Source organism: Kribbella sp. CWNU-51 (assembly GCF_054073265.1).
In genome coordinates this window covers 296,491-353,946 of sequence record NZ_JBSXMZ010000004.1, presented here as the reverse complement: position 1 = coordinate 353,946, position 57,456 = coordinate 296,491, and the positions used below count along the sequence as shown (strand labels likewise).

At 68.9% G+C, this 57,456-nt stretch carries 51 protein-coding genes (1 of these 51 only partly in view); 32 read left to right on the top strand and 19 right to left on the bottom strand.

Translation table 11 applies throughout. The annotated features are described in order from the left end of the window. The first annotated feature begins 50 nt into the window (after window positions 1-50). From ACXC9Q_RS03685 to ACXC9Q_RS03665, 5 genes are all read left to right on the top strand, one after another. Window positions 51-1,538: a KamA family radical SAM protein gene (locus ACXC9Q_RS03685; RefSeq protein WP_457055034.1), complete on the top strand. Its 1,488-nt coding sequence runs from the start codon at window positions 51-53 to the stop codon at window positions 1,536-1,538. 158 nt (window positions 1,539-1,696) lie between these two features. Next, entirely contained in the window at window positions 1,697-2,425 is a 729-nt protein-coding gene (locus tag ACXC9Q_RS03680; protein WP_457055033.1) for a hypothetical protein, read from the top strand. Then, window positions 2,418-3,356 carry a hypothetical protein gene (locus ACXC9Q_RS03675; protein WP_457055032.1) on the top strand — a complete coding sequence of 313 codons (939 nt, stop codon included), beginning with the start codon at window positions 2,418-2,420 and terminating at the stop codon, window positions 3,354-3,356. Before ACXC9Q_RS03680 ends, ACXC9Q_RS03675 begins: the two co-directional genes overlap by 8 nt. Before the next feature lie 50 nt (window positions 3,357-3,406). After that, entirely contained in the window at window positions 3,407-3,709 is a 303-nt protein-coding gene (locus tag ACXC9Q_RS03670; RefSeq protein ID WP_457055031.1) for a hypothetical protein, read from the top strand. Window positions 3,710-3,745: 36 nt separating this feature from the next. Beyond that, entirely contained in the window at window positions 3,746-4,288 is a 543-nt protein-coding gene (locus ACXC9Q_RS03665) for an MOSC domain-containing protein (RefSeq protein WP_457055030.1), read from the top strand. On the opposite strand, the gene ACXC9Q_RS03660 is transcribed toward ACXC9Q_RS03665, so the two are convergent. Together ACXC9Q_RS03660 and ACXC9Q_RS03655 are read right to left on the bottom strand one after the other, a co-directional pair. After that, window positions 4,245-4,943, bottom strand: a complete 699-nt coding sequence (locus ACXC9Q_RS03660; RefSeq protein ID WP_457055029.1) for an HAD family hydrolase — start codon at window positions 4,941-4,943, stop codon at window positions 4,245-4,247. The genes ACXC9Q_RS03665 and ACXC9Q_RS03660 overlap by 44 nt on opposite strands. 164 nt (window positions 4,944-5,107) lie before the next feature. Then, on the bottom strand, window positions 5,108-5,548 hold the full coding sequence (locus ACXC9Q_RS03655) for an Lrp/AsnC family transcriptional regulator (RefSeq protein WP_457055028.1): 441 nt from the start codon (window positions 5,546-5,548) through the stop codon (window positions 5,108-5,110). A gap of 71 nt (window positions 5,549-5,619) precedes the next feature. On the opposite strand from ACXC9Q_RS03655, the gene ACXC9Q_RS03650 reads away from it, so the two are divergent. From ACXC9Q_RS03650 to ACXC9Q_RS03640, 3 genes are read left to right on the top strand one after another with little or no spacing between them, the layout of a single operon-like run. Continuing rightward, entirely contained in the window at window positions 5,620-6,540 is a 921-nt protein-coding gene (locus ACXC9Q_RS03650; protein WP_457055761.1) for a 5'-3' exonuclease, read from the top strand. Beyond that, entirely contained in the window at window positions 6,537-7,739 is a 1,203-nt protein-coding gene (locus ACXC9Q_RS03645; protein ID WP_457055027.1) for a M20 metallopeptidase family protein, read from the top strand. Before ACXC9Q_RS03650 ends, ACXC9Q_RS03645 begins: the two co-directional genes overlap by 4 nt. Before the next feature lie 48 nt (window positions 7,740-7,787). After that, window positions 7,788-8,600: an alpha/beta fold hydrolase gene (locus ACXC9Q_RS03640; RefSeq protein WP_457055026.1), complete on the top strand. Its 813-nt coding sequence runs from the start codon at window positions 7,788-7,790 to the stop codon at window positions 8,598-8,600. Window positions 8,601-8,724: 124 nt separating this feature from the next. Here the strand turns inward: ACXC9Q_RS03640 and ACXC9Q_RS03635 are convergent, their stop codons facing one another. Genes ACXC9Q_RS03635 through ACXC9Q_RS03620 form a run of 4 tightly spaced genes read right to left on the bottom strand, consistent with a single transcriptional unit; the run spans window position 8,725 to window position 13,801 of the window. Then, the gene (locus ACXC9Q_RS03635) at window positions 8,725-10,806 is read right to left on the bottom strand and encodes an ABC transporter ATP-binding protein (RefSeq protein WP_457055025.1); all 2,082 of its coding nucleotides are present in this window, start codon (window positions 10,804-10,806) and stop codon (window positions 8,725-8,727) included. Next, window positions 10,803-12,536, bottom strand: coding sequence for an ABC transporter ATP-binding protein (locus ACXC9Q_RS03630; RefSeq protein WP_457055024.1), 1,734 nt, complete (start codon window positions 12,534-12,536; stop codon window positions 10,803-10,805). The genes ACXC9Q_RS03635 and ACXC9Q_RS03630 overlap by 4 nt, the downstream gene beginning before the upstream one ends. Next, window positions 12,536-13,237, bottom strand: a complete 702-nt coding sequence (locus tag ACXC9Q_RS03625) for a TetR/AcrR family transcriptional regulator (RefSeq protein ID WP_457055023.1) — start codon at window positions 13,235-13,237, stop codon at window positions 12,536-12,538. The genes ACXC9Q_RS03630 and ACXC9Q_RS03625 overlap by 1 nt, the downstream gene beginning before the upstream one ends. Before the next feature lie 42 nt (window positions 13,238-13,279). Continuing rightward, a complete protein-coding gene (locus ACXC9Q_RS03620; RefSeq protein ID WP_457055022.1) occupies window positions 13,280-13,801 on the bottom strand; it encodes a TetR/AcrR family transcriptional regulator C-terminal domain-containing protein in 522 nt (173 codons plus the stop codon). 171 nt (window positions 13,802-13,972) lie between these two features. Between ACXC9Q_RS03620 and ACXC9Q_RS03615 the strand changes: the two genes are divergently transcribed. From ACXC9Q_RS03615 to ACXC9Q_RS03570, 10 genes are all read left to right on the top strand, one after another. After that, complete coding sequence (locus ACXC9Q_RS03615) at window positions 13,973-15,853, top strand: ABC transporter ATP-binding protein (protein ID WP_457055760.1); 1,881 nt, start codon at window positions 13,973-13,975, stop codon at window positions 15,851-15,853. 93 nt (window positions 15,854-15,946) lie between these two features. After that, on the top strand, window positions 15,947-18,790 hold the full coding sequence (locus tag ACXC9Q_RS03610; RefSeq protein ID WP_457055021.1) for an SNF2-related protein: 2,844 nt from the start codon (window positions 15,947-15,949) through the stop codon (window positions 18,788-18,790). Beyond that, complete coding sequence (locus tag ACXC9Q_RS03605) at window positions 18,787-19,989, top strand: SWIM zinc finger family protein (RefSeq protein WP_457055020.1); 1,203 nt, start codon at window positions 18,787-18,789, stop codon at window positions 19,987-19,989. The genes ACXC9Q_RS03610 and ACXC9Q_RS03605 overlap by 4 nt, the downstream gene beginning before the upstream one ends. A gap of 170 nt (window positions 19,990-20,159) precedes the next feature. Beyond that, window positions 20,160-20,660, top strand: coding sequence for a GNAT family N-acetyltransferase (locus ACXC9Q_RS03600; RefSeq protein WP_457055019.1), 501 nt, complete (start codon window positions 20,160-20,162; stop codon window positions 20,658-20,660). 258 nt (window positions 20,661-20,918) lie between these two features. Then, entirely contained in the window at window positions 20,919-22,538 is a 1,620-nt protein-coding gene (locus ACXC9Q_RS03595) for an ABC transporter substrate-binding protein (protein ID WP_457055018.1), read from the top strand. Window positions 22,539-22,602: 64 nt separating this feature from the next. After that, the gene (locus ACXC9Q_RS03590; RefSeq protein WP_457055017.1) at window positions 22,603-23,556 is read left to right on the top strand and encodes an ABC transporter permease; all 954 of its coding nucleotides are present in this window, start codon (window positions 22,603-22,605) and stop codon (window positions 23,554-23,556) included. Continuing rightward, window positions 23,556-24,437: an ABC transporter permease gene (locus ACXC9Q_RS03585; protein WP_457055016.1), complete on the top strand. Its 882-nt coding sequence runs from the start codon at window positions 23,556-23,558 to the stop codon at window positions 24,435-24,437. The genes ACXC9Q_RS03590 and ACXC9Q_RS03585 overlap by 1 nt, the downstream gene beginning before the upstream one ends. Further along, the gene (locus ACXC9Q_RS03580) at window positions 24,434-25,426 is read left to right on the top strand and encodes an ABC transporter ATP-binding protein (RefSeq protein WP_457055015.1); all 993 of its coding nucleotides are present in this window, start codon (window positions 24,434-24,436) and stop codon (window positions 25,424-25,426) included. Before ACXC9Q_RS03585 ends, ACXC9Q_RS03580 begins: the two co-directional genes overlap by 4 nt. Further along, window positions 25,426-26,418, top strand: coding sequence for an ABC transporter ATP-binding protein (locus tag ACXC9Q_RS03575; protein ID WP_457055014.1), 993 nt, complete (start codon window positions 25,426-25,428; stop codon window positions 26,416-26,418). The genes ACXC9Q_RS03580 and ACXC9Q_RS03575 overlap by 1 nt, the downstream gene beginning before the upstream one ends. 115 nt (window positions 26,419-26,533) lie before the next feature. Further along, a complete protein-coding gene (locus ACXC9Q_RS03570) occupies window positions 26,534-28,291 on the top strand; it encodes a gamma-glutamyltransferase family protein (protein WP_457055013.1) in 1,758 nt (585 codons plus the stop codon). Here ACXC9Q_RS03570 and ACXC9Q_RS03565 read toward each other — a convergent pair. Beyond that, on the bottom strand, window positions 28,273-28,950 hold the full coding sequence (locus tag ACXC9Q_RS03565) for a GntR family transcriptional regulator (protein WP_457055012.1): 678 nt from the start codon (window positions 28,948-28,950) through the stop codon (window positions 28,273-28,275). The genes ACXC9Q_RS03570 and ACXC9Q_RS03565 overlap by 19 nt on opposite strands. 91 nt (window positions 28,951-29,041) lie before the next feature. Here ACXC9Q_RS03565 and ACXC9Q_RS03560 point away from each other — a divergent pair, with 91 nt between their 5' ends. Then, window positions 29,042-29,914 carry a GNAT family N-acetyltransferase gene (locus ACXC9Q_RS03560; RefSeq protein WP_457055011.1) on the top strand — a complete coding sequence of 291 codons (873 nt, stop codon included), beginning with the start codon at window positions 29,042-29,044 and terminating at the stop codon, window positions 29,912-29,914. 9 nt (window positions 29,915-29,923) lie between these two features. Beyond that, entirely contained in the window at window positions 29,924-30,304 is a 381-nt protein-coding gene (locus ACXC9Q_RS03555) for a tautomerase family protein (RefSeq protein WP_457055010.1), read from the top strand. 469 nt (window positions 30,305-30,773) lie between these two features. Here ACXC9Q_RS03555 and ACXC9Q_RS03550 read toward each other — a convergent pair whose 3' ends face one another. Next, entirely contained in the window at window positions 30,774-32,540 is a 1,767-nt protein-coding gene (locus ACXC9Q_RS03550; protein ID WP_457055009.1) for a M1 family metallopeptidase, read from the bottom strand. A 154-nt stretch (window positions 32,541-32,694) separates the two neighbouring features. On the opposite strand from ACXC9Q_RS03550, the gene ACXC9Q_RS03545 reads away from it, so the two are divergent. Beyond that, complete coding sequence (locus tag ACXC9Q_RS03545; RefSeq protein ID WP_457055008.1) at window positions 32,695-34,257, top strand: adenylate/guanylate cyclase domain-containing protein; 1,563 nt, start codon at window positions 32,695-32,697, stop codon at window positions 34,255-34,257. Here ACXC9Q_RS03545 and ACXC9Q_RS03540 read toward each other — a convergent pair. The 3 genes from ACXC9Q_RS03540 to ACXC9Q_RS03530 are packed head-to-tail and all read right to left on the bottom strand — an operon-like array spanning window position 34,202 to window position 36,511. Further along, entirely contained in the window at window positions 34,202-34,942 is a 741-nt protein-coding gene (locus tag ACXC9Q_RS03540) for a TioE family transcriptional regulator (RefSeq protein WP_457055007.1), read from the bottom strand. The two genes, ACXC9Q_RS03545 and ACXC9Q_RS03540, sit on opposite strands and share 56 nt — an antisense overlap. An 18-nt stretch (window positions 34,943-34,960) precedes the next feature. Continuing rightward, the gene (locus ACXC9Q_RS03535) at window positions 34,961-35,707 is read right to left on the bottom strand and encodes an SDR family oxidoreductase (protein WP_457055006.1); all 747 of its coding nucleotides are present in this window, start codon (window positions 35,705-35,707) and stop codon (window positions 34,961-34,963) included. Window positions 35,708-35,719: 12 nt separating this feature from the next. Next, window positions 35,720-36,511, bottom strand: a complete 792-nt coding sequence (locus ACXC9Q_RS03530; protein ID WP_457055005.1) for a GNAT family N-acetyltransferase — start codon at window positions 36,509-36,511, stop codon at window positions 35,720-35,722. 108 nt (window positions 36,512-36,619) lie between these two features. Between ACXC9Q_RS03530 and ACXC9Q_RS03525 the strand changes: the two genes are divergently transcribed. Then, a complete protein-coding gene (locus ACXC9Q_RS03525) occupies window positions 36,620-37,411 on the top strand; it encodes an ArsR/SmtB family transcription factor (RefSeq protein WP_457055004.1) in 792 nt (263 codons plus the stop codon). On the opposite strand, the gene ACXC9Q_RS03520 is transcribed toward ACXC9Q_RS03525, so the two are convergent. From ACXC9Q_RS03520 to ACXC9Q_RS03510, 3 genes are all read right to left on the bottom strand, one after another. Further along, window positions 37,412-39,541, bottom strand: a complete 2,130-nt coding sequence (locus ACXC9Q_RS03520) for a RecQ family ATP-dependent DNA helicase (protein WP_457055003.1) — start codon at window positions 39,539-39,541, stop codon at window positions 37,412-37,414. 67 nt (window positions 39,542-39,608) lie between these two features. After that, the gene (gene soxR / locus ACXC9Q_RS03515) at window positions 39,609-40,088 is read right to left on the bottom strand and encodes a redox-sensitive transcriptional activator SoxR (RefSeq protein ID WP_328520696.1); all 480 of its coding nucleotides are present in this window, start codon (window positions 40,086-40,088) and stop codon (window positions 39,609-39,611) included. A gap of 50 nt (window positions 40,089-40,138) precedes the next feature. Beyond that, window positions 40,139-41,413 (bottom strand): MFS transporter, encoded by a 1,275-nt coding sequence (locus ACXC9Q_RS03510; protein ID WP_457055002.1) that lies wholly within the window; start codon window positions 41,411-41,413, stop codon window positions 40,139-40,141. A gap of 71 nt (window positions 41,414-41,484) precedes the next feature. On the opposite strand from ACXC9Q_RS03510, the gene ACXC9Q_RS03505 reads away from it, so the two are divergent. After that, complete coding sequence (locus ACXC9Q_RS03505) at window positions 41,485-42,483, top strand: GlxA family transcriptional regulator (RefSeq protein ID WP_457055001.1); 999 nt, start codon at window positions 41,485-41,487, stop codon at window positions 42,481-42,483. A 3-nt stretch (window positions 42,484-42,486) separates the two neighbouring features. Here ACXC9Q_RS03505 and ACXC9Q_RS03500 read toward each other — a convergent pair whose 3' ends face one another. Beyond that, window positions 42,487-43,614: a M24 family metallopeptidase gene (locus tag ACXC9Q_RS03500; protein WP_457055000.1), complete on the bottom strand. Its 1,128-nt coding sequence runs from the start codon at window positions 43,612-43,614 to the stop codon at window positions 42,487-42,489. A gap of 77 nt (window positions 43,615-43,691) precedes the next feature. Between ACXC9Q_RS03500 and ACXC9Q_RS03495 the strand changes: the two genes are divergently transcribed. Genes ACXC9Q_RS03495 through ACXC9Q_RS03485 form a run of 3 tightly spaced genes read left to right on the top strand, consistent with a single transcriptional unit; the run spans window position 43,692 to window position 46,985 of the window. Continuing rightward, window positions 43,692-44,486: an alpha/beta fold hydrolase gene (locus ACXC9Q_RS03495; protein ID WP_457054999.1), complete on the top strand. Its 795-nt coding sequence runs from the start codon at window positions 43,692-43,694 to the stop codon at window positions 44,484-44,486. A 10-nt stretch (window positions 44,487-44,496) separates the two neighbouring features. After that, window positions 44,497-45,384, top strand: a complete 888-nt coding sequence (locus ACXC9Q_RS03490; protein WP_457054998.1) for an SDR family NAD(P)-dependent oxidoreductase — start codon at window positions 44,497-44,499, stop codon at window positions 45,382-45,384. Continuing rightward, window positions 45,381-46,985, top strand: coding sequence for an AMP-binding protein (locus ACXC9Q_RS03485; protein WP_457054997.1), 1,605 nt, complete (start codon window positions 45,381-45,383; stop codon window positions 46,983-46,985). Before ACXC9Q_RS03490 ends, ACXC9Q_RS03485 begins: the two co-directional genes overlap by 4 nt. On the opposite strand, the gene ACXC9Q_RS03480 is transcribed toward ACXC9Q_RS03485, so the two are convergent. Further along, window positions 46,972-47,844 (bottom strand): LLM class flavin-dependent oxidoreductase, encoded by an 873-nt coding sequence (locus ACXC9Q_RS03480; protein ID WP_457054996.1) that lies wholly within the window; start codon window positions 47,842-47,844, stop codon window positions 46,972-46,974. The two genes, ACXC9Q_RS03485 and ACXC9Q_RS03480, sit on opposite strands and share 14 nt — an antisense overlap. A gap of 217 nt (window positions 47,845-48,061) precedes the next feature. Between ACXC9Q_RS03480 and ACXC9Q_RS03475 the strand changes: the two genes are divergently transcribed. From ACXC9Q_RS03475 to hrpA, 4 genes are all read left to right on the top strand, one after another. Continuing rightward, window positions 48,062-48,469, top strand: a complete 408-nt coding sequence (locus ACXC9Q_RS03475; RefSeq protein ID WP_329476939.1) for a universal stress protein — start codon at window positions 48,062-48,064, stop codon at window positions 48,467-48,469. A gap of 78 nt (window positions 48,470-48,547) precedes the next feature. Next, window positions 48,548-49,240, top strand: coding sequence for an LLM class flavin-dependent oxidoreductase (locus ACXC9Q_RS03470; protein WP_457054995.1), 693 nt, complete (start codon window positions 48,548-48,550; stop codon window positions 49,238-49,240). Between the two features lie 11 nt (window positions 49,241-49,251). Further along, complete coding sequence (locus ACXC9Q_RS03465) at window positions 49,252-49,416, top strand: hypothetical protein (protein WP_457054994.1); 165 nt, start codon at window positions 49,252-49,254, stop codon at window positions 49,414-49,416. A 43-nt stretch (window positions 49,417-49,459) separates the two neighbouring features. Then, the gene (hrpA, locus tag ACXC9Q_RS03460) at window positions 49,460-53,545 is read left to right on the top strand and encodes an ATP-dependent RNA helicase HrpA (RefSeq protein WP_457054993.1); all 4,086 of its coding nucleotides are present in this window, start codon (window positions 49,460-49,462) and stop codon (window positions 53,543-53,545) included. Here the strand turns inward: hrpA and ACXC9Q_RS03455 are convergent. Continuing rightward, on the bottom strand, window positions 53,542-54,483 hold the full coding sequence (locus tag ACXC9Q_RS03455; protein ID WP_457054992.1) for a helix-turn-helix transcriptional regulator: 942 nt from the start codon (window positions 54,481-54,483) through the stop codon (window positions 53,542-53,544). The genes hrpA and ACXC9Q_RS03455 overlap by 4 nt on opposite strands. Before the next feature lie 64 nt (window positions 54,484-54,547). Between ACXC9Q_RS03455 and ACXC9Q_RS03450 the strand changes: the two genes are divergently transcribed. After that, window positions 54,548-55,396 (top strand): DinB family protein, encoded by an 849-nt coding sequence (locus ACXC9Q_RS03450; RefSeq protein WP_457054991.1) that lies wholly within the window; start codon window positions 54,548-54,550, stop codon window positions 55,394-55,396. On the opposite strand, the gene ACXC9Q_RS03445 is transcribed toward ACXC9Q_RS03450, so the two are convergent. Further along, on the bottom strand, window positions 55,397-56,230 hold the full coding sequence (locus ACXC9Q_RS03445; protein WP_457054990.1) for an AraC family transcriptional regulator: 834 nt from the start codon (window positions 56,228-56,230) through the stop codon (window positions 55,397-55,399). Between the two features lie 70 nt (window positions 56,231-56,300). Between ACXC9Q_RS03445 and ACXC9Q_RS03440 the strand changes: the two genes are divergently transcribed. Continuing rightward, window positions 56,301-57,047 carry a phytanoyl-CoA dioxygenase family protein gene (locus tag ACXC9Q_RS03440; RefSeq protein ID WP_457054989.1) on the top strand — a complete coding sequence of 249 codons (747 nt, stop codon included), beginning with the start codon at window positions 56,301-56,303 and terminating at the stop codon, window positions 57,045-57,047. Between the two features lie 48 nt (window positions 57,048-57,095). Here ACXC9Q_RS03440 and ACXC9Q_RS03435 read toward each other — a convergent pair whose 3' ends face one another. After that, window positions 57,096-57,456, bottom strand: the 3' portion of a protein-coding gene (locus tag ACXC9Q_RS03435; RefSeq protein WP_328520679.1) for a VOC family protein. Its footprint extends 56 nt past the window's final position; the window shows 361 of its 417 coding nt (coding positions 57-417); its start codon lies beyond the right edge, outside the window — the gene reads right to left on this strand; the stop codon is at window positions 57,096-57,098.

Genomic DNA, 57,456 nt, shown 5'->3' with positions numbered 1-57,456 from the left:
TCGCTATCCTCACATGAGACCGCACCACCCCCGAAGCCCCCGGAGGACTCGTGACTGACCTGATCAGCCCCGCTGAGCTGCTTGAGGGTGGCGCCGTACCGGAGCCCCGCGACGATCTCGCCGGCCAGCCGTACGCATACCAGCGAGCCGAGCTGGTGGAGCCTGATTGGACCCGGATCCCCGGCTGGAAGGACGTCACCGCCGACGAGTGGCGGTCCGTGCAGTGGCAGCGGGCGCACTGCGTGAAGAACGTCAAGCAGTTGCGTGACGTGATGGGCGACCTGCTCGAGGAGCGGTTGTACGAGGACCTCGCCCGGGATCAGGCGGAGCGGGCGACGATGTCGATGCTGCTGCCGCCGCAGATGCTCAACACGATCGTGCCGAACGGCGCCCCGGACTACACCGAGGCGTTCTACGCGGACCCGGTCCGCCGCTACATGCTGCCGGTGTTCTCCGACCGGCGCAGCGACTGGCCGTCGCACCCGCATGCGACGCGCGACTCGCTGCACGAACACGAGATGTGGGCCACGGAGGGGTTGACCCACCGCTACCCGACCAAGGTCCTCGCGGAGATCCTGCCGACGTGCCCGCAGTACTGCGGGCACTGCACGCGGATGGACCTGGTCGGGAACTCGACGCCGGTGATCGAGAAGCTGAAGTTCGTCGCGAAGCCGCAGACCCGGCTCGACGACATGCTCGACTACCTGCGCCGTACGCCGGGAGTCCGGGACGTGGTCGTGTCCGGCGGCGACGTGGCGAACATGCCGTGGCCGCGGCTCGAGTCGTTCCTGACCAGCCTGCTGGAGATCGAGAACATCCGCGACATCCGGCTGGCCACCAAGGCGCTGATGGGGATGCCGCAGCACTGGCTCTCGGACGACGTACGCGCCGGGGTCGAGCGCGTTGCCCAGCTTGGCCGGAAGCGTGGCGTGATGATCGCGATGCACACCCACGTCAACGCGGCCCAGTCGGTGACGCCATTGGTGGCCGAGGCAACGAAGGCGATGTTCGAGGCCGGTCTCCGCGACGTGCGCAACCAGGGTGTATTGATGCGGGGCGTGAACGACTCGGTCCCGCAGTTGCTCGACCTGTGCTTCGCGCTGCTCGATGGCGCGACGATCACGCCGTACTACTTTTACATGTGCGACATGATCCCGTTCTCCGAGCACTGGCGGGTGTCCGTGAAGGACGCGCAGCACCTGCAGCACGGCATCCTCGGCTACCTCCCCGGCTTCGCGACCCCGCGCATCGTCTGCGACGTCCCGTACGTCGGCAAGCGGTGGGTGCACCAGTTGTCGGAGTACGACGAGGTCCGCGGCATCTCGTACTGGAAGAAGAACTACCGCACCGGCATCGAGCACCAGGACCCGGAAGCGCTGAACCGCACCTACGAGTACTACGACCCGATCGACACCCTCCCGGCCGAAGGCCAGAACTGGTGGCGCCAGCACGCCGGCACGTCCCTCGCCGAGGCCGAGAAGCGCGCCGCCGCCTCCCGCGCCGCGGCCGAGTCCCAGAAGCTGCTGGAGATCAACTAACCCGATCCCGTCTTCGGTGCCACCAATGCAGGGGGTGGCACCGAAGGCGTTCTGCAATCCGCAACCCGCACCCCTGACGGTGCCCCGGGCAACCGCTAGCATCTGGCGTCGTCCATCGTGCGGCATGTCTGGGGCATGCCGCGAGCTCGGGAGTCCGTGTGCGGGTCGTCCGCTCTGTTCTTGGTGTCCTGCTTGCCCTCATCGGACTACTCGTAGGCCTGGCCGGAGCCGCCGCGGCCTTCTGGCTGATTGGCCCGGACGACACAGTGAAGTCGGGTGATCAGCACCTGACCAGCAAGGGGCTTGCGATCGCCAGCTCACCGGAACTGCTGGACCGCCACGGCCCGATGCTGCACGTCGAAGCGCACTCGACCAACGGCAAGCCGGTCTTCGTCGGCGTGGCCCGGGACTTCGACGTCGCGAGCTACCTCAAGGGCTTCGCGCACACCTCGCTGGTCCAGGTGCAGTACCCGATCGCTCTCACCACCCAGGAGGTGAAGGGCGCCGCGGGACGGCTCGCCGCACCGGACACCCTCGACTGGTGGGTCGCCAAGGCGAACGGCGCCGGCACCCAGTCGATCGCCTGGCCGATCACCGACGGCCCGTACGACGTGGTGGTGATGACCGCGGACGGGAAGACCGCCCCCGGACGTCCAGGTCGACCTCGGCATCGAGATCCCGCATGCCTTCCTCGCCGCGCTCGGCGTCCTGCTGGCCGGCCTGATCTTGCTTGCCGTCGGCATCCTCCTGATCCTGTTCCGCCGTCGTCGTCCCAGCGCTCCCCAGCAGGTCTTGACGGCGCCCGGCGTACCCGCGCCGCAGCAGCAGCCGGTGGGGCCGATTCGCCGGGTCGCGGCGGTCGGTGTGGTGGTTGCGCTGGTGAGTAGCTGCTCGGCGATCCCGGAGCGGGACACCGTCGACAGCCTCACCCGGCCGGCGATCAGCAACGCGACCGCGGCGGCCGTCATCAAGCACTACAACGAGGTCAACAACACCGCCAACAGCCGCCGCGACGACAAGCTCATCGCCACCATCGAGGGCGGGACCGTGGTCCGGGAGAGCCAGGCCGGCTACACAATCAGCCGGGCGCTGGACAAGGCCGGCAAGGACCTGGTCAAACCGTTCACGTACACCAAGCCCGTGGTCGGGGCCCCGGAGTACGGCACGTACCCGATGCACTTCGTCGTGTCCGCTGGCATCTCCGACACCAAGGACTACCGCTACCTCGGCGTCTGGGAACGCGCCACCGCGGGAAGCCCGTGGATGCTGACCTTCGCCGCCGCTCCCCCGGCCGCGGCCAAGGTCCCGGACATCACCGGTGTGCGCGCTGTCACCAACGCCGGTGCGAAGCGGCTGGTCGCCGCCCCGCAGGTGGCCGCGACCGCATTGGCCGAGTACCTGACGGCCGGCGCGAAGTCTCCGCGTGCGGCGTCGTTCACGCCGAACGCCAGTGTCACCAAGGTTCTCGCGAGTGTTGCCGACTGGCGGTCGACGGCGGCGAAGGAGCCGAAGATCTACCAGAACGTGACCGAAGACTTCAGCATCGACACCCCACCGACCGCGTTCGTCACCAAGTCCGGCGCGGCGCTCGTCTTCGCGACCGTCACCGAGGATTTCAAGCTCGAGATCGGCGCCGGCTACAGCTTCAACTGGTCCAGCGGTGACCCCATCGGCTTCAGCCCCGCCACGGTTAAGTACCACGGAGGCCTCACCAGGACCACCCTGCACGACGCCGTCCTGCTGGTCCCCGCCAAGGGCGCCGGCAAGATCACCATCCTCTCCTTCGAGTCCCAAATCATCGACGCCGGCGGCTACTGACCGGCAACTCGACCGGAGGAGGAGTCATGGGGTGGTATAGCGTCAGGTGCTTGTTCCAGCATCAGACTGGGCGCGGCGACGACGCACCGTACGAGGAGCGGATCCTGCTCTGGGAAGCACCGACCGCCGAGGCCGCCATCGCGCTCGCCGAGGACGAGGCGGGCGAGTACGCCGATGATGTCGACGCGGTCTACCTCGGACTCGCTCAGTCGTTCTTCCTGGGTTCGGAGATCAGCGCCGTCGGTTCCGGGACCGAGGTGTACTCGCTGATCCGGGCCAGCGACCGCTCGCCCGACGACTATCTCGACACCTTCTTCGACACCGGCACGGAGTACCAACGCGACACCGACTGACAAGATCGTCCTCGGTCCGTAGCTCACGATGGTGGTGTGAGCGCATTCGTGGTGGGCGTCAGCCGGGATTCGGAGCATCGGTTCAGCAAGGCGGCGGTGGACTCGATCCGGCTCCTCGCCGGGATCGGGGTCGAGGGTGACGCGCATGCGGGGGCAACGATCCAGCACCTGCACCCCATGCGGCTCGACCCGGAGCGGCCGAATCTGCGGCAGGTGCATCTGATCCACGCCGAACTGCACGACGAGCTGCGGGAGCTCGGGTACGACGTGAAGCCCGGGGAACTGGGTGAGAACGTCACGACCCGCGGGGTCGACCTGCTGGGGCTTCCGCGCGGAGCGCGGTTACGTGTCGGGGCTGGGGTTGTGCTCGAGATGACCGGGCTGCGGAGCCCGTGCCACCAGGTCAACGACTACCGCCCCGGACTCCTGAAGCAGGTCATCCACACCGACGCCGACGGCAACGTCATTCGCAAGACCGGCGTGATGTCCGTCGTACTCAGCGGCGGTGTCATCCGCCCGGACGACCCGATCGTGGTCATCCTGCCGGAAGGTCCCCGGCTTCCCCTCGAAGTGGTGTGAGCAGGGCCGGGAGCTCGGTGAACGACGACACCGTCGGGCCGATCCAGGTCGGGTCGCTGTCCGAGTGCTCCGTCGTACGGATCGCGTACATGCCGAGCGCGGCCGCCGCCTGCAGCTCATTGTCCCGTCCGTCACCGACATACACGCAGGCGGCCGGCGGTACGTCGAGCGCGGTGCAGGCGGCGAGATAGATCTCCGGATCTGGCTTGGCCGCGCCGACCTGCGTGGAGAAGGCCGTGACATCGAAGTACGGCGGAAGCGGGCTCGCCGGCCACTGGAGCTCGGTGTGCGCGGTGATGTTGCTGACCAGGCCGATCCGCCACCCGGCCGATCTCAGCTCCGCCAGGCTGGCGAGCGTGCCATCCGGTACGGCGTCCACCAGGCGGCGGGAGAGGCCTTGGCGGACGTTCGTTGCCTCCTGCACCTGTTCGTCCGTCGGGTCGCCGCCGGCGCGGCGGGTGATCACGCGGATGGTGTTCGGCAGATCGCCGTACGCCCCGGTGAAACGCTCCCGCGACGTCGCGTCGAACTCCCGAGCGAAGGCGACCGGGTCGACACCCAGCACGTGAGCCATCTGCTCGTGGACCGCATCACGCTCGACCTCGCCGCCGGGAACCAGAGTGCTGAAAAGATCACTCAGAAGGGCTCTGCGCACCCCCCGACCCTATCCCGACCGCACTCCCCCTCTCCGGAACATCACTGCCACCTACCGCAAACTAACTTCCGGAAACCCCTCCCTCCTCGCCGACCGACCTCGTCCCCTGCCTGCAGCGTGCGACCAGGCGCAGGACGACTGCCGCCGCCGAAGGTGGTGTCCTTTCAGAGGGCCGGGGGGCGGCGTTCGTACGGCGTGCTCAGGACGATCGTGGTGGTGGTGGAGACGTTGGCTCGGGCCCGGATGATGGCGAGGAGGTTCTCGAGGGCGCCTGGAGAGGCGACGCGGACGACGAGGATGTAGCTGGAGTCGCCGGCTACCGAGTAGCAGGACTCGATCTCGCGGACCTCGCGGAGGCGCTCGGGCGAGTCGTCCGGCTGGGACGGGTCGATCGGACGGATCGAGATCAGCGCCGTCAGCGGCAGGTCGAGCGCGGTGTGGTCGATGGTTGCCGAGTATCCCTGGATGATCCCGCGCTGCTCGAGCCGCTTCACCCGCTGATGCACCGCCGACGTGGACAGACCGGTCGCCTTGCCCAGGTCGGTGAAACTCATCCTGCCGTCGGACGCGAGCAGCCCGACGATCTTGCGGTCCAGGTCCTCCATCCTGGAGACCCTACTGCCGCGACGCCCCGGCATGAAAGCATCGCCCCATGGCTGAGACAGGACAGCGGCTGATGCTGCTCGACACCGCGTCGCTCTACTTCCGCGCGTTCTTCGGCGTGCCGGACACGATGAAGGCCCCCGACGGTACGCCGACCAACGCGATCCGCGGGCTGCTCGACTTCATCGCCCGCCTGGCCGAGAACCACCGGCCGACCCACCTGGTCGCCTGCTGGGACGACAACTGGCGCCCGTCCTGGCGCGTCGCACTGATCCCCTCGTACAAGGCGCAGCGGGTCGAGTTCGTGACGCCGAAGGGTGAGCAGGTCGAGGACGTGCCGGACCGGCTCGAGGTCCAGGTGCCGTACATCCGCGCCACCCTCGAGGCGCTCGGCATCGCGATCGTCGGCGCGCCCGACCACGAGGCCGACGACGTGATCGGCACGCTGTCGCACCAGGCGACGATGCCGGTGGATGTCGTCACCGGCGACCGCGACCTGTTCCAGCTGATCGACGACAGCCGCGGCATCCGTGTCGTCTACACCGCCGCCCGCGGCGTCGGCCGAGCCGAGGTGTACGACGAGAAGGCGCTGCTGGCGAAGTACGACGTCCCCGCCAGCCGGTACGCCGACTTCGCCACGCTCCGTGGTGACGCGTCCGACGGCCTGCCCGGGGTGAAGGGCATCGGCGAGAAGACGGCTGCCTCACTCGTCACGGCGTACGGCGATCTGGACGCGATCCGGGCCGCGGCCGCCGACGCGAGTACGCCGATGTCGGCGTCGGTGAAGCGGAAGATCCTGGAGGCGAGCGACTACCTCGACATCGCCCCGAAGGTGGTCGCGGTCGCCAAGGACGCGCCAGTCGGCTCGTTCGACGCGGAAATCCCGCACGAGGTCAAGGATCCCGAGCGCTGGCTCGACCTGGTCGAGCTGCTCGAGCTCGGCGGCAGCGCCCAGCGCGTGATGTCCGCGCTGAAGCTGGGACCGAACGCGTGAGCACGACTCTGGAGCTGGCCAAGCAGTTCGGCGACGAGATCATCACCCTCCGGCACGCGCTGCACCAGGTGCCGGAGTTCGACCTCGAGCTGCCCAAGACCCAGCAGCTCGTCCTCGACGCGCTGGCGGGTCTGCCGCTGGAGATCACTCTCGGCAAGGAGTTGTCCTCGGTGACCGCCGTACTGCGCGGCGGCCGCGGCGCGGGGCCCGTCGTACTGCTGCGTGGCGACATGGACGCGCTCCCGGTGACCGAGCGGACCGACGTGCCGTTCATCTCCCAGCACCCTGGGATGATGCATGCCTGCGGCCACGATCTGCACGTCGCCGGGCTGGTCGGCGCGGCGAAGGTGCTGTCGGCGATGCAGGCCGAGTTGCCGGGTGACGTCGTCTTCATGTTCCAGCCGGGCGAGGAGACCAGCGGCGGTGCGCCGATCATGATCCGCGAGGGCGTGCTCGACGCCGCCGGGCGCCGGGCGGATGCGGCCTACGGTCTGCACGTCGGGTCCGCCGGCCAGCCGCTGGGGATGTGGAGCAGCAAGCCCGGCTCCTTCATGGCCGCGGCCGACCAGTTGCACGTGCGCGTCGTCGGCGCCGGCACGCACGGCTCGACGCCGTACCGCGGCAAGGACCCGATCCCGGTGGTCTGCGAGATGGTGACCGCGTTGCAGACGATGATCACCCGGCAGTTCGACGTGTTCGACCCGGTCGTACTCACCGTCGGACGGATCGCGGGTGGCACGAAGGAGAACATCATCCCGGACGACGCGGTGTTCGACGCGACCGTGCGGACGTTCTCCGAGGCGACCCGGACCAAGGTCCAGCGGACGTCGACGCAGCTGGTCGAGGCGATGGCGGCCGCTCACGGGCTGGTCGCCGAGGTGGACTACCAGATCGGCTACCCCGTCACGGTGAACGATGCCGCGGAGTACGGCTTCGCGCGGGGTACCATCGTCGACCTCTTCGGCGCCGACCGGTTCCGCGAACGCGCCAATCCGCGCTGCGGTGCCGAGGACATGTCTTACGTCCTGAACGAGGTCCCCGGCGTCTACCTCAACCTGAGCGCCTGCCGATCCGCCGACCCCGACGCGGCCGCGGACAACCACTCCCCGCTGGCCGACTTCGACGACTCCATCCTCCCCGACGCCGCGGGGCTGTTGGCCGAACTCGCCGTACGGCGGCTCGCCCGCGGGCTCGAATAGGGAGAAATCCCGATTCACTGGCCGTCGAGGCGCCAGGAGACTACGGGCATGTCTCATCACACGAAGGACTTCGTCGACGTTCCCGGTGGCTACCTCTACTACGAGCAGCGGGGACACGGTCCGGATGTCGTGCTGCTCAACGGGGGGCTGGCCGATCTGCGGATGTGGGATGCGACCGTCGAGTGGCTGGCCGGGCGGGCCCGGGTGACGACGTGGGACTACCGCGACACGGGCCTCTCGGCACCGGCGTACGGACCGTACGACGAGATCGGCGACCTGGCCGCGGTGCTCGACGCCGCGGGCGTCTCCCAGGCCGTCCTGATCGGCTCGTCCGAGGGTGGCCGGCGGGCGCTGGGCTTCGCGCACCGGCACCCGGAGCGGGTGACGCGCGTGGGTGCCGTCGCGGCGTCGTTCGGTGAGTTCCCCGATCCGACGCCCGAGGAATCCGCTGCCCGCGAGGTGATGCGGAGCCACTTCGCCGAGTGCGAGAAGGTCCTCGCGACCGACGGAATCCCGGCCGTCTCCGCACTCGACGTCGACGCGTGGTGTCCCGCCGCGCCCGCGAACGACCGACGCCGTCTGATCGGTCTGCAGATCGCCAACTCCCGAGTGCGCACCATGGACGTCTACCACGGCCTCGAGCTCGACCCACCGGTCAAGACCCGCTTCGCCGAGCTCGCGACCCCGATCTCTGTCCTCATCGGCGAACGCGACTTCCAGGGTTCCCAACTCTGGGCCCGCCGCCTCGCCACCCAGGCTCCGAACGCCGACCTCACGGTGATCCCGGGCGCCGATCACATGCCGATGTTCTCCGCACCCGACGAGTTCCAGCAGTTCGTCACGCGCTCCCTGCCGTTGTGACGCGGTCCTGGCCGTCATGCTCGGCGTGCTGGGCACCGCGTTGTTCTCGATCGGCTGCACCTTGAAGATGCGCAACAGATAGTCGTCGGAAGGGGGCGCCCGGGTGGGCGCCCCCTTCCGACGGTCAGCGGCGGGCGGCGGGGGCGCCGACCGGGGTTGGGATGGCTGCGGCTTCCTCGTCGATGTCTACTACCGCGCCACTGAACTGGGCGTTGTAGAGGCGGGCGTACGCGCCGTCGGCAGCGAGCAGTTCCTGGTGGTTGCCCTGCTCGACGATCGAGCCGTCCTCCATCACGAGGATCAGGTCCGCGTCGCGGATCGTGGACAGGCGGTGGGCGATCACGAAGCTGGTCCGGTCGGACCGCAGCGCGGCCATCGCACGCTGGACCAGGACCTCGGTGCGGGTGTCGACCGAGCTCGTGGCCTCGTCCAGGATCAGCAGTTGCGGGTCGGCCAGGAAGGCACGGGCGATGGTGAGGAGCTGCTTCTCACCGGCGCTGACGTTGCTGCCCTCCTCGTCGATCACCGTGTCGTACCCGTCGGGCAGGCTGTGCACGAACCGGTCGACGTACGTCGCCTTGGCCGCGGCCAGCATGTCGTCCTCACTGGCCTCCAGGTTGCCGTAGAGGATGTTGTCCCGGATGGTCCCGCCGAACAGCCAGGTGTCCTGCAGCACCATGCCGATCCGCGAGCGCAGGTCGTGCCGGGTCAGCTCGGTGATGTCCACGCCGTCGAGCGTGATCCGGCCGCCGTTCAGCTCGTAGAACCGCATGATCAGGTTGACCAGGGTGGTCTTGCCGGCTCCGGTCGGGCCGACGATCGCGACCGTCTGGCCGGGCTCCGCGACCAGGCTCAGGTCGGTGATCAGCGGCTGCTCCGGGTCGTACGAGAACGACACGTGCTCGAACTCGACCCGCCCGCGCGCATCGGTGACCTTCTCCGGTGTCGCGTCGTCCGGAATCTGCTCCTTGGCGTCCAGCACCTCGAAGACCCGCTCGGCCGAGGCGACTCCGGACTGCAGCAGGTTGGCCATCGATGCCACCTGCGTCAGCGGCTGCGTGAACTGCCGCGAGTACTGGATGAAGGCCTGGACGTCGCCCAGCGACATCGTGCCGGAGGCGACCCGCAGACCGCCGAGGACCGCGATGATCACGTAGTTGACGTTCCCGATGAACATCATCAGCGGCATGATCAGCCCGGAGATGAACTGGGCGCCGAACGCGGCCTGGTACAGCTCCTCGTTCTTCTGCGCGAAACTCGCCTCGATCTCCTTCTGCCGGCCGAAGACCTTCACGAGTTCGTGCCCGGTGAACGCCTCCTCGATCTGGCCGTTCAGGGCGCCGGTATGACGCCACTGCGCAACGAACCGCACCTGCGAGCGCTTGGCGATCGCCGCGGTCAGGACCATCGAGATCGGGATCGTGATGAGCGCGATCAGCGCCAGCACCGGCGAGATCACGACCATCATCGTCACCACCCCGATCACCGTGAGCACGGACGTGAGCAACTGGCTCAGTGTCTGCTGCAAGCTGGTCGAGATGTTGTCGATGTCGTTGGTCACCCGGCTGAGCAGCTCACCGCGGGGCGCGCCGTCGAAGTAACTGAGCGGCAGCCGGTTCAGCTTGGCCTCGACCTCGGACCGCAGGTCCAGGATCGTCCGCTGGACGACGCCGTTCAGGATGTAGCCCTGCATCCAGGACAGGAAGAACGCGCCGACGTACAGCGCCAGCACCCCCAGCAGAACGTTGCGCAGGGCATCGAAGTCGATGCCGACGCCCGGGATCAGATCGATCCCGCCCAGCAGGTCCGCGAGCCGTCCGTTGCCGGACGCCCGGGTCTGCTCGATCACCTGCTCCTTGCTCATGCCGCTCGGGAACTGCTTGCCGATCGCGCCGGAGAAGATGATGTCGGTCGCGCGGCCGAGGATCTTCGGCCCGAGCACCGATAGCGTGACGCTGCTGATGGCGAGCACGATCACCGTACTCACCTGCAGCATCCGCGGCCGCAGCCGGCCGAGCAGCCGCTTGGCCGACGGCATGAAATTCATGGACTTGTCGCCCGGGATCCCACCGGGCGGGCCGAACGCGCGGCCGGTGGTCGGCCGCTCGGTCGCCTTCACGGTCTTCGGCGTACCGTCGGCCTCGCCGTTCACCGACGGAGCCTGACCGTTGGGAGAGGCGGGCGGTGTCTGGTTCTCCTCGCTCATGCCGCCTCCTCCGCGGATTGCTGGGACTCGACGATCTCGACGTACGTCGGACACGTCTCGAGCAACTCGTCATGCGTGCCGTTGCCGACGATCGCGCCGTCCTCGATGACGAGGATCTGGTCGGCGTCGATGATCGTGGACACCCGCTGCGCGACGACCACCACACAGGCGTTCGCCGTGATCGGCCGCAGGGCCGCCCGCAGCCGGGCGTCGGTGGACAGGTCGAGCGCCGAGAACGAGTCGTCGAACAGGTAGATCTCCGGCTTGCGGACCAGCGCCCGCGCGATCGCGAGCCGCTGCCGCTGACCGCCGGACACGTTCGTCCCGCCCTGCGCGATCGGTGCGTTCAGCCCCTCGGCCATCGCCTCGACGAAGTCCTTGCCCTGGGCAATCTCCAGGGCTTCCCAGAGCTCCTCGTCGGTCGCGTCCGGGTTGCCGTAGCGCAGGTTGCTGGCGACCGTCCCGGAGAACAGGTACGGCCGCTGTGGAACGAGGCCGATCCGCTCCCAGAGCGCCTCCGGCTCGATGTCGCGTACGTCGATGCCGTCCACGAGCACTCGCCCGCCGGTCGCGTCGAACAGCCGCGGCACCAGCGAGAGCAGCGTCGTCTTGCCGGCGCCGGTGCTGCCGATGATCGCGGTCGTCTGGCCCGGTGACGCGACGAAGCTGATGTCGCGCAGGACCGGCTCCGCCGCCCCCGGGTACTGGAACGAGGCGTCCTCGAAGACCAGCTGCCCACGCCCGGTGAAGGTCGTGATCGGGGTGACCGGCGGCTTGACCGAGGAATCGGTGTCCAGCACCTCGGTGATCCGATCCGCGCAGACCGAGGCCCGCGGCACCATGATCATCACGAACACGCCCATCATCACCGAGAACAGGATCTGGATCAGGTAGCTCAGGAACGCGGTCAGCGCGCCGACCTGGATAGTCCCGTCCTCGACCCGGGAGGCGCCGAACCACAGCACGGCGATGCTCGACACGTTCAGGATCAGCATCACCACCGGGAAGACCAGCGCCATCAGGCGGCCGGCCCGGATGGCCGTGTCGGTGAGGTTCGCGTTCGCCTCGCCGAAGCGCTCCACCTCGTGCGGCTCCCGGACGAACGCGCGGACCACCCGGATGCCGGTGATCTGCTCGCGCAGCACCCGGTTCACCCCGTCGATGTTCTTCTGCATCTTCCGGAACTGCGGGACCATCCGGCTGGCGATGAGCCCGACCGATGCCGCCAGCAACGGTACGGCGACCGCCACCAGCCAGGACAGCCCGATGTCCTGGCGGACCGCCATGAAGATGCCGCCGATCATGGTGATCGGCGCCGCGACCAGCATCGTGCAGCCCATCACCACGAGCATCTGGATCTGGGTGACGTCGTTCGTGCTGCGCGAGATCAGCGTCGGCGCGCCGAACTGGTTCACCTCGCGGGCGGAGAACTCGCCGACCCGGTGGAAGACCGCGGCACGGACGTCGCGTCCGAACAACGCTGCCGTCTTGGCGCCGAAGTACACCGCGATGATCGTGCAGGTGATCTGCAGCAGGCTGACAGCGAGCATCCAGACGCCGATGCGCATGATGTACGCGGTGTCACCTTTGGACACGCCGTTGTCGATGATGTCGGCGTTCAGTTTGGGTAGGTAGAGGGAGGCGATCGTCCCGATCAGCTGCAGGACGACCACCAGGGACAGGTTTCCCGCGTACGGACGCAGGCGCGTACGCAAGATGCGAAGTAACATCAATCTTCCCCAGAGTCGTGATGGCGGCCACCGTCGAGCGCGAACTCGGCGATGTCCTCGGCGGCCAGTGGCTGATCTTGATCGGGACAGCTCACCGCGTCCGGGCCAGTGGTGTGCTTGCGAAGGCCGTCGAACGCGAAGTCGACGATCTCCTCGGCGGTCAGCACGACGCCGCCGGAAATCATTGGGTGGGTGGCCGAGAAGGTGATCAGCCCGATCCGCCGGACCACCTCTTCGGGTGAGTAGCGCAGCTGGTCCTGGTCCGGCCGAAGCAGGTCGGCGAACGCGGCGTTGGCCAGGTCGGACTGCCGCTTCCGGCGGGCCTCGTCCATCGGCGTGGTGTGTTTCCACTCCGGTGGCCGGCGCATCCGGAGCGCGAACATCAGCTTGAACACGCCGCGCAGCCGCTTCTGGCCGATGTCGACCGCGGCGATGGTCCGCTCCCGCAGCGGCAGCGAGCGGTCCACCCGCTCCAGTGCCCGGATCAGGTCGGTGGTGTCGAACGCGGTCGCCATCGCGGTCTCGACGAGCGCGTCCTTACTGCCGAAGGCCCGGAAGATGGTGCCCTCGGCGATCCCGGCCGCCTCGGCGATCTGCTTGGTGCTGACGTCCGGGCCGAACTCCTCGAGCAGCGGCAGCGCGGCCTCGATGATGGCGGCGCGCCGTTCCTCGGGGGGTAGTGGAGTCGCTCGTGGTGTCACGAGTTCGAGGGTAACTGAGTGAGTACTCACTCACAACCTCGTTCACCCTTTTGGCGCAGACCGGTTCTCCAGCAGCGTGGAAACGCCGTCCAGGAGCCGCTCCAGACCAAACTCGAACGCATGATCGGAGTCGTACGGCGCGTCGAACTCATTCCCGACCGTGGTCCCGACCCGGGATGCCAGCGGGAACTTCTTGGTGTCGCTGATCTGGTCCAGGTGCGGCACGTGCGCCAACCACCATTCCTTGTCGGTGATCCCCGATCGCTGGATCACCTGGCGCGCCTCGACCGCCGTACGCACGGCGCCGTGCACGTAACCGTTGACCAGGGCGACCGTCGCGTCCATCTCGAGATCGGTGAGGCCGATCCCCTCGACCGCGGCCAGCTCGTACTCGTACTTGGCCATCACGTGGGGACCGAGCGGCGGGCGGCTGACGGCGACCTGGAGCATCCACGGGTGCCGTAGGTACAGCTCCCGGTTCGCCCGCGCGACCTCGTCGAGCCTGGCTCGCCAGTCCCCCGGTACGTCGCGGCGCGGCAGCTCGCCGTACACGGTGTCGAGCATGACGTCGAGCAGCTCGCCCTTGGTCGGGCGGTTACTTCGTACAGCGTACTCAGTTAGGTTTCAGTTGACCTCAAGCTTTGTCGAGGTCCTACGGTCGGGAACTGTCGGTGGTCTCCGGAATCATCGGCTGTCCCGATCGACCGGAAGCGGAGCGCAACCGTGAGCATGGAGATGACCGCGTGGAACTCGCTGTACCACGCGATGCACGCCCAGGACGACAAACGCCCGTTCTCGCGGGCCACCCTCAAACGCATCCTCGCGTTCGCGCGGCCGCATCGGCGGCAGCTGATCTGGTTCCTGGTGCTCAGCATCGGCGCGGCCGTCCTCGCGGTCGCCACACCGGTGCTGGCCGGCCACGTGGTCGACGCGATCGTGGGTGGCAAGGCGTTCAGCGTCGTACTGAAGCTGGCTGTGCTGATCGCTGTCATCGCCATCGCCGAGGCGGGGATCAGCATGCTCACGCGTTGGTTGTCGGCAGGGATCGGTGAGGGACTGATCCTCGACCTGCGGACGGCCGTGTTCGACCACATCCAGCGGATGCCGATCGCGTTCTTCACCCGGACGCGGACCGGAGCGCTGGTCTCCCGGCTGAACAACGACGTGATCGGGGCGCAGCGGGCGTTCAGCGACACACTGTCCGGCGTGGTCAGCAACGTGGTGATGCTCGTGCTGACCCTGGTGGTGATGATCGGGGTGTCGTGGCAGATCACTCTGCTCGCGCTGATCCTCCTGCCGATCTTCGTCGTACCGGCCCGCCGGATCGGCGCCAGGCTCGCGGGCCTGCAGCGGGAGGCGGCCAACTACAACGCGACCATGAGTACGCAGATGACCGAGCGGTTCTCGGCGCCGGGCGCGACCTTGGTGAAGCTGTTCGGGCGGCCGGCGCGGGAGTCCGCGGAGTTCGCGATCCGGGCGCGGCGGGTGCGCGACATCGGGGTGCGGACCGCGATGGTGCAGTGGATCTTCGTGACTGCGCTGACGCTGGTGTCCGCGCTGGCTCTCGCCGTGGTCTATGGGCTGGGCGGGTTCTACGCGTTGCGCGGACAGCTCGACGCCGGTGCGGTGGTGTCGATGGCGTTGCTGCTGACGCGGCTGTACTCGCCGCTGACCGCGCTGGCGAGTGCGCGGCTCGAGGTGATGACCGCGCTGGTCAGCTTCGAGCGCGTCTTCGAGGTGCTGGATCTGGAGCCGCTGATCAAGGACAAGCCCGACGCAGGGCGCGTTCCGGACGGGCCGGTGTCGGTGGAGTTCGCGGGGGTCCGCTTCGCGTACCCATCGGCGGACAAGGTCTCGCTGGCGTCGCTCGAAGAGGTCGCCAAGCTGGACACGCGCGGTGGTGTCGAGGTGCTGCACGACGTGTCGTTCCGCGCCGAGCCGGGGCAGATGATCGCGCTCGTCGGGTCGTCCGGCGCCGGGAAGTCGACGATCGCGCAGCTCATTCCACGCTTGTACGACGTCGACTCGGGCGCAGTGAAGCTGGCCGGGGTGGACGTCCGTGACGTGTCGGCGGAGTCGTTGCGGGACACGCTCGGCATGGTCACGCAGGACGGTCACCTGTTCCACGACAGCATCCGCGAGAACCTACTGCTCGCCCGGCCCGAGGCCACCGAGGACGACTTGTGGGACGCGATCGCTCGGGCGCGGCTCGGTGAGTTGATCCGGTCGCTGCCGGACCAGTTGGACACGGTGGTCGGCGAGCGCGGCTACCGCCTGTCGGGCGGTGAACGCCAGCGCCTCACGATCGCCCGGCTGCTCCTCGCCCAGCCGCGCGTCGTCATCCTCGACGAGGCGACCGCCGCCCTGGACTCCACCAACGAGGCTGCTGTCCAAGCTGCTCTGACCGAGGCGCTCGCCGGTCGTACGGCGGTCGTCATCGCGCACCGCCTGTCCACGATCCGCGCCGCCGACCAGATCCTCGTGATCGAGTCGGGCCGCATCGTCGAGCAGGGCACCCACACCGCGCTCCTGGCCGCCGGCGGCCGCTACGAGGAGCTCTACCGAACCCAGTTCGACCAACCCGGCACTGGGAACGCGGAGGTAGTCACGGTCTGAGGCAGGTGTGCGGGGGTCGCCGGGTTTCTGATCTTTCGGTAGGAGGGCGTCGGGTTGGTGGGTAAGGGGCAGGAGTTGGCTGGGTGTGCAGTAGTGTTCAGGCCGGCGGATCCGCCGCGGGAGAGCTGCGTCGCGTTCTGGGATCCCGAGGGTGGGCCACTCCCCCTCGGCGTCGGCGAACAGACCGAGCTCGACCTGATCGTCGACGCGGCTCCACGCACCGTCCGCGCGATCGAACTCCCGGTCGCCGACGCCGTCCCACTCCTCGGCCGCGCCCGCCAGGCAGCTAGCTCCCACCCGTCGGCAGCCTTCTGGGGAGCCGCAGCCCTGGCCGCCCTCCAACTGGTTGCCCGAGGCAAACTCCTACCCGGCCTCTCCCCCGCCGGCCACGACGCCTGGCGCGTCGGGCCTCTAGACCCCACGGACATCACCCGCCTCCTCGAACTCGCCGAGGCGATGCCACCCTCCGCCCGAGCCCTCCCACTCGCAGGCCACGCCGCTCGACCCGCACCGCCTTCAACCGGTGCCGCTCACCCAGCCGCTCTGGACCCAACGGGGCCGGCCGGAGCTCCTGACCACGTTGCCTCCTCCCCGTCGACTATTGGTGTGCGGCTTCCGGTGGCCGAGGAGTTGGTGAGGGCGTTTGTGGATGCGGTAGCGGATGGGATGCCTCGGTCGCCGGCGGCTGCGAAGGCTCACCGGACCGGGCCGTTCGCGGGGACCGCGCCGCAGCGGGCGGAGCGGTTGCGATCGTGGGCTGATGAGGTGTCGGTGGGCCTCGACACCGGGGTGCGGATCTCGATGCGGATCGAGATGGCCGAGTCGCTGGCTTTCAGCGCTGTGGTGCAGTTGCACAGCCTGAAGGATCCGACCTTGGTCCGGGATGCGTACGAGGTCTGGGCCGAGGACGTCACCGGGTTCGGACCACGGGCTCGGATCGACGCCACGCTGGCGATTCGCCGGGCGGCCCGCGTGTGGACGCCACTCGGTCGGTTGCTGGATTCCGCCGTACCGGATCGGATGGAGTTGGCGAATGAGGACGTCGCTGAGCTGTTGGCTGGGGCGGCGCAGCGGTTGGCGGCGGCCGGGGTAGATCTGCATTGGCCGCGGAGTCTTGGCCGGGCGCTCACGGCGCGGGCGGCGATCACCTCGGCGGATGGACCGCCGAGCGACCTGCCTGGCTTCTTCGGGGGTGGGGCGACGCTCGACTTCAGCTGGCAGGTTGCTCTTGGCAACGACCTGCTGACCGAGGCGGAGCTGGATCAGCTCGCCGAGGCGACCCGCCCGGTGGTCCGGCTTCGGGACCAGTGGATGCTGATCGATCCCGACCTGGCCCGGAAGGCCCGCGAGCGGATCCTGAAGCCGGTCACGGCGATCGACGCGCTCGGTGTCGCGCTGACCGGCAGCACCGAGATCGACGGCCGCCAGATCACAGTCACCCCGACCGCCTGGCTGGACGAGCTGCGTGCCCGCATCGCCGATCCCGACCGGGTCGACGAACCGATCGACGCGCCCGCCGGCCTGCACGCCACCTTGCGCGACTACCAGTTGCGCGGCCTGCGGTGGCTGGCCCGGATGACCTCGCTCGGCCTCGGCGGTTGCCTGGCCGACGACATGGGTCTCGGCAAGACGATCACCCTGATCTCGCTCCACCTCCACCGCCGGCAGTCACCCGACACCGCGGGCCCCACGCTCGTCGTCTGCCCGGCGTCCCTGCTGGGCAACTGGGAGCGTGAGATCCAGCGGTTCGCTCCTGGTACGCCGGTACGGCGCTTCCACGGTTCGTCGCGATCACTCGACGACGCACGGGAGGGCTTCGTGCTGACGACGTACGGCACGTTGCGGCGGGACGCCGTACGACTGGCTGAACATCGGTGGGGACTGGTCGTCGCCGATGAGGCTCAGCATGTGAAGAACCCGTCGTCTAGTACGGCGAAGGCGCTGCGGACTGTGCCGTCGCAGGCGCGGGTGGCGCTGACCGGCACCCCGGTGGAGAACAATCTGTCCGAGTTGTGGGCGATCCTCGACTGGACGACGCCTGGGTTGCTCGGACGGCTCGGGACGTTCCGGAGCCGGTGGGCCACGCCGATCGAGGCGGACAAGGACGAGGAGGTCGCGGCGCGGCTCGCGAAGCTGGTGCGCCCGTTCCTGCTGCGACGGCGCAAGTCCGATCCAGGCATCGCGCCGGAGCTACCGCCGAAGACCGAGACCGATCAGCCGGTGTCGCTCACCCGCGAGCAGGTGGTCCTTTATGAGGCGACCGTCCGCGAGCTGATGGCGGAGGTGCAGGCGAGCGACCGGATGGCCCGGCGTGGTCTGATCGTGAAGCTGCTCACCGGGCTGAAGCAGATCTGCAACCACCCGGCGCAGTACCTGAAGGAGCCCGCCGACGCACGGCTGAACGGCCGCTCCGGCAAGCTCGAACTCCTCGACGAACTGCTCGAGACGATCCTCGCCGAAGGCGGCGCCGTCCTCGTCTTCACGCAGTACGTCGCCATGGCGCGACTGCTCGAACGCCACCTGGCCGACCGTGGCATCGGCACGCAACTCCTGCACGGTGGCACGCCCGTGGCGAAGCGGGAGGAGATGGTCGAGAGGTTCCAGGCCGGTGAGGTGCCGGTGTTCCTGCTGTCGCTGAAGGCGGCGGGGACGGGTCTCAACCTCACTCGCGCGGATCACGTCGTGCACTACGACCGGTGGTGGAATCCGGCTGTCGAGGACCAGGCGACCGACCGCGCCTACCGGATCGGGCAGACCCGCCCCGTGCAGGTCCACCGATTGATTGCCGAGGGCACCATCGAGGACCGGATCGCGACGATGCTGACCACCAAACGCGAGCTGGCCGACGCAGTCCTCGCCACCGGCGAGGCCGCCCTCACCGAGCTCTCCGACACCGACCTCGCCAACCTGGTCGAACTCCGCGGAGGTGGCCGATGAGTGAGGCACGGGGGTTCGGGGCGTTCGGAGCTCAGCGGCGGAGTACTCGCGGGCGGTCCTGGTGGGCTCGGGCCTGGGTGCAGGCGTTGGAGGATACGTCGCTGGATTCGGATCAGCTGCGGAAGGGGCGGCGATACGCGAACTCGGGGCAGGTTGGGGCGATCACGATCAGTCCTGGGCGGATCGCGGCGCTGGTCTACTCGCCTGACGACACCTACGAGGCCGTCGTTCAGATCGATCTGCTGAGCGAGGACGCGTGGCGGAGGTTTCTGGATCAGGTGGCCGCGCGTGCCGGGCACATTGCCGCCTTGCTCGACGGTGACATGCCGCACGATCTGGTTGAGGCTGCGGCCGATGCCGGCGTGGGGCTCTTGCCCGGCATTGGTGACCTCGACCCGACGTGTACTTGTGACGGCTGGGAGCTGCCCTGCCAGCACGCCGCCGCGCTCTGCTATCAGGTCGCCTGGCTCCTCGACGACGACCCGTTCGTCCTCCTGCTGCTCCGCGGCCGCTCCCGCGAAGACGTCCTCGACGAGCTCCAAGCCAGAAGCTCGAGTGCCACCGCGCCAGAAGCGGCCGAGCCAGGCGCATCCCTGCAGGACGTACTGGCGGCGCCGGTACGCGAGCTGCCTGACCTGCCAGATCTGCCGGGGAAGGTGACAGCCGACGAATTGGCGGTCAGTGGGATCGAGCCCTCGTCCGGCTTCACCCCGGCGACCCTTTCGCTGCTGGTCCTTGATGCGTCCCGCCGGGCCCGGGCAATCCTCAGCGCACTCCTGCGCGGTACGCCGGAGCCACCGCCACTCGACGAATGGTCAGACGCCGTCCGCCTTGCCGCTGACTTCCCCGAGCTGACCACGCCGCTGGCCGAGGCGACCGGCCGATCCGAAGCGCTTGCCCTCGGCATCAAAGCCTGGCGGTACGGCGGCGCACCCGGCCTGAACGTGCTCGAACACACCTGGACGCCCGACCCGACCGACATCGCCCGCGCCCGGACCGAACTGCTGGCCGCCGACGACGACGAGCTCACACTGCAGGCCAACCACAACCACCTCACCCTCGGCAACACCGTCCAGCTCCGCCTGGACCACCACGGCCGCTGGCATCCGTACGCCTTGATCGACGATCGCTGGACTCCAACCGCACCCGCGACCACTGATCCACTCACTGCGCTGGCCGACGACACGGCCGGCCGGTAATTGCCGTGCGACGACGCCGGCGACCTGAGTAGGATCGCGGCAACTTCGGAGGATCGAGGAGGTGAGTTGATGACCGCGCCAACCGGCGCTGCCGTTCGTCCGGCAGCCGGTCCGATCAGTCAACTCACCGTGGGTTCTGCCTGAACCCCTCGCCCGAAAGGGATCTTCCGTTGTCTTTCACCTGGAACACCCGCGTCGAGACTCCAGCCGACGCCGACACACTCCGCGACATCACCCTGCACGCCTTCGGTCGCCAGTTCGAGGTCGACTTCCTCGATGCACTCCGCGCCGACCCGACCGCCTGGCTTCCCGGGCTGTCGATCGTCGCGACCACCTCGGACGACCAGCCCATTGCCTATTCGCTGCTTACCCGCTGCCACATCGGCGGCATCCCGGTCCTGTCGCTCGGGCCGGTCGCGGTGCTTCCGGCGTACCAGAAACAAGGCGCCGGGAGCGCTTCGGTCACGGCAGCCCTCGCCACTGCGCGTGATCGTGGTGAGCAGAGCGTTGTCGTGCTCGGTCATGCGGACTACTACCCGCGATTCGGCTTCCGGCAGGCGACCGAGTTCGGCGTCCATCACCCGCAGTACGACGGGCCGAACCTGATGGCGCTCGCGCTCGACGGTCACCGCGTACCGGCCGGCGATCTGACCTACCCGGTCACAAGCTGACCCGCGCCCGGGCCGTCGGATGCCGTGGGGAAGCCTCCGGCGGCCCGGGCGGCGGTCGGCACTGAACGTTCCACAAGCTGTACGGCGGGGACTCGTAAAAGGTTCAGTCAAACTCGCCGAATCACTTGCGCACGTGCCTTGTATACATGAAACAGTCGACGAGACCGCCTACCCAGGAGTTCCGCCATGACTCGTCGACTTCCATTCAGACTGAACCGCTCCAGCAGGAGCAACCGCCGCCGTACGGTGGCCGGAGCCGTGGCGGGGGTGATCGCGCTGGCGCTCGCCGGGACCGCCTGCTCCCCTGTCGAACCCGCCGGCAACGACACGAGTGGCGCGAGCCAGTCGCCGGCCGGGCAGGACGTGTTCGGCGACCCGGCCGACGCGGCACAGGTGATGCAGGGCGGCACGCTCACGGTCGCGCTGTCCGCCGACCCGGACAAGCTCGACCCGACGCTGTCGCGCAGCCTGTACTCGCGGTATGTCTTCCACACCATGTGCGAGAAGCTCTACGACCTCGGCCCGGACGCGAAGATCGTGCCGCAACTGGCGACCGCGCTGCCGACGATCTCGGCGGACGGTCTGAGCCTGACCATCCCGCTGAAGCAGGGCGTGAAGTTCGCCGACGGCGGCACGCTCGACTCGAACGCGGTGATGATCTCGATCAACCGCGGTCTGACGCTGGCCGGTTCCGGCCGGAAGAGCGAGCTCGGCCCGATCACCTCGGTCGAGACCCCGGACCCGAACACCGTGGTGATCAAGCTGTCGAAGCCGTTCGCCCCGCTCACCGCCGCGCTGGCCGACCGGGCCGGCATGGTGCTCAGCCCGGCCGCGGTCGCCAAGCTCGGCGCGAACTTCTCCACCGCGCCGGTCTGCGTCGGCCCGTTCAAGTTCGCCAGCCGGGTCGCGCAGAACTCCATCAAGGTGGTGAAGGATCCGCTGTACTACGACGCCGCCAAGGTGCACCTGGACGCGATCGAGTACCGGATCATCACCGACTCCAGTATCCGCTCGGCCAACCTGAAGTCCGGTGACGCGCAGGTCGCGGACTCGCTGTCGACGCAGGACGCGCCGACGCTGCAGAAGGACAGCAGCATGACCGTGCTGCAGTCGCAGTCGCTCGGGTACCAGGGACTGACCATCAACATCGCGAACGCGAACGGCATCGGCAACCCGCTCAAGCAGCTTGACACCCCGATCGCGAAGGATCCGCGGGTCCGCCAGGCACTCGACCTGTCGATCGACCGCGCGGCCCTGGTGAAGTCGATCTTCAACGGCCTGAGCACGGTCGCCTGCTCGCCGATCTCGCCGAAGAGCGAGTTCACCTCCGACGCCGCTCAGGTCTGCCCGGCACATGACACCGCGAAGGCGAAGCAACTGCTCGCGGATGCCGGCGTGACGACGCCGTACAAGGTCACGATGATCACCTCGAACAACCCCGACAGTCTGCGGCTCGCGCAGGCGCTGCAGGCGATGGTGAAGGAGGGTGGATTCGACCTGGTGATCAAGCCGGTCGAGTACGCCGCGTTGCTCGACCAGCAGGACCGCGGTGACTTCGAGCTCCTGCAGCTCGGGTGGTCCGGGCGGGTCGACCCCGACGCGAACACCTACAACTTCGTCGGCACCACCGGCAGCCAGAACGTGGCCGGCTACAGCAGCCCCGAGGTCGACAAGCTCCTCACCGACGCCCGTCAGAACACCGACAAGGCACAACGGATCAAGCTGTACGGCGACGTCGTCACGAAGCTGCAGCAGGACGACCCGCTGATCTACATGTACCGCCAGCGCAACCTCACCGGCGTCAGCAAGAAGCTCCTCGGCATCCAGGTCTACCCGGACGGCGTGATCCGGACGGCCTTCGCGGGCTTCGCGAAGTGAGCGCTTCCTCCGGTCCGCCCGCCTTCGGCGGGCGGACGAAGACACGCGAGAGGAGGTGGGTTTCGTGCGGCGATATCTGCTCAACCGGTTGTGGCAGTCGGTCGTGACGTTGGTCCTGGCAACGATCGTCGTGTTCACCGGCGTCCGCGCGCTGCCGGGTGACCCGGCGCTCGCGCTCGCCGGTGAAGACCGGGATCCGGAGTCGCTGCGAGCGATCCGACAGCAGTACGGGCTGGACAAGTCGGAGCTGGTGCAGTTCTGGCAGTTCGTCAGCCATGCGGTCCGGGGCGATCTGGGGCAGTCGATCCGGACCGGGGAGCCGGTCCGGACGATGATCGTGACCGCGTTGCCGGTGACGATCGAGCTCTCGGTGCTGGCCATCCTGGTGGCGAGTGTGATCGGCGTCGGCGCCGGCGTGGTGGCCGCCGTACGCCGGGGCGGCCCGGCCGAGTGGGCGGCCAACGCGCTCGCGCTGCTCGGCCTGTCGGTGCCCAACTTCTGGCTCGGGCTGATGGCGATCCTCTACCTGTCCGTTGCCTTGGGCCTCTTTCCGGCGTCCGGCTTCGTGCCGTTCTTCAGCAACCCGGTCGACAATCTGCATCACCTGATCCTGCCCGCGCTGATCCTCGGCACCGGTCTGGCCGCGGTGATCATGCGCCAGACCCGATCGTCGATGCTCGACGCGCTCAGCGCCGACTACATCCGTACGGCCGAAGCGAAGGGGCTCGCGCCCCGCGCGGTGATCGGCCGCCACGCGCTCCGCAACAGCCTGATCGTCGTCGTCACGATCGTCGGCCTCCAGCTCGGCGCGCTCATCTCCGGCGCCGTCGTCACCGAGCGGATCTTCGCGCTGCCCGGCTTCGGGAAGCTCACCGTCGACGCCGTCTTCCAGCGCGACTATCCGGTCATCCAGGCCGTCGTCCTCGTCACGGCGACGGCGTACATCGTCATCAATCTGCTGGTCGACCTGCTCTACTCGGTGATCGACCCGCGGATCCGCGTTCGGGGTGATGCGTGATGGCCGTCGCCGAAACCCTCACCACCAGCCCGTCACTGCGCAGCAACCGCAGCAAGGTCGTACGCCGGATGCTCCGCAATCCGCTCGCGATCACCGGACTCGTCGTCCTGTGCGTCGCGATCGTCCTCGCCGTGTTCGCCCCCTGGCTCGCACCGCACGAGCCGACCCAGACCCATCTCGACAATGCCTTCGCGCCACCCGGGACGGCCGGCTACCTCCTCGGCACCGACGACCTCGGCCGCGATGTGCTCTCCCGGATCATGTTCGGGCTCCGAGCGTCCCTGCACGTCGCACTGCTCGCGGTCGCCACCTCACTCGTGATCGGCGTACCGCTGGGTCTGATGGCCGGTTACTTCAGCAGGATCGACGCCCTGATCTCGCGGTTCACCGACCTCGTCCTCGCGTTCCCGTTCCTGATCCTGGCGGTCGGGCTGGCGGCGATCCGCGGCGCGAGTCTCGGCAACGCGGCGATCGCGATCGGTATCGCCCAGATCCCCGGCGTGATCCGGATCGTCCGGTCCGAGACGCTGCGGCTCAAGTCGCTCGACTTCGTCGCGGCCGCGATCGTGGAGGGTGCCGGCGATCCGTGGGTGCTCGGCCGGCACATCCTGCCGAACGCGGCCTCGGTGATCATCGTCCAGGCGACCGTCGCGCTCCCGGCGGCGATCCTGGGCGAGGCGGTGCTGTCGTTCCTCGGGCTCGGTATCCAGCCGCCGGCGCCGAGCCTGGGCACGATGCTGTCCGACGCGCAGCAGTTCGCGTCGCGGGCGCCGTGGGCCGCGGTGATGCCCGGCGTCGCGATCATGCTGCTGACGCTGGCGTTCAACATCGTCGGCGACAGCCTGCGCGACGCGCTCGACCCGAAAGCGAGCCGCCGATGACTGTATCGATGAATAGGCATGTCCTCGAAGTCAACAATCTGTCCGTCACCTTCCGGACCGAGGACGGCATGCTGTCCGCCGTCGACCGGGTCAGCCTGGAGGTCGGTGACGGTGAAGTGCTCGCCGTAGTCGGCGAGTCCGGCTGCGGCAAGAGCGTCACCGCGATGAGCCTGGCCGGCCTGCTCCCCCGGACCGCGACCGTCGAGGGCTCGGTCAAGCTCGACGGCGTCGAACTGATCGGCGCCGACAAACGCACGCTCCGGTCGATCCGCGGCCGCGAGGTGGCGTACATCTTCCAGGAGCCGATGACCTCGCTGAACCCGGTCTTCACCGTCGGCCACCAGATCGGCGAAGTCCTCCGCACCCACGTCGGCGTCAGCCGCCAGGCCGCCCGGGATCGCTCGATCGAACTCCTCAAGCTCGTCGGGATCCCGTCCGCCGAGCGCCGGATCAGCGACTACCCGCATCAACTCTCCGGCGGGATGCGCCAGCGCGTGATGATCGCGATGGCCGTCGCCTGCGACCCCAAGGTCCTGATCGCCGACGAGCCGACCACGGCCCTCGACGTCACGATCCAGGCCGGCATCCTCGACGTACTGCGGGGACTCCGGGAACGACTCGGCACCAGCATCGTCCTGATCACCCACGACCTCGGCGTGGTCGCGGACCTCGCCGACCGGGCGGCTGTCATGTACGCCGGACGTGTCGTCGAGACAGCCGAGGTGCACGACCTGTTCGCCAACCCGCAACACCCGTACACAACCGGCCTCCTCGGCGCATCACCGGCCGCCGGCCGCCATGCCGAGACGCATCGCCTCAACGAGATCCCAGGCCTGGTGCCCGTGCTCAAGGAACAGCCCGACGCCTGCACCTTCGCCGACCGCTGCCCGCGGGCACTCGACACCTGTACGACGTCCCAGCCAGAACTGACCGGTGGTCCACACCGGGTCGCGTGCTGGAATCCAGTCAGAGAACCAGTGGAGGTCTAGTGGAGAGCACAGCCCTCGCCCTGGAAGTCGAAGATCTGGTCATGCACTTCGGGCCGGTTCGCGCGGTCGACGGTGTGACGCTGCGGATCCGCCAAGGGTCTGTCGTCGCACTGGTCGGCGAGAGCGGTTCCGGCAAGTCGACGGTTGGCCGGTGCATCGTCAGACTGCTCGAACCGAGCGGTGGGACCGTCAGACTCGCAGATGCCGACATCACCCACCTCAACCGCAGGCAACTCCGACCGCACCGGCGAGACGTGTCCATCGTGTTCCAGGACCCGGCCGGCTCGCTCGACCCGCGGCTGTCGGTCGGAGACATCGTTGGCGAACCACTCCGGCTCATGCGCCGCAAAGACATCCCGGCCAAGGTCGCAGAGGCACTACGCCGCGTCGGACTCCGGCCTGAGGTTGCACAGCGCTCACCACATGAGTTGTCCGGCGGTCAGCGCCAGCGAGTCAGCATCGCCCGTGCACTGATCTCAGAGCCGCGGCTACTCGTCGCGGACGAGCCGACGAGCGCACTGGACGTCTCAGTCCAGGCAGCAGTGCTCAATCTGCTCGCGGACCTCCAGCGCGACCTGGGCTTCGCCTGCCTGTTCATCACCCACGACCTCTCCGCCGTCGAGTACCTCGCCGACGAGGTCGCAGTGATGTATCTGGGCCAGTTGGTCGAGCAAGGCCCACGATCCCGCATCTTCGGCGCGCCCGCTCACCCTTACACCCAGGCGCTCCTGTCGGCGGCGCCCGTACCCGACCCGACCGAGCAGCGGGCGCGGAAGCCGGTCCTGCTCGGTGACGACCTGCCCTCCGCGATCGATCCGCCGTCCGGGTGCCGCTTCCACACCAGATGCCCGGTCGCGATCGACACATGCCGGACAGTCGTGCCGGAGTCGCGGGTGATCGGAGAGGGTGGACACCAGGTGGCTTGTCACCTCGTGAACAACGACGGCACCGGACCAGACGTACGCACAGTCGAACAGGGAGTTACTCGATGACCCTACATATGCCACGCCTCCGGCGCGGCGGGTCATGGGGCTTCAACTCCCGCCCTTCCCTCGTCGTTCCAGTCGCTACGCTCCCTACACTCCTCAGTCCAGGCCGGGAGGCCCCATGACATTCACCACTCGGCCCACCTTGCGGGGCACGTTCGGGATGGTCTCGTCCACGCACTGGCTGGCGTCCCAGTCGGCGATGCGGATCCTCGAGCTCGGCGGCAACGCGTTCGACGCGGGAGCCGCCGCCGGGTTCGTGCTGCACGTGGTCGAGCCGCATCTCAACGGACCCGGTGGCGAGGTGCCGGCGATCATCGCGACCGCTGACGACCCCACACCGCGTGTGCTGAGCGGCCAGGGCGTCGCTCCGGCCGGTGCGACGATCGAGCACTATCGCTCACTCGGGCTGACGCTTGTCCCCGGTTCCGGACCGCTCGCGGCCACAGTGCCTGGCGCTGTCGACGCATGGTTGCTCCTGCTGCGTGATCACGGCACGCTGCCGTTGCGCGTCGTACTGGAGCCTGCTGTCGACTATGCGCGCAACGGTCACCCGCTGGTGCCGCGGGTCGGTGACACGGTCAACACTGTGCAGGACCTGTTCGAGGACCACTGGCCGACGTCAGCCGCGCTGTGGCTGAAGGACGGGCGTCCGCCGACCGGCATGTTCCGCAACGAGGCGTACGCCGCAACCCTCGAGAAGCTCGTGACCGAGGGCGAGGCGGCCGGTTCGGACCGGCAGGCGCAGATCGAGCAGGCGCGGAAGACCTGGCGGGAAGGGTTCGTCGCGGAGGCGGTCGACGCGTTCTCCCGGCTGCCGCATCGCGACTCCAGTGGCGCGGACCACGGCGGCCTGATTACCGGCGACGACATGGCTGCCTTCCAGGCGAGCTGGGAGGAGCCGGCCACGCTCGACTGGAACGGCTACACCGTCGCCAAAACCGGGCCGTGGGGCCAGGGACCAGCTCTGCTGCAGTCGCTCGCCGTACTGGCCGAGTTGGGCGACGTCGACCTGGACAGCGCGGAGGGTGTGCACACGACGGTCGAGGTGATGAAGCTGTCGTACGCGGACCGCGAGGCCTGGTACGGCGACGGCGCCGACGTGCCGCTGAAGACGCTGCTCTCAGCCGCGTACGCCGCCGAGCGCGCGAAGCTGATCGGTCCGGACGCGAGCCTGGAGCTCCGGCCCGGTCGCCCGGACGGCCGTCAGCCCGTCCTGCCTTCCATTGCTGTCGGCAACGATCAGGGCGACGCGACCACCGGAGAGCCGACCGTTTCGTCCGTCGGCGAGACGCGTGGCGACACCTGTCATGTCGACGTGATCGACCGGTGGGGCAACATCATCTCCGCGACGCCGAGTGGCGGCTGGTTGCAGTCGTCGCCGACGATCCCGGAGCTCGGCTTCTGCCTCGGGAGCCGAGCGCAGATGTTCTGGCTCGAGGAAGGGCTGCCGGCCTCGCTCGCGCCTGGCAGGCGTCCGCGCACCACCCTCACGCCGACGCTGGTCCTGCGCGACGGCCGGCCGGTGATGGCCTGTGGCTCACCCGGTGGCGACCAGCAGGACCAGTGGCAGCTGCTCTTCCTGCTGCGGCATCTCGGTCAGGGGACGGATCTGCAGGAGGCGATCGACGCGCCGGCCTGGCACACCACGGGCTTCCCGTCGTCGTTCTACCCGCGCGCGACCGAGCCGGGTGGTCTGGTGATGGAGAGCCGACTCGGTCCCGCCGTACGCGATGAGCTGGTACGACGCGGGCACGTGGTCACCGAGGCCGATGCGTGGAGCCTCGGCCGGTTGTGCGCCGTACGCAAGGAGCCTGACGGTGTGCTGGCGGCCGCGGCCAATCCGCGCGGGATGCAGGGCTACGCGGTCGGACGCTGAGTCAGCGCGGCCTTGGCGGCGGCTTCCACGTGTTCGCGCGCCGCTGTGGTCGCGGCCGCCGGGTCGCGGGCTTCGATCGCCTCGACCAGGCGGATGTGTTCCTCCCACGAGTGCGGTGCGCGCTGGGCGGCGCCGACGCGGAAGACCCAATGCACGTGGTGGTACATCGCGGCGGAGATCGAGAGCAGCCAGCGGTTGCCGCTGACCTCGATCACCCCGCGATGGAAGGCGCTGTTCAGCTCGGCGACCAGGTCGAAGTCCTTCGCATCGGTCGCCGAGCTCGCCTGATCGAGCAGACGGCGCAAGTGGGCCATGTCGTTCGCCGTCGCCCGCTCGGCCGCGAGTCCGGCGGCGAGAGTCTCCAGTTGCTCGCGTACGGCGAACAGGTCGCGAACCGCGGTGTCGTCGAGCGTCGCCACCACCGCACCGCGACGGGGCAGGATGTGGACGAAGCCTTCGGCCTCGACCACGCGCAATGCCTCGCGCACCGGATTGCGGGACACTCCGAAGTCGTCCGCGAGCCGGGTCTCGGTCAACCGCTCGCCCTGCGCGTAATCACCGTCGACGATCCGCCGGCGCAGTTCCGCGAGTACCTGCTCGCGCAAAGCGACATGGTCGGCACCGATCGTGCGCACCTGGCCCCCACTCGGCTGCTCCACCCCAGGCTCCTCTCCCCGCTTGGCTTCGCGCCACGCTAGCCGATCGATCAGGCGTCGGCACGTGATCCCGGCGCGGGGTTATCTTGTCGGCTTGAGCATCAGACTGACTCCCCTGACGGATCCCGACTACCGGCCGTTCAGCCGCCGGATCGCCTGGCTCGCCGAGGACGCCGACGGCAACCCGGTCGGGTCCGCGTTCCTCCGGCTCAACAGCCGCGAGAGCCATGCCCACCTGGCCGAGCTGCAGCTCAACGTCCACCCGGCCGAACGCCGCCGCGGTGTCGGCTCGCGGCTGCTCGAAGCGGTCGTCAACGCCGCCCAGGACCACGAGGTCCACACGCTGCTCGCGGACGCGACCGCGGGCTCTCCCGCCGATCACTTCCTGCAGCACCACGGCTTCGCGCTCGGCCTGACGCTCATCTACGCACGTCTCCGGTTGGGCGATGCGAATCCCGCCGTACCGGATGTTCCCGGCTATCACCTGATCTCGTGGCGAGGCGTCGTACCGGACGAGCTGGCGCAGACGTTCACGGAGGCGCGGACCGGGATGAACGACGCGCCCTCGGGAGACATCGCGTACGGCGAGGATCCGTGGGACGTCGAGCGGACGCGGTACGCCGCGCGGGTCATCGAGGAACGTGGTGACCAGCTGACCACGGTGGCGGCCGTGGACGACGCCACCGGCGCGATCGCCGGCTTCACCGAACTCGTCGTACCGGGTGACGGCAAGGGCGACGCCCAGCACTACGGCACCGCCGTACTCCCCGCACACCGAGGCCACGGCCTGGCACTGTGGATGAAGGCTGAGCAAATCCTCCAGAGCCGCATCCACTTCCCCGACCTCGACGCCCTCCTCACCGACACCCTCGACACGAACACCCCGATGCGCCGCACCAACACCCACCTCGGCTACAAACCCACCAGAGCCGTCCACCGCCGCACATTGGATCTCTGTACCTACTAGTATGGCGGCATGCCACTGGTTCGCATCGACGCCCTTCGCGCCGGCCCCGACCGCCTCGACGCCATCGGCCGCGCGGTGCAGGACGCACTGGTCGAGACGATCGGGATCCCGCCGGACGACCTGTTCCAGGTACTGACCAGCCACGACGGCACCACCAGCACCCTGCGGTACGCCGGCTTCCTCGGGATCGAGCGCGACGACGACGTGGTGTTCGTGGCCGTCACGATGCGGGCCGGCCGGACCGACGAGGTGAAGCAGGCGATGTACCGCCGGATCGCCGAGCTCGTCCACGAATACTCCGGCACCGAGGCAGGGAACGTGCTGATCACCGTCACCGAGAACGCATCACCCGACTGGTCCTTCGGCAACGGCGAGGCGCAGTACCTGTAGATGAACTCGGGACCCACCAGCCTGCTCGACACGGTCGCCAACGGTAGACCGTCCGGCGGGTTGGACAGGCGGTTTGGCTCTCTGCTGGATGTGTAGGTGGTTTCGGCAGTGCTCCTGGTTGAGTGGAGGGGTTTCTGCCGATCTGAGGAGGGTTTTCCCACCGGAGCGGGCTAAAACCCTCCCCGCACCAGGGCACAGACCTCACCGCACCCGCCCGCAGCACCACCCCCACCTCATTCAGAACAGCCGAAATATCGTGTACCCACCCACGAGTTCCCGTCCTATGCCCCTGCACCTTGTCCAGCCGGTCCACCACCGACAGGCCTCAAGTCAACCTCCGAAAGGTCGGCCCGACGTGCTGCGGACCTGCGCCACTCACCAAACCCCGTCTGCGGCGGCAGGTCGCGGTTGGTGACGGTCGGATGGGTCAGTGGCGGGGAGGTTGGTGAGTGGCGGAGGTCCGGGTCGGCTACTGGCCGAGGATCTTCTGGACTGCTGCTGTCGTGATCGGGTGGTAGCCGGGGCGGGCCTTGGCGAAGACTTCGGCGGCGAAGGCTCGGTCCGTGCCGGCCAGGGCCTGGTAGACGGGGAGGACCAGCTTCATCCGGCCGACCTTGGTGAGGAATTCGGCCAGTTCGGCGTACGACGCCTCGTAGCTGCTGGCGGCAACGATCTGGTACCAGCGCCGGGCGATCTCGCCGTTCGCCGTGCCGGTCAGGCCGAAGGCGCGATCGAGCTGCTGCAAGAGCAGCGGGCTGAGTACGTCGGGGGCAGCGTCGAGGAACCGCAGCCACTCCTGCGTGGTCCACCGCTCCGCACCGGCCGGAAGCTCGCCGGTCGTCAGCCATCGGTCCCTGGCCTCGTCGACCGCCTGGAAGCGCTCCGAAACCGCCCGGCGGGCGAATGACGGGATCCCCGGCTCGTTCAGCCACGCCGAGATCTCGGCCTCGGTCACCACACCCGGGTGCGGTTCGAGCAAGTGCTCCTGCAGGTGCGCGACGAAGTCGTCGCTGTTGATGCTGCGGAACGCGAACCGGTCGAAGTACCCGCGCAGGAACGGGTCGAACACCTCACGCGAGAACCGCTCCTCCAGCCACGACAGGAACCACGAGCCCTTGAGGGGCCCGGTCGACGTCGTCCCGTGGTACTCCGAGTGGTGGTTCAGTCCCGGCAGCTCAACGGCCAGCTCGGCCGCGGTCAGCGGGTCCAGCTTCACGACTGTCGCGTGCTGCTTGATCGCCGTCTCCATCACCGCGAACTCGGCACCGTAGACCGCCTCGACGATCCGGTTCTCGACGTACGACGTGAAGCCCTCGTTCAGCCAGATGTCGTCCCAGCTGTCCTGGGTGACCAGGTTGCCCGACCAGCTGTGCGCGAGTTCGTGGGCGACCACGCTGACCAGCGACTTGTCCCCGATCACCACGGTCGGCGTCGCGAACGTCATCCGCGGGTTCTCCATCCCGCCGTACGGGAAGGACGGCGGCAGCACGAGCAGGTCGTAGCGACCCCAGCGGTACGGGCCGAAGAGCTCCTCGGTGACCCGCATCATCTCTTCGGTGTCGGCGAACTCGGTCGCCGCCCGCCGCGCCATCTCCGGCTCGGCCCACACCCCGGACCGCTCGCCGATCGGCTCGAACACCAGGTCGCCAGCCGCGATGGCCAGCAGGTACGACGGGATCGGTTCGGGCATCACCACGTCGTACGAGCCGGTGCGGCGCGACGTCGTACCGTTGTCGGCGCTCATCAGCACCATCAGCTCGGGCGGAGCGGTGACGTGGGCGGAGTAGCTGAACCGCACGCTCGGAGTGTCCTGCACCGGCACCCAGCTCCGGGCGTGGATCGCCTGCGACTGGCTGAACATGAACGGCATCACGCCACCCGCCGTCATCGCCGGCTCCAGCCACTGCAGACCCGTCGCCGTCGGCGCGGTGCGGTAGCTGACCCGCACGCGCTGGTGCTGAGCGGTGCGAATGGTGAGGGCCGAGCCGAGCTCCTTGTCCGGCACCGCCAGGCTGTACTCCAGCGCTTCCCAGCCGTCGCCGGTCGCGCCCTCAACCGCGACCACGGTCAGGTCGCGGGTGTCGAGAACGAGCCGGTCACCGGTGCCTGCCCAGGCCAGCGTGTGCGTGGCGCTGCCGGTCAGGACCTTCGCAGCGAAGTCCAGCTCGAGGTCGAGCTCGAGATGGGTGGTCCGAACCAGGGCAGGTTCGGCATAGGAGTGGCGATCGTGCGTCACGGATAACTCCCCGAGTCAGGTGTCCGGGGAACAGTACCCACGCGACAGCCCGATCAGGCGGCCATTCTGGGCCAGCCGCACCATGGTGCCAAAACCCTGGTTTGATCCTGACGCCGGTTGCGAAAACCGGGGTGCCTCCTAGCAGACTGTGACCATGATGTCGCAGGGAAGTCCCGAACTGACGCTGAATAGGCGGCCGTTCGGATCATGGCTGCTGGGGCCCGCCGACCAAAGCACGCGACTGCTGCGTTTCCGGCTGCAGGTGCTCATGACGACGTTCTCGATCGGGACCAACCTGATCGGTGCCCTGGTCGTCTTCGTGCTCGCCGTGTTCGTGCTGCCCGGCCCTCCCCTCCTCGACCACCTGAAGCTGTTCGAGGCGATCGCCATCCCGTTGTACTTCCTGATCGCCATCGCGGTCGGCTGCATCTGGAGCACGTGGCTGACCCGGCGCGTGACCCGCTGGGTGGACGAGGAGCGACCGGCCACCCGTGCGGAGCAGATCGCGACCCTTCAGCTGCCACTGCGACTCACGCTGATCGAGGTTCTGCTCTGGTTGGTGGCCGGGGTGATCTTCACCGGGATGACGCTCGTGCTCCAGCCGGAGAACGCCCTGCGGATCGCAGTCACCGTCTTCGACGGCATGATCATCACCTGTGCGGTCTCCTACCTGCTGACCGAGTTCGCGCTCCGGCCGGTCGCGGCCCGGGCGCTGGTCGACTCGCCGCCGCCGCGCCGGCTGCTCGCGGCCGGCTTGAAGGCTCGGACGGTGTTCTTCTGGGCGGTGGGTTCGGGTGTGCCGGTGGCCGGGCTGATGCTGGCCGCCGTACTCGCGCTGATCGAGAAGGACGTCTCCTCGACCCGGCTCTCGGTCGTGATCCTGGCGCTGGGCATCGTGGCGCTCGGCAACGGCTGGCTCCTGACGATGCTGTCGGCGCGGTCGGTGGTCGCGCCGGTTCGTTCGGTGCGGACAGCCTTGAGCCTGATCGGTGAGGGCCGGCTCGACGTCAGCATCCCGGTCTTCGACGGCACGGAGCTCGGGTCGCTGCAGGCAGGGTTCAACCGGATGGCGGAGGGACTGCGCGACCGGGAGCGGATCCGCGACTTGTTCGGGCGGTACGTCGGTCCTGGCGTCGTGCAGGAGGCGCTCACTAGTGACCAGCTCGGTGGCGAGGAGCGGTTCGTCGCCGTGCTCTTCGTCGACCTGGTCGGGTCGACCGAGCTCGCGGCGGACCGGCCGCCGACCGAGGTGGTCCACCTGCTGAACCGCTTCTTCGAGATCGTGGTCGACGAGGTGGATCGGCAGGGCGGGTTCGTGAACAAGTTCGCCGGCGATGCCGCGCTGGCGATCTTCGGCGCGCCGGCCGAGCTGCCGGACGCGGCCGGGAGCGCGCTCAGTGCGGGTCGCGAGCTGGCCCGGCGGCTGACCGAGGAGTTGCCGGAGGCAACGGCTGGGATCGGCGTGACGGCCGGGATCGTGGTGGCCGGCACGGTCGGCGACGTACGGCGGCACGAGTACACGGTGATCGGCGACCCGGTGAACGAGGCGGCCCGCGTGAGTGAGCTGGCCAAGTCGACGCCGGCCCGGCTGATCGCGTCGATGAGCGCGGTCGACGAATCGGCACCTGCGGAGGCCGATCACTGGCAGCCGACGGACCGGGTCACTGTCCGCGGCCGCTCCGCGCCGACCCATCTGGCGATCCCTGCTCCTCGGTGATCAGCTCGTGCAGCAGGGCCGCGCCGTGCAGCATCGCCTTGGTCTGGCGGTCGTGGGCGGCCCGTCGTTCCGCGATCGCGTCCCGCAACGCCTCGGTGCTCCCGGTACGCCGCAGTCCGTCGATCACCGGCTTGATCTGCTCGAAGTAGTACCGCCCTTGGCGCAGCATGTGGATGACCCGCGCGTCCCTCACCTGGTCCGGACCGTATCGCCGGTACTTCGTCCCCGGCTCCCGCGTAGGCGCCAGCAAGCCCGCAGCCTCCCAGACCCGCAGAGCCGAGGTGCGGACGCCCAGCCGATGCGCGAGCTCCCCCACCAGCAGTGAAGGCCCGGTTACCGGTGACTCCTCGACGTACTCCGCAGCCATCGCACCGAGCGCCTCACTCGCGGCATCGGTGGCCAGCCGTTGCTCATGCAGCGCGGCATGGGCTGCGTCCACGAACCGGTAGGCCAGCGCCTCATCGCCCGTGAGCACGGCGCGCATGATCTCCGTGGCCGTCTCCGCCCCGAATCCCGGCGCCAGTGCCCGATAGGTCAGCAACGCCGACAGATGCTCGGGCCCGTACTGCCGGTACCCGGTATCGGATCGCGGTGCCGGCGGCAGGATCCCGGCGGCCTCGTAGTTCCGGACGAGCTGCGTCGAGACACCGGCTCGCCGCGCCAGATCAACCGGGCGCAGTCCCATCTCGTCTCTCCCTTGGAACTAGCGGCCGCCGGAGACGTCGATGGTGGTTCCCGTCATGTACGACGAGCGGTCGGAGGCGAGGAACGCGATCACCTCGGCGACTTCTTCCGGCTTCCCGGGACGGGCCAGCGGTGGCGTGGTACCGATGCGCTCGAGCCGGCCCGGTTCGTGGATGTCGGTCTCGATCAGGCCGGGGCGGACGCCGAGCACGCGGACGCCCTCCTTGGCGACCTCGTTGGCCAGTCCGGTGGTGAGCGCGTCGACCGCGGCCTTGCTCGCGGCATAGTCGACGTACTCGCCGGCTGACCCGAGCACGGCTGCCCGCGACGAGACGTTGACGATCACTCCCCCGGAACCGCCGTACGCCGTGGACATCCGACGTACTGCGGCACCTGCGACCAGGAACGCGCTGACGGAGTTGATCCGGAACACGCGGTCGAGCCGCTCGGCGTCGTACTCGGCGACCCGGCCGCGCGGGGACACGATGCCGGCATTGTTGATCACGGCACCGATCGGCCCGAGCCCGGCGGTGACAGTGTCGAAGAGCCGCTCGATCTGGTCGGCCTCGACCACATCGGCTTGTACGGCGATCGCCCGCCGGCCGAGCCCCTCACACGCCTTCACCACGCGCGCGGCCTCGTCCTCGCGGGTCCGGTAGTTGACGCCGACGTCCCATCCGTCCGCCGCGAGCGCGACCGCCGACGCGGCGCCGATCCCTCGACTCCCACCCGTGACCAGGACAACCCCACGCCGTACTTCAGTCATGCCCTCACCCTGTCACGCCGACGGCAGCGTGAACTGCAACTGGGTCTCCGAGTCGGCGAATCCGAGCGCGCGGTAGATCCGGATCGCCAGGTACTCCGGATCCGCGACCATCACCAGCGTTCGCGCCCCACCCTCGGTCAGGCCGTACGTCGACGCGCGGTGGACCAGCGTGCTCGCCAGCCCGCGGCCGCGATCCTCCGGCGCGGTCTGCACAGCCTGGAACCGTGCCAGCCCCTTCCCGTCGAACATCAGCCCGAGCGAACTCTGCAACCGGTCACCGTCGAACGCCCCGAACCACTTCCCGTGTCCAGCCTCGACCAGAGCACGATTCGCCACCAGCTTCCGCCGGGTGAACTGCTCATACGCCTCGTCGACCGTCATGTCCGCGGTCGCCAGGCTGAGCTGAACCAACTGCTCCCAGTCGTCGTCGCTGCCCAGCAAGCGGTACGTCGACTCCTCGTTGGGCCGGCGTGGTGCGACGACCTCGCTCGCGGTCATCACCACGCTCTGCTCGACCGTGAAGCCGGCCGCGGTCAGCTCGTCCTCGGAGCCGATCTGGCCGTCCACGCTGTCGATGCCCAGGGCAACATGTTTCGCGGCCGGGAACTCCCGGTGGAAGGAGTCCAGGCGGATCTTCGTGTCACCGAGCGCGAACGGGGTGCGGTAGAGCAGGAAGTTCCCCCACCAGAAGCCCGGGTTGTCCGGCGTCCGCACCACGACGTACTCGCCGGCGTCGCGGAAGACGCTTCCGCTCAGCTCCAGCAGCAACAGGTCGGTCCGATAACCGAGGCTCGTGATCTCCACAGGGCCATCCTCCTGCCCCCGTCAATCTCATTCCGGATTGACATGCAGCCGCCGGGCTGCCTATTGTCTTTATGCAGCCGGCCGGCTGCATGACCTGATCGGAGCGTGGTGGACGACGAGGTGTTCCGCGCCCTGGCCGACCCGAGCCGCCGGCAGTTGCTCGACATGCTGAACGCGCGCAACGGGCAGACGCTGCGCGAGCTCTGCGCCGGCCTGGACATGGCCCGGCAGTCGGTGAGCAAGCATCTCGCCGTGCTGGAGGCCGCCAACCTCGTCACCACCGTGTGGCGCGGCCGGGAGAAGCTGCACCACCTCAACGCCGAGCCGATCAACGCCATCGCGGACCGCTGGATCAACCGGTACGACCGCCGGCGGGTCGAGCTGTTCGCCGATCTCAAAACGGCTTTGGAGGCCGAAACCATGAGCGACAACGACTTCGTCTACACGACGTACATCAAGACCACGCCGGAGCGCCTGTGGCAGGCGCTGACCGACCCGAACTTCACCGAGCAGTACTGGCACGTCCAGCACGAGACCGACTGGAAGGTCGGCTCGGAGATGGTGTGGCACCTGGGCGACGTCGCGATGGCCGGCCCGGGACAGGTGGTGCTCGAGCACGACCCGTACACGCGGCTGTCCTTCACGTGGCACCACATCACGCCGGAGTTCGCGAAGGCGGTCGAGATGGATGACGACCTCTACCAGAAGACCAGCCGCGAGCCACTCTCGAAGGCCACCTTCGAGCTCGAACCGGTCGACGACCAGGTCAAACTGACCGTCATCCACACCGGCTTCGAACCAGGCAGCGCCATCCGCGCCATGATCGACGACGGCTGGACCCGCCTGATCTCCGATCTGAAGTCGTTCGCCGAGACCAGCCCTGAACTGGCAGCCGGCTGACTACGGACGTTTGTGGATGAGCAGGGGGAGGACTGCGGCGGCGCCCGCCTCGCGGAGTTTGGCGGTGGCCACAGTGATGGGCCATTGGGATGAGGTGGCGTCGACGAGCAGGAGGACGGTCCGGGCCGTGACAGCTTGGGCGGTCGCGCCGTCGACCTGGAGGCCGTCGCGCCAGACCCTCGCCTCCTCTGCCGATGACAGATCGTCGGTGAAGCCGCTGCGGTCGACCGTCAGCTCTGCCTGGTCCAGGCGGCCTACGGCAGCAACGTGCTCAGCGATCGCGGCTGTCAGCCGACGGTGACCCGCGGCGGGTAGGGCGACGACCACCTCCGGGCGACTTGACCACGAGCCGCGCCAGCGGGACAGCGCCGCGACGGCACCGGCCTCCAGCGCTTCGAGTGCTTCGGCGGGCGGTTCGGCGTCAGTGAAGGTGGCGCGGACGACCTCGCGCCATTCGGGAGCGTCGGCATAGATCAGGCTCCGGCCAGGCTCGGCGCCCAGCTCCGCGGGGATGCGGCCCTTCGCACCGAACGCACCGCCCGGCCACATCTTCCGCGGCTCCAGCACATGCACCTCGCCGCGCAGCAACCGCGTGATCGTCGCCACGGTCTCCGCCTCCGGCCGCTCCCCCAGCGGATCGGGCAACTCCCCCAGGCACACCGAACACCGCCCGCACGCCTCGGCCGACGGATCGTCCAGCGACTCCTGCAGAAGTTGCATCAGGCAACGATCACCACGCGTGTAGGCGCGCATGATGTCCGCCTCGCGCCGCCGGACGGCAACGATCCCGTCGTAGTGGGCGGCGTCGAACGTCCACTCCGCCCCGGTCCGCACCCAGCCCCGCTCGACCCGGTCGACGACCCCGTCCACCGCCAACTGCTTCAGCATCAGCTCAACGCGAGTACGGCGCAGTCCCGTCTCGGCCTCGAGCGCCGGAACGGTGGCCGGCTGATCCGGCCCGTACCCGTCCAAGCCACGCAGCAGACGCTGCACGTTCTCCGGGATCGGGATCGTCGCCGTCGCGAAGTAGTCCCACACACCGGCATCCGCATCGGACGGCAGCAACGCCACCACCGCATGATCGATCCCGCGCCCCGCACGACCGACCTGCTGGTAATACGAGACTGGCGACGGCGGCGACCCGACGTGCACGACGAACCCGAGATCGGGCTTGTCGTACCCCATCCCCAGCGCCGACGTAGCGATCAGCGCCTTCAACTGATTCGCGCGCAGTGCATCCTCGAGGCGCTCGCGCTCCCCCGCCTCCAACCCACCCGTGTACGCCGCAACCGGTACGTCGCGACCGTGGACCTCCTGAATCACCGCGGCCAGCCGCTGCGCGTCGGCGACCGTCAACGTGTAGACGATGCCCGAGCCAGGCAGCTTCGGCAGATGATCGACCACCCACGCGAACCGATCCAGCGGCGACAACGCATCGACCACCGCCAGTTGCAGACTCGATCGCGCCAACGGACCCCGCAGTACGAGCGTCGACTCGCCCAGCTGATGCGCGACGTCCTCGGTCACCCGCGCGTTCGCCGTCGCGGTGGTCGCGAGGACCGGAGTCTTCGGGTTCAGCTGCTGCAGCACGTCGGAGACCCGTCGATAGTCCGGCCGGAAGTCGTGCCCCCAGTCGGACACCGCGTGTGCCTCGTCGATCACCAACAGCCCGATCTGCCCGGCCAGCCCGTCGAGCACGCGCCGCCCGAAGCCGGGGTTGGCCAACCGCTCCGGTGAGACCAGCAAGACGTCGATCGCCCCGGAGCGCAGATCGTTCTCGATACTCGACCACTCGTCGATGTTGTTCGAGTTCAACGTTGCGGCGCGCAGACCGGCCCGGCTCGCGGCCGCGACCTGATCGCGCATCAACGACAGCAACGGCGACACGACCAGCGTCGGACCGGCGCCCTCGGCCCGTCTGATCGCGGTCGCCGCCCAGTACACCGCCGACTTGCCCCAACCGGTCGCCTGCACCACGAGCACTCGCGCGGCCGGCTCACAGAGAGCCGCGACCGCGGTCTCCTGATCCGCCCGCAGCCGCGCGCTCTCCCCCGCGATCGCCTGGATCACACCGCCGGCGATCTTGGCGCGCTCGTCGGTCAGAGTCAGCGTCGCGTTGGTCTCAGCCATGCCGAAACACTAGACGCCCGCACCTACACTTCGCTGAGCCCAGCCGCCGGCCTGTGGAAAACCCGGATCAGGCGCACTTGCCGGGGTGGCACGGTTCGCCCTCGGCGGTCACCAGTCGCTGCGGTCCCGGACCCTTCGCGGCCAAGGCGTCGTACGGATTGGCGAGGGCGCAGCGGTCGAGGGAGAGGCAACCGCAGCCGACGCAGTCCTTGAAGTCGTCGCGCAACTGCTCCAGGTGCAGGATCCGGCGATCGAGCTCGGCCTGCCAGCACTCGGAGATGCGCTCCCAGTCCGCGCGTGTCGGCGTCCGGTTGTCCGGCAGCAAGGCCAGGATCGCGGCCACCTCCGCGAGTGGGATCCCGACCCGTTGCGCGATCCGGATCAACGCCACGCGGCGCAGGGTGTCCCGCCGGTACCTGCGCTGGTTGCCCGACGTACGACGGCTCACGATCAGGTTCTGGCGCTCGTAGAAGTGCAGAGCCGAGATCGCCACGCCACTGCGCTGCGACAACTGCCCGACTGTCAGCTCACCCGGCTCGATGTCCATCGTCCATCCCTCCAACCTCAACCTAGATCGAGGCTAGCGGACAGATGGTCTCAGGCGGTCACGAGGCGGCGCCCGATGCTCGCGGACATCAGGGCCGCGGCCGCGCACAATCCGCCGGCCAGATACCAGGCCAGGTTGTAGCTGCCCTGGGCATCCCGGATCCAGCCGGCACCCGTTGCGGCCAGCGCGGCACCGATCTGGTGCGATGCGAACACCCAGCCGAACACGATCGGGCCGTCCACTCCGAACCACTCCCGGCACAGCGCCACCGTCGGCGGAACGGTCGCGACCCAGTCCAGCCCGTAGAAGATGATGAACACCCAGACACTCGGCTGAGCGGACGGACCGAGCAGCGAGGGCAGCACCAGCAGCGAAAGCCCACGCAGCGAGTAGTAGGCGATGAGCAGGTACCGCGGATCCCACCGGTCGGTCAGCCAGCCGGATGCGATCGTCCCGCCGACATCGAACACACCCACCAGCGCCAGCAAGGACGCCGCGGTCGTGGCCGGCATGCCATGGTCGTGCGCAGCCGTCACGAAGTGCGTGCCGATCAGTCCGTTGGTCGACGCACCACAGATCGCGAAGCCACCGGCAAGCAACCAGAACGCCGGCCGACGCATGGCCGTCTGCAACGCCTTGAGCGCCCGTACGGCACTGCTCCCGGTCGACTCGACCCGCTGTCCGGCCGTGCTGCCCTCGGGAGCGCCGTACGCGCGCAGTCCGACATCGCTCGGGTAGTCCCGCAAGAAGAACAGCACCAGCGGTACGACGGCCAGCGCGGAGCCGGCCGCTACCAGCGCAGGCACACGCCAGCCGTAGTGGCCGGCCAGACTCGCGATGAGCGGCAAGAAGATCAGCTGCCCGGTCGCACCGGCGGCCGTCAGGACTCCGGTGACCAGACCGCGACGATGGACGAACCAACGACCGGAGATCGTCGCGACGAACACCATGGACATCGACCCTGTGCCGATGCCGACCAGGAGACCCCAGCAGAGCAGCAATTGCCAGGACGCGGTCATGAACACAGTCAGTCCGCTGCCAAGCGCGATCAGGACGAGCGCCCCACCGACCACCTGACGCAGGCCCAGCCGGTCCATCAACGCGGCGGCGAACGGCGAGATCAGGCCGTAGAGCAGCAGGTTGATCGACACCGCCGACGAGATCGTCGCATGCGACCACCCGAACTCGTCGTGCAGCGGATCCAGCAGCACCCCGGGCACCGACCGGAAGCCGGCCGCACCGATCAGCGTCACGAACCCCACGGCCGCGACTGCCCAGGCCAGATGGACCCGGGAAGCCTTCTTCGTCTCCAGAATCTGCGTCACCCGGCCAAGTCTGCCGGTTCGACCACCGTCGAACTAGTGGCCAGAACGCCAGCATGTGTCAAGATATGGCCATGATTCCAGTTCGCGGCAAGCGGCACCTCTCCGCGGTCGGCCCGCACCGGATCGCCGTCCTGGCCCTCGCGCCGGTCGTCGGGTTCGACCTGACGATTCCGCCGACCGTCTTCGGGGCGGCCAGGCAGGCGGACGGCACCCCGCTGTACGACGTCCGCATCTGTGGACTGGAGATCGCGCCGATCCGGGCAAGCGCCGGCTTCAGCCTGATCCCGGACTACGGCCCGGAGGCACTGGCCGACGCGGACACCGTGATCATCCCGGGCACGTACATCGCGCAGCCGCGCTACGAAGGTACGCTGCCCGACGACCTGGCCGACGCTCTCGCGACCATCCGGCCGGGCACCCGGATCGCATCGATCTGCACCGGCGCGTTCGTCCTCGGTGCGGCCGGGCTGCTCGACGATCGGCCCGCGACCACGCACTGGCAGCGGGCCGACCTGTTCCGCAGCATCTACCCGCAGGTGCAGCTCGACGAGGACCGGTTGTTCATCGACGACGGCGACATCCTCACGTCCGCCGGCCTCGCGGCGGGCGTGGACCTCTGCCTTCATCTGATCCGCCGCGACTTCGGCAGCGAGGTGGCGAACCGGGCCGCGCGGCATTGCGTCGTACCGCCGTGGCGGGACGGTGGTCAGTCGCAGTTCATCGAGCGCGTCGTACCGGAGGAAGGCAGCGAAGGGACCGCGCCGACGCGCGCGTGGGCGCTCGAGCGGCTCGGCCGGGCGCTCAGCCTGCCGGCGATGGCCGCCCATGCGCAGATGAGCGTGCGCACCTTCAGCCGGCGCTTCAAGGCCGAGACCGGACAGTCCCCGGGCGCATGGCTGCTGCAGCAACGCGTGCGCCACGCATGCCACCTGCTGGAGACGACCGACCTCACCGTGGATCGCGTCGCCGAGTCGGCCGGCCTCGGTACCGCTGCTTCCCTGCGCCATCACCTCCGTTCCGAGCTCGGGGTGTCTCCCCTCACCTACCGCAAGACCTTCCGCGCGGGCTGAGCCTCAGAGCACGACCAGCTCGTGCGGCTGGTTGTTCATCGACTCGACGCCGTCCGCGGTGACCACCACGATGTCCTCGATCCGCGCACCCCAGCGTCCCGGCTGGTAGATGCCCGGCTCGATGCTGAACGCCATCCCCGGCTCCAGCGGCAATCCGTTCCCACTGACAATGTATGGCTCTTCGTGCACGTCGAGCCCGATCCCATGTCCGGTCCTGTGGATAAACAGGTCGCCGAATCCGGCCGCCGCGATGACCTCCCGTGCCGCAGCATCGACCGACTCCGCCGACACGCCGGGCCGCACCGCGTCCACCGCCGCCTGCTGCGCCTGCTGCAGTACGGCGTACGTCGCGGCGACATCCGCGTCCCGGGGTTCGCCGACGGCGTACGTCCGGGTCGAGTCCGAGTTGTAGCCCTCGGCAACGGGTCCACCGATGTCGACGACCACCACGTCGCCTGCCTCGATCACCCGGTCGGACACCGCGTGGTGCGGGCTGGCGCCGTTCTGTCCGCTGCCGACGATGACGAAGTCGGCCAGGATGTGGCCCTCCTCGACGATCGCGGCCGCGATGTCGGCGCCGACCTCCGCCTCGGTCCGGCCGGGCCGCAGCCACTCGCCGACCCGAGCGTGCACCCGGTCGATCGCCGCCCCGGCCTTCCGCAGCGCTTCGATCTCGGCCGCGTCCTTGCGCATCCGCAGCTCACGCACGATCGGCCCGGCCAGCACTTGCTCAGCCTTCGGCATCGCATCCCGTAGCGCGAGCACATGCAACGCCGGAGTGAAATCGCTGACCGCGACCAGATCCACGCCGCGCAGCCGATCCGCGGCAACGCCGTACGGGTCGTCGCCGTCCACCCAGGTGACGACCTCGACGCCCAGCTTGTCGAGCGGCGAGCCGGCGAATCCAGGCGCCTCCAGCTTCGGTACGACGAGCGCGACCGGGCCGTCGGCCGGGATCACCAGCGTGGTCAGCCGCTCGAACGAGCCACCGGCCCGACCGATCAGGTAACGCAGATCGGACCCCGGCGCGATCAGCAGACCGGTGCCGGCGGCCGCTTCGCGGGCGCGTTCCAGGCGGGCATGAAGGATGGAAGCTTCGGGTGCGGGACCTTGAGGTATGCGACTCGACATGAGGCGACTCTAAGACTGTCGGTACCGGTTGCTACAACTTGTTTCGCTCGAATCGGGCTCGGCGAAAGGTAACCGCGATGGCACTGCACCACGTGTCCTACGGCGACGGCATTCCAGTACTGGCGCTGCACGGCTGGACCCCCGACCACCGCTTGATGACCGGATGCCTGGAGCCGATCTTCGCCGAACTGCCCGGGTACCGGCGCCTCTACCCCGACCTGCCCGGCATGGGCCAGAGCCCGGCCGGCGACATCGACAGCTCCGACGGCCTCCAGGCCGCCGTCCGGGCGTTTATCGACGAGCACATCGGCACCGAGCCGTTCATCGTGATCGGCGAGTCGTACGGCGGCTACCTCGCCCGCGGCCTGGTCGCGGAGCGGCCGGAGCAGATCCTCGGCCTCGGCCTGGTCTGCCCGGTCGGCAAGCTGGTCCACAGCGAGCGGACCGTGCCCGAACACGTCGTCCTGCGCACAGAGCCGGGCGTCGTCGAGTCCCTGACCGAGGGCGAGGACTTCACCGACCTCGCCGTGGTCCAGACAGCGGCCGCCCTGGCGGCGTACCGCTCCGACGTGGCAACCGGCCTCGCCGTCGCCGACACCGAGGCGCTCGACCGCATCCAGCGGAACTGGGCGTTGTCGATCGAGCCGGAGAGCGGACCTGTCTACGCCGGACCGACGCTGATCGTCTGCGGCAGACAAGACGCCGTGACCGGGTACGCCGATCAGTTCGCGCTGCTCCCGCACTACCCTCGCGCCACCTTCGCGGCTCTCGACGTCGCCGGGCACAACCTGCAACTCGAGCAGCCCGAGTTGTTCGGCGCCCTGGTCCGCGAATGGCTGCAGCGCCTGCCATCCGCGGCTACCAGCGGGTAATGTCAGCCGCATGGTGACTGGGAAGCGTCCGATCGGGTGGTCGTTGCTTGTCGCGTTGACCAATGGACGAGCAGGGATCGCCGACGATCGGCTGGCCGCGGCCGTTCGCGACCAGGTGGTCCTGGTGACCGGTGCGTCGTACGGGATCGGCGAGGCGACCGCGCGGCGGCTCGCCCGGGCCGGGGCGACCGTGCTGCTCGTGGCGCGGACGGCGGATCAGTTGGAGCTTGTGGCGGGCGAGATCCGGGCCGGCGGCGGTACAGCGTTCGTCTACCCGGCGAACCTGGCCGATCCGGCGGCGGTCGAGGAGCTGGCTCGCACGGTGCTGGCCGAGCACGACCGCGTCGACGTACTGGTCAGCAACGCGGGCAAGTCGATCCGCCGGTCGGTCGCGGACTCGTACCAGCGCTTCCACGACATCGAGCGGACGAACGCGGTCAACTACCTCGGCCCGGCCAAACTCGTGCTCGAGTTGCTCCCGTCGATGCGCGAGCGCGGCTCCGGGCACATCGTCAACGTCTCGACCGCGGGCGTGCGGACCCCACCGATGGCGCGGTGGTCGGCGTACCTGGCGTCGAAGAGTGCGTTCGATGTGTGGCTGCGCTGTGTCGCGCAGGAGATCCGCGGCGACGGCGTGACCACGTCGACCGTCTACATGGGCCTCGTGCACACCCGGATGAGCGAGCCGACCCCGATGCTGAACAAGCTGCCCGGGCTCACCCCGGAGCAGGCCGCCGATCAGGTCTGTACGGCGGTCGCGGAGCGGCCGCACAACATCACTCCCCCGATGGTCCGCCCGGCCGATGCCTTGGGCAACCTGTTGCGTGTCCCGACGGACCGGTTGCTCGAGCAGTACTTCCGTCGTACCGGAGGCGGGACCAAGCGGGGTAAGCCATGAGGACGCCCCGCCCGATCGCGCCGATGCGGCCGCCGGAGTGGCTGATCCAAGGCGCGGCCGAGGTCGGCGGGCTGTCGGTTGCCCTGATCAAGTCCGGCCTGTGGCGCTCGGCCCGGCCGTCGCAGCTGATCGGCATCGAGCGAGCGCTGCGCACCTGGGGTCAGTCGATGGCCGCGCTCGGCGCCATCGCGGCGATCCGCTATCCCGAGCGCGCCGCGGTCATCGACGAGGCCGGTGAGATCACCTACGCCGAGCTCGATCGGCGCTGTGAGCGGATCGCCGCCGGGCTGCACGACCGGCACGGAATCGTTGCCGGTGGCAAGGTCGCGGTGCTGTGCCGGAACCACCGCGGGTTCCTCGAGGCGACGCTGGCCGCGTCCCGGATCGGCGCGGACGTCCTGTTCGTGAACACCGAGTTCGCTCCCCCGCAACTGCAGGCGGTGCTCGAGCGACACCGGCCGGATCTGCTGATCCACGACGCCGAGTTCACGCCGCCCGCGGGCGTCCCGGCGGTCCGCTCGGATCTCGACGACCTGGCCGGGTCGACGGCGGCCGCCGTACCGTCGCCGGACTCCCCCGGCCACATCACGATCCTGACCTCGGGCACCACGGGTACGCCGAAGGCCGCGCCGCGGGTGCCGACCGCACTGGGGCTCGCTGGGCTGACCGGGAGCGCGCTCAATCGGTTCGGTCTCCGGTCGGGTGAGCCGATCATCATCTGTCCGCCGCTGTTTCACGGACTCGGCCTGCTCACGTCGATGCTCGCGCTGTTCCTCGGCTCGCCGCTCGTGCTGCGGCCGCGGTTCGACCCGGCTGCGGTACTCGCGGATGCCGACCGGACCCGGGCCGGCACGATCCTCGCCGTACCGGTGATGCTGCGGCGGATGCTCGACCTCGGGCCGGCGGAGATCGCGACGTACGACCTGCGGGCGCTGCGGGTTGTGATCTCCGGGGCGTCCGCGCTGGGCGCGCCGCTGGCGGAGCGGTTCATCGAACGGTTCGGACCGGTGTTGTGCGATGCCTACGGATCGAGCGAGGTCGGGATCGCCACCATCGCGACGTCGGCCGACCTGATCGCGGCGCCGGGGACCGTCGGCCGGCCGTGTCTCGGCAGCTCGATCCGGATCCTCGACGACCAGGACCGGCCGGTGCCGACCGGTGAGACCGGGCGGATCTTCGCGGGCGGCGGACTGGTGTTCGGCGGGTACTCCGACGGCTCGAGCAAGACGGTGGTCGACGGGCGGATGAGCACCGGTGATCTCGGCCACCTCGACCAGGCCGGGCGGTTGTTCGTCGACGGCCGGGAGGACGACATGATCGTCTCCGGCGGCGAGAACGTATACCCGGTCGAGGTCGAGCAATGCCTGGCCGCCCACCCCGCGGTCGCCGAGGCGGTCGTCACCGGGGTCCCCGACGACGAATTCGGTCAGCGCCTGGTCGCGTACGTCGTACTCCACGAGCAGGTCACCGAGGACGACCTCATCGCCCACGTCCGCGCCAACCTGGCCCGCTTCAAGACCCCCCGCCAGATCGTCATCCTCGACGACTTCCCACGCAACGCCACCGGCAAGGTCCTCCGCAACAGACTCAGCCCGCCGTGAACAGGCTGCGGAAGCGGGTCATCCGGTCCAGGGCGTCGAGTTCGTCGCCGAAGGAGACGGCCACGGTCTCCGCTCCGGCGTCGGTGAGCTCGCAGGCCAACTCGACGATCGGGCCCGGCTCACCGCCGGACCAGTCCAGCCGGGTACCAACCCGCACCGGCCGCGCCGCGTCTGCACGGGCCGACTCCACCCCGCCGCGCCCTGCGAACTCCTCGCCCGGCGTCGCGGACGCCTCGCCCGGCCCCGCGGACTCCTCGCGGAGTGAGTGAAGGCGGGTTACGGCGGTGGCGAAGGCTGGGGCGTCCAGGCCGAGACCTTGCCATTCGTCGCCGTAGCGGGCGGCTCGGCGGAGGGCGGCTTTCGTCGTACCGCCGATCATGATCGGAAGCGGGGCGCGGAGCTTCGGCTCGAAGACACCGCCGCGGTCCTTGCCCGCGAACAGGTCGCGAATGATCGCGAGGGACTCGTCCGTACGGCGGCCGCGGTCCTCGAACGTCGCTCCGACGCTGGCGAACTCAGTGGCGTCCCAACCGGCCCCGATGCCGAGCACGAGACGCTCGCCGGACAACCGGTGAAGCGTCGCGGCCTGCTTGGCGACGACGTACGGGCTGCGCATCGGCAGCACGAGTACGGACGTGCCGAAGCGGATCCGGGTCGTGCGCGCGGCCAGGTAGCCAATCGTCACGAGCGGCTCGTAGACCCCGCCGTACGTAGAGCCGAACTCGCCCGGCGGCAGCAGATGATCCGGCAACCACGCTGTGCCGTAGCCGAGTTCCTCCGCGGCTACGGCGAGCTCGACCAACCGTTCGGGAGCCATGGCCGCCGACTCGTCCGGGAGGACCACCTGCAGTTCAACCATGCGCTTGACCCTAACCGCTCAGAGGAGCCGAACGGGTGGCCGGTGCAGGTGAGCGCGCTTCCTCACCCGGCCGGACGTGGGCCACTCACCAACCCCGGTGCCTGACCGCTGCCGGGAGGTAGCCGAGCGTGAGCCGCCCGTTCGTCGGTCGGTTGTGAGTGGTACAGGTCCGGCGTGGAGGGGTGAGCGGAGTGGAGACGGATGGGAGAGTGAGGGCGTGAAGATCCTGGTCGGTTACGTGCCAACTCCCGAGGGCGAGGCCGCGTTGACGGCCGCGGCCGCTGAGGCGGAAATGCGCGGGGCGTCCGTCCTGCTGCTCAACACCAGTCGCGGTGACTCGTACGTCGACACCCGCTACGCCAACGCCGACGAGCTGGCCGCCGCCGAAGCCAGACTTCGCGAGCTGGGCGTCGAGGTGGCGATCCAGCAGGCCGTCACCAGTGGCGACGTAGCCGGCGAACTCCTCAAGGCGGCCGCCGCCGAGGACGTCGGCCTGATCGTCCTCGGCCTCCGCCGCCGCAGCCCCGTCGGCAAACTCATCCTCGGCAGCACCGCCCAAAGAGTCCTCCTGGAGTCCCCCGTGCCGGTCCTCGCAGTCAAGTCCTCGTCCCGGCACGACGACTGACGTAAACCGCGGTAATCGGCTCCGACCATTGGGTGGAGAGGGCGCTGTCGGTGTGCCCTCGGTCGGAAGGATGCACAGATGGCCTACCCCCAGGTGGGAGTTGGACTGCCGATCATCGGGCCGGAGGCGAGTCCGGCGGCGATCGCGGACATCGCGGTGGCGGTGGAGCAACTGGGCTTCGCCGCGGTCTCGGTGTTCGAGCGGTTGCTGTTACCGGCGGCGCCGGATTGGGTGAACCACGCCGGCTTGCCGGAGTATCCGGCGTACGACGCGTTGGAGACCTTGACGTACGTCGCGGCGCGGACCGAGCGGGTGCGGTTGCACACGGCGGTGCTGATGCCGTTGTTCCAGCAGCCGGTGGTCCTGGCGCGGCGGGTCGCGACGACCGACCACTTCTCGGGCGGCCGGATGGATCTCGGCATCGGGCTCGGCTGGCTGCCGGAGGAGTTCGTCGCGACCGGCGTCCCCGATCGCGGGCGGGTGGCCCCGTACGAGGAGGCGGTCGCGGTACTGCGGGCGTGCTGGGGACCCGATCCCGTCGAGTTCGCCGGTCAGCACTTCACCGTCCCGCCGACGAAGATCGGGCCCAAACCACTGGCACCGCTCACCCTGTACGGCGGTGGTGTCGCGCGGCCCGCGATCGAACGGGCCGCCCGGATCGCCGACGGACTCACACCGGCCCACCGCGACTGGGGTCCACCCACGCGGCCATCGGCTGGTACCACGACGCCGGCGGCTCCGGCCCGATCATCCTCCGCGCCGGCCCGCTGAAACCGCACCCGATGCTCAACGGCCCACTGACTTTCACCCCGGCGGCGATCCTCGACGACCTCCAGCTGGCGGCCGAGTCCGGCATCACCCGCGTCGACTGGGATCTGAACATCGTCGAGACCCCGATCGCCGACCAGCTCGCGGCCTTCAAGGCGCTGGCAGGACGCCTTTGGTAATCCGGGTGAGTGGCTGTGCCCGGCCGCCTAAACTGGACGGGTTATGCCTGATGCCCGGACCGAGTCGTCGAGTCCTTCCCCAGCCACCGGTCCCGTCCAGGACCCCGCCGTACGTCGTCGGCCTCGTCGCCGGCGTGGACCGAAGCCGGGCGGTGCGCCGAGAGAGGCCGCCGACAACCCGGCCGCTGAGGACGGGTTGTCGCTGGCTGAGGTGGTGGCTCGGCTCGATGGGCTGACCACCTACGACCGGGAGCAGCTCGGTCGGCGGCTCGAGCGGGTGCGGACGACCAAGGACGCGCGGAAGCGGGCCGAGGCGCTCCAGGGTGTGATCGGCGCGGTTGAGCAGGCTGAGCGGCGGGTCGAGGTACGGCGGATGGCCGTGCCGGAGATCACGTATCCGCCGGAGTTGCCGGTCAGTCAGCTGAAGGACGAGATCGCGGCGGCGATCCGGGATCACCAGGTCGTGGTGGTCGCGGGTGAGACCGGGTCCGGGAAGACGACGCAGATTCCGAAGATCTGTCTCGGGCTCGGGCGCGGTGTGCGGGGCATGATCGGGCACACGCAGCCGCGGCGGCTCGCGGCGCGGACGGTGGCGGAGCGGATCGCGGAGGAGCTCGGCACCGAGCTGGGCGAGACGATTGGCTTCGCGGTCCGGTTCACCGACAAGGTCAGCGACCGTTCGCTGGTCAAGCTGATGACCGACGGCATCCTGCTCAACGAGCTGCAGCGCGATCGCGACCTGACCCGGTACGACACGCTCATCATCGACGAGGCGCACGAGCGCAGCCTGAACATCGACTTCATCCTCGGTTACCTCAAGCGGCTCCTCCCCCGTCGCCCCGACCTCAAGGTGATCATCACCTCGGCGACCATCGACCCCGAGCGGTTCGCCGAGCACTTCGCGGACAGCCAGGGCACGCCGGCGCCGATCGTCGAGGTCTCCGGCCGGACCTATCCGGTCGAGGTGCGCTACCGCCCCATCAACGACCCGGACGACCCGAGCACGATCGACCGCGACCAGACCCAGGCGATCCTGGACGCCGTCGACGAACTCTCCGTCGAGGCGTCCGGCGACGTACTTGTCTTCCTGAGCGGTGAGCGGGAGATCCGCGACACCGCGGACGCGCTGAACGACAAGTTCGCCCACCAGCGCGGCCGACCGGGCGCGGTGGAAGTACTGCCCCTCTACGCACGGCTCTCGAACGCCGAGCAACACCGCGTCTTCCAATCGCACTCGAACCGCAGAATCGTGCTGGCCACCAACGTGGCCGAGACCTCGCTGACCGTGCCCGGTATCAAGTACGTGATCGACCCGGGTACGGCGCGGATCTCCCGCTACAGCCACCGCACCAAGGTCCAGCACCTGCCGATCGAGCCCGTCTCGCAAGCCAGCGCCAACCAGCGCAAGGGCCGCAGCGGCCGGACCAGCGACGGTATCTGCATCCGGTTGTACTCCGAGGAGGACTTCGAGAACCGGCCCGAGTTCACCGATCCGGAGATCCTGCGCACCAACCTCGCCTCCGTCATCCTGCAGATGACCTCGATCGGCCTCGGCGACATCGCGGCGTTCCCGTTCATCGACGAGCCGGACAAGCGCAGCATCACCGACGGCCTGCAACTGCTCACCGAGCTCGGCGCGATCGAGGCCGCGAAGGCGTCCGAGCGGCACCGCCGGCTCACCCCGATCGGCCGCCAGCTCGCCCAGATCCCACTCGACCCACGGCTCGCCCGGATGATCGTCGAAGCCGACAAGAACGGCTGCGTCCGCGAGGTGATGGTGATCGCCGCCGCGCTGTCCATCCAGGATCCGCGCGAACGCCCGACCGAGGCCGAGGCACAGGCCCAGCAGGCACACGCCCGGTTCCGCGACCCGAACAGCGACTTCCTCGGATTCCTGAACCTCTGGAACTACCTGAAGAAGCAGCAGAAGGAGCTCTCCGGCAACCAGTTCCGCCGGATGTGCCGCAGCGAGTACCTCAACTACCTCCGCGTCCGCGAGTGGCAGGACATCTTCGCCCAGCTCCGTCAGGTCGCCGCGCAGATCGGCGTGACGCTCAACAGCGGTGAGCCCGCCGACCCGCAGAGTGTGCACATCTCGCTGATGTCCGGACTGCTGAGTCACCTCGGCATGAAGGATCCGGCCAACCAGCACCAGTACATCGGTGCCCGCGGCACCAAGTTCGCGATCTTCCCCGGCTCCGGCCTGTTCAAGAAGCCGCCGCAGTTCGTGATGGCCGCCGAGCTGGTCGAGACGTCCCGGCTGTGGGCACGGGTGAACGCGAAGATCGAGCCGGAATGGGCCGAGGACCTCGCCCAGCATCTGATCAAACGCACGTACTCCGAGCCGCACTGGGAACGCAAGGCCGGCGCCGTCATGGCCTACGAGAAGGTCACGCTGTACGGCGTACCGATCGTGGCCCGGCGCAAGGTCAACTACGGCAAGGTCGACCCGGAGGTCTCGCGCGAGCTGTTCATCCGGCACGCCCTGGTCGAAGGCGACTGGGACACGCACCACAAGTTCTTCCACGAGAACCGCAAGCTGATCGAGGAAGTCGAGGAGCTCGAGGAACGGACCCGGCGCCGCGACCTGCTCGTCGACGACGAGACGCTGTTCGCCTTCTACGACGAACGCATCGGCGCCGAGGTCGTCACCGGCACGCACTTCGACACCTGGTGGAAGAAGGCCCGCCAGCGCGACCCGGACCTGCTCGACTTCGAGCGGTCGCTGGTGGTCCGCGAGGGCGCCGAGGTGAAGGCGGAGGAGTTCCCGCTGCACTGGACGCAGAACGGGATGACCTTCGACCTCACCTACGCCTTCGAGCCCGGCACCGACGCGGACGGCGTGACTGTGCACATCCCGCTGCTGGTGCTGAACCAGGTCACCGCGGACGGGTTCGAGTGGAGTGTGCCCGGGTTCCGCGAGGAGCTCGTCACTACCCTGATCAAGTCCTTGCCCAAGGCAATCAGGCGGAGCATCGTGCCCGCCCCGGACCACGCCCGGCAGGTCCTCCCCCACCTCGACCCGTCCTCCGGTCCGCTCACCGACGCGCTCGCCCGCGAGCTGCGGGAGCTGCGCGGTGTGGTGATCGAGACCGCCGACTGGGACTGGTCGCGGGTGCCCGAGCACCTGCGGATGACGTTCCGGGTGGTGGACGACAAGGGCAAGACCGTGGCCGAGAGCAAGGATCTCGCCAAGCTCAAGGAGCGCCTGAAGCCGAAGACAACGGCCGCCATCTCCAAGGTCGCCTCGAAGGCGGTCAGCGGGCTGGAGAAGTCCGGGCTGACCGACTGGACCTTCGGCGACCTGCCGCGCAGTTTCTCCGAACACCGCAACGGCCTGACCGTGGCCGGCTACCCCGCCTTGGTCGACGAAGGCAAGAGCGTCGCGATCCGGCTGCAGGAGACCGAACGCGACCAGGCCGCCGCGATGTGGAACGGCACCCGTCGGCTCCTGCTGCTGACGATGCCGTCCGTGATCGACGTCGTACAGCGGCATCTGACCAACCAGCAGAAGATGACGCTGATGGCGGGACCGCACCGCAACGTCGGTGAGCTGCTCGACGACGCGATCGCGGCGGCCGTCGACCAGTTGATGGCAGACGCGCATGGCCCGGCGTGGAATCTGACCGCCTTCTCCGTACTGCGCGACGCCGTACGGTCGGAGCTCGCGGACACCGTCCTGACGATCCTGCGCCAGGTCGAGCAGGTACTGGCGCATGCGCGGACTGTGGACAAGCAGATCTCCCGCGCATCGAGCCCGGCCCTTCTCGCGGCGCTGTCCGACGTCCGCGGCCAACTCGAGGCGCTCGTCCACCCTGGCTTCATCACCGAGACCGGAGCCAAGCGCCTTCCGGATCTGGTCCGCTACCTGCGCGGCATGGAGCAACGCCTGGACAAGATCGGCGCCAACGCGATGCGCGACCGCTCCGGCATGGCCATCGTGCAGAACCTCACTGGCGAGTACCAGAAGCATCTCCGAGCCGTCCCGACCGGCAAATACCCGAGCCCCGAGCTCCTCGAAGTCCGCTGGATGCTCGAAGAGCTCCGCATCAGCCTCTTCGCCCAGACCCTGGGTACGCCGTACCCGGTCTCCGAGAAGCGGATCCGGAAGGCGCTCGCGGAGAGCTAGGAATCGAGCAGGCGCCGACCGTGGTCGTGGACGGCGGCGCGTAGCTCGGGTGGGTCCAGGATCTCGAAAGGCCAGTAGATGCGGGCGACCTGGGCAACCAACGGGCCCAGCTCGTTGGCGGCGATGCGGACTTCACAGGTGGTCGCGTCGATCGGCTCGACGACCCCTTGGCTCGGCGGAATCATCCTGGTCACCGTGGCCGCGTCCGCGTGGACGCGGATCCGGGCGACGATGTCCCAGGGAGCCACTCCGGTGCCTTCAGCAACGAGTGCGACCGGATCGGGCGGGTCGTCGAAGTGGTAGCGCGAGCCGGTGAGCACAGGGGCTGCGATGCGGTCGACACGGAAGGTGCGCCAGGCCTGCCGATCGCGGTCGCGGGCGACGAGATACCAGCGCCGGCCGGTGTGCACGATCTGCAGCGGCTCGACGCTGCGCTCGGACTCGGTGCCGTCGTGGGTGCGGTAGCGGAACCGGATCCCTTCCACATCGCGGCACCCGGCGGCCAGCGTGACCAGTACCTCGCCGTCGACGGTCGGCAGGTCGCCCTGCGGCAACTGGGTCGTGTGCGCGCCGATCGCGGCGACCTGTGCGCGCAATCGGGTGGGCAGCACCTGATGCAGTTTGGCCAGCGCGGAGATCGCCGCGTCCTCCACCCCCGACACCGTCGTGGTCGTCGCGACGCGCAGGCCGACCGCGATCGCCACCGCTTCCTCGTCGTCGAGCAGAAGCGGCGGCAGCCGACCGCCGGGGCCGAGGCGGTAGCCACCACCGATCCCGGCTTCGGCGTCGACCGGGTAGCCGAGTGATCTCAGCCGGGCGACATCACGCCGTACGGTGCGAGGCGTGACGTCGAGCCTGACCGCCAGGTCGGCACCGTCCCACTGCGGGCGCGACTGGAGCAGCGACAGCAGGCGGAGCAACCGGGCCGCGGTATCCATGGTCCGACCATTCTGCCTCGACCTGCGGACCGATCCTGTCCGCAGGTCGTTCTACGGTGAGCTCATGACCACCACGTTGAAGCAGAACCTCCTGGACCTGTCCGACTTCGCCTGGCAGCGACTGCGCGACCGGGTGAAGGGCCTGACCGACGAGGAGTACTTCTGGGAGCCCTTCGACGGCTGCTGGACGGTCCGGAAGACCGACACGGGCTTTGCCGCCGACGGGGCCTGGATTCCCCCAGAACCGCCGCCGTTCACCACCGTCGCGTGGCGGATCACCCATATCGTCGACATCTTGCAGGAGGAGCGCACCGCCACGTGGCTCGGACACGAACCGGCGGCCGGCGACGGCGAGCCGCCGGTGCCGGAATCGGCCGAGGCCGCGCTGGCAGCGCTCGACCATGCGTACGACGTCTGGCGCGGACGTCTTGCTGCGCTCTGCCAGGACGATCTCGACCGCCCGATGGGCGAGATCGCGGGTCCGTGGGCCGAGCACGACGGCACCGCGTTCGTCCTGCACATCCTGGACGAGCTCGTTCATCACGGCGCAGAGGTGGGCACGATGCGCGACTTCTATCGCGGACTGCGAGCCGAGGACCCCTTCGTCGCCGCCCTGGCCGGCGAGGTGACGCCGGCGGAGCGCCCGGCGGTGCTCGCCGAAGCCGCCGCGGCGCAGCGATGGGAGATCATCCCGAAGCTCGCCGACCTGGGGTTCGGCGTCAACGAACGGACCGCGGACGGCAGGACCGCAGCGCACCTGGCCGCGGGGACCGGATCGCTGGATACGCTGCGGTTCCTGGTGGAGCACGGCGCGGATCTGTCCGCGACCGATCCCCGGTTCGGTGCCGACGTCCTCGGCTGGGCGAAGTGGTTCAAGCAACCCGAGGCCGTCGAGTTCCTCACCAAGCTCTGATCATGGCACGAAGGCGCGCTGGGAGCGGCGGCGGAAGTCGCGGGGTGACAGTTGGTGGGCCCCGGTGAAGCAGCGGGTGAAATAGGACTGGCTGCTGAAGCCGCACCGGGTGGCGATCGTCGCGACCGTCGCATTGGTTGCTGCTAGCAACGAAGCGGCGTGCTCCAGGCGGAGGTCGGCGATGAACGCAGTCGGGGTCACGCCGTACGCGGACCGCAGCGAGCGGGACAGGTGGGCCGGGCTGACGCCGGCCAGCTTCAGGAGCCGCGGCACGCCGCCGCGGAGGTTCTCCTCGGCGCGCATCGCCGTACATGCCTTCGCCAGCCAGCTGGGTGTGCCCGGCCCGGTCGCGCTCTCGACGGGAGAGATCAACGGCAGCAGGTCGATCCAGAAGCGCATCAGGTCGTACGAGCCGGGCTCGTCCTGGAATCGTCCGAGGGTGTGCTCGAAGACGGCTGTCGCGGCCGGGGCGTGGAACGTGACCGGGCCAGGCGACGCCGCCCAACCGCCTGACGGATCGGTCCTGGTCAGGTCGAGGAAACCCTGCCAGGCCGAGCTGGGGAAGGCGACGTTGACGAACTCGAGTCCGTCCGGCGCCGAGCCGCGGACCGCGTGCCGATCGTGCGGCCGGACCAGCACGACGTCGCCGGCAGCCAGGTCGTCGACCCCGCGGGTCAGCAGGTGCTCACCGCGGCCCGACACCACGCCCATGAACTCGTGGAAGTCCGCGTGCGTGTGCAACTCGGTGTCGCGGGTCCGCGCGGGGATCCGCACCCGGGCCGCGTGGTACGGCCGGCCGAACGCGTGCGACTCGAACCGCAGCGCCTGCTCCACATCAACACGCTACAAGTTCTCGTCAGCTCGTTGCTAGTACCGAGCCGTGCCCGACCCGCAGCATGAAGACATGTTTGAGACCGACGGCTACGTCATCTTCCGCGACGTCATCGACCAGGAACTGATCAAGGAAGTGAATGATCATGTCGAGTGGCTGCAGGCCCGGCATCCCGACGTACGGCCCGAGCAACTCGGGCACGTGTACCTGCGCGACGACCCGTTCTGGGTCCGGCTGATCAGCGACGACCGGCTGCTGGACATCGCGGAGCGGTTCGTCGGACCGGACCTCGCGCTGTTCGCGTCGCACTACATCTCCAAGCCGCCGTACTCGGGGCAGCCGGTGCTGTGGCATCAGGACGCGGCGTTCTGGCCGCTCGACCCGATGCAGGTCGTGACGCTGTGGCTGGCCGTCGACCACTCGACGCCGGAGAACGGCTGCGTGCGCGTGATCCCAGGCAGTCACCGCTCAGGGGTGGCCGGGATGCGGGACAACACCGAGGTCGAGAGCGTCCTCGGCAAGGAGATCGCGGTCGAGGTCGACGAGTCGGCCGCGGTCGACATGGTGTTGGCGCCCGGTGATGTCGAGGTGCACCACCCGAACATCGTGCACGGCAGCAACGCGAACACCTCGCCGAACCGGCGCTGCGGACTGACGATCCGCTACATCCCGACGTCGACCCGGATCACCAATCCGGAGGTGCCCTACCCGAGCGCCTTCCACCTGCGCGGCGAGCCCGGAGTCAACAGCTACCAGCCACGGCCCGCGTACGTCGAGGGCCGCCACTTCTCGTTCACCGGAAGCAGTGCGTGGTCCTGACACACGAAAGCCCGCCCCGGCGAGCCCGGGGCGGGCAGATCTCGATGCCTACTCGAGGCAGATTCTGAACGGGTGACCCGCGGGGTCGGCGTAGATGCGCCAGCCGCGATCGTTCTCGGCGGGCGGCGGGTCCAGGGGGTCGAGCGGTTCGGCCCCGAGCGCGACCACGGTGGCGTGGCCGCTGGAGAGGTCCTCGACGATCAGGTCGAGGTGGAGATCCTGCGCGTCGGTGCCGGGCCAGGTGGCCGGCACGTACTCCTCCGAGCGCCGGAAGGCCAGCGTCGAGAAGCCGAGCGACGAGCCGGGGCCGGTCAGGCTCCGCCAGTCGTCGTCACCGTTCTCGTCGATGTCCAGCCCCAGCAGCGCCGAGTAGAACTGGGCGAGCTCGAGTGGGTCCGGGCAGTCCAGC

Excerpts from the sequence above, each read along its gene's own strand:
- ACXC9Q_RS03450 (WP_457054991.1), top strand. The coding sequence starts at position 54,548 with ATGACCACCACGTTGAAGCAGAACCTCCTGGACCTGTCCGACTTCGCC.
- ACXC9Q_RS03640 (WP_457055026.1), top strand. The coding sequence starts at position 7,788 with ATGTCTCATCACACGAAGGACTTCGTCGACGTTCCCGGTGGCTACCTC.
- ACXC9Q_RS03630 (WP_457055024.1), bottom strand. The coding sequence starts at position 12,536 with ATGTTACTTCGCATCTTGCGTACGCGCCTGCGTCCGTACGCGGGAAAC.
- ACXC9Q_RS03605 (WP_457055020.1), top strand. The coding sequence starts at position 18,787 with ATGAGTGAGGCACGGGGGTTCGGGGCGTTCGGAGCTCAGCGGCGGAGT.
- ACXC9Q_RS03455 (WP_457054992.1), bottom strand. The coding sequence starts at position 54,483 with ATGGATACCGCGGCCCGGTTGCTCCGCCTGCTGTCGCTGCTCCAGTCG.
- ACXC9Q_RS03545 (WP_457055008.1), top strand. The coding sequence starts at position 32,695 with ATGATGTCGCAGGGAAGTCCCGAACTGACGCTGAATAGGCGGCCGTTC.
- ACXC9Q_RS03465 (WP_457054994.1), top strand. The coding sequence starts at position 49,252 with ATGCTCAACGGCCCACTGACTTTCACCCCGGCGGCGATCCTCGACGAC.
- ACXC9Q_RS03635 (WP_457055025.1), bottom strand. The coding sequence starts at position 10,806 with ATGAGCGAGGAGAACCAGACACCGCCCGCCTCTCCCAACGGTCAGGCT.
- ACXC9Q_RS03570 (WP_457055013.1), top strand. The coding sequence starts at position 26,534 with ATGACATTCACCACTCGGCCCACCTTGCGGGGCACGTTCGGGATGGTC.
- ACXC9Q_RS03620 (WP_457055022.1), bottom strand. The coding sequence starts at position 13,801 with ATGCTCGACACCGTGTACGGCGAGCTGCCGCGCCGCGACGTACCGGGG.
- ACXC9Q_RS03490 (WP_457054998.1), top strand. The coding sequence starts at position 44,497 with ATGGTGACTGGGAAGCGTCCGATCGGGTGGTCGTTGCTTGTCGCGTTG.
- ACXC9Q_RS03655 (WP_457055028.1), bottom strand. The coding sequence starts at position 5,548 with ATGGAGGACCTGGACCGCAAGATCGTCGGGCTGCTCGCGTCCGACGGC.
- ACXC9Q_RS03485 (WP_457054997.1), top strand. The coding sequence starts at position 45,381 with ATGAGGACGCCCCGCCCGATCGCGCCGATGCGGCCGCCGGAGTGGCTG.
- ACXC9Q_RS03535 (WP_457055006.1), bottom strand. The coding sequence starts at position 35,707 with ATGACTGAAGTACGGCGTGGGGTTGTCCTGGTCACGGGTGGGAGTCGA.
- ACXC9Q_RS03585 (WP_457055016.1), top strand. The coding sequence starts at position 23,556 with ATGGCCGTCGCCGAAACCCTCACCACCAGCCCGTCACTGCGCAGCAAC.
- ACXC9Q_RS03555 (WP_457055010.1), top strand. The coding sequence starts at position 29,924 with ATGCCACTGGTTCGCATCGACGCCCTTCGCGCCGGCCCCGACCGCCTC.
- ACXC9Q_RS03540 (WP_457055007.1), bottom strand. The coding sequence starts at position 34,942 with ATGGGACTGCGCCCGGTTGATCTGGCGCGGCGAGCCGGTGTCTCGACG.
- ACXC9Q_RS03470 (WP_457054995.1), top strand. The coding sequence starts at position 48,548 with ATGGCCTACCCCCAGGTGGGAGTTGGACTGCCGATCATCGGGCCGGAG.
- hrpA (WP_457054993.1), top strand. The coding sequence starts at position 49,460 with ATGCCTGATGCCCGGACCGAGTCGTCGAGTCCTTCCCCAGCCACCGGT.
- ACXC9Q_RS03580 (WP_457055015.1), top strand. The coding sequence starts at position 24,434 with ATGACTGTATCGATGAATAGGCATGTCCTCGAAGTCAACAATCTGTCC.
- ACXC9Q_RS03500 (WP_457055000.1), bottom strand. The coding sequence starts at position 43,614 with ATGTCGAGTCGCATACCTCAAGGTCCCGCACCCGAAGCTTCCATCCTT.
- ACXC9Q_RS03440 (WP_457054989.1), top strand. The coding sequence starts at position 56,301 with ATGTTTGAGACCGACGGCTACGTCATCTTCCGCGACGTCATCGACCAG.
- ACXC9Q_RS03520 (WP_457055003.1), bottom strand. The coding sequence starts at position 39,541 with ATGGCTGAGACCAACGCGACGCTGACTCTGACCGACGAGCGCGCCAAG.
- ACXC9Q_RS03495 (WP_457054999.1), top strand. The coding sequence starts at position 43,692 with ATGGCACTGCACCACGTGTCCTACGGCGACGGCATTCCAGTACTGGCG.
- soxR (WP_328520696.1), bottom strand. The coding sequence starts at position 40,088 with ATGGACATCGAGCCGGGTGAGCTGACAGTCGGGCAGTTGTCGCAGCGC.
- ACXC9Q_RS03480 (WP_457054996.1), bottom strand. The coding sequence starts at position 47,844 with ATGGTTGAACTGCAGGTGGTCCTCCCGGACGAGTCGGCGGCCATGGCT.
- ACXC9Q_RS03615 (WP_457055760.1), top strand. The coding sequence starts at position 13,973 with ATGACCGCGTGGAACTCGCTGTACCACGCGATGCACGCCCAGGACGAC.
- ACXC9Q_RS03650 (WP_457055761.1), top strand. The coding sequence starts at position 5,620 with ATGCTGCTCGACACCGCGTCGCTCTACTTCCGCGCGTTCTTCGGCGTG.
- ACXC9Q_RS03505 (WP_457055001.1), top strand. The coding sequence starts at position 41,485 with ATGATTCCAGTTCGCGGCAAGCGGCACCTCTCCGCGGTCGGCCCGCAC.